This is a genomic window from Delftia sp. WSY_12 (assembly GCF_043104645.1).
GTDB lineage: Bacteria > Pseudomonadota > Gammaproteobacteria > Burkholderiales > Burkholderiaceae_C > Comamonas > Comamonas tsuruhatensis.
Genome location: NZ_JBICKW010000009.1, coordinates 219,603 through 269,068, shown reverse-complemented (window position 1 = coordinate 269,068; position 49,466 = coordinate 219,603). Strand labels below are relative to the sequence as shown.

50 protein-coding genes (1 of these 50 only partly in view) are annotated in these 49,466 nt (G+C 67.6%); 42 read left to right on the top strand and 8 right to left on the bottom strand.

What is annotated here, in order from left to right:
- Nucleotides 1-105 precede the first annotated feature (105 nt).
- Nucleotides 106-588, top strand: coding sequence for a LapA family protein (locus ACF8LI_RS05475; protein ID WP_392412328.1), 483 nt, complete (start codon nt 106-108; stop codon nt 586-588).
- A gap of 106 nt (nt 589-694) precedes the next feature.
- Here the strand turns inward: ACF8LI_RS05475 and ACF8LI_RS05470 are convergent, their stop codons facing one another.
- Nucleotides 695-1,000, bottom strand: coding sequence for a c-type cytochrome (locus ACF8LI_RS05470; RefSeq protein WP_016445179.1), 306 nt, complete (start codon nt 998-1,000; stop codon nt 695-697).
- A gap of 107 nt (nt 1,001-1,107) precedes the next feature.
- Here ACF8LI_RS05470 and ACF8LI_RS05465 point away from each other — a divergent pair, with 107 nt between their 5' ends.
- Nucleotides 1,108-1,350: a TIGR04438 family Trp-rich protein gene (locus ACF8LI_RS05465; protein WP_016445180.1), complete on the top strand. Its 243-nt coding sequence runs from the start codon at nt 1,108-1,110 to the stop codon at nt 1,348-1,350.
- A gap of 189 nt (nt 1,351-1,539) precedes the next feature.
- A complete protein-coding gene (gene ilvD, locus ACF8LI_RS05460) occupies nt 1,540-3,399 on the top strand; it encodes a dihydroxy-acid dehydratase (protein WP_016445181.1) in 1,860 nt (619 codons plus the stop codon).
- A 338-nt stretch (nt 3,400-3,737) separates the two neighbouring features.
- On the opposite strand, the gene bfr is transcribed toward ilvD, so the two are convergent.
- Nucleotides 3,738-4,214, bottom strand: coding sequence for a bacterioferritin (gene bfr, locus ACF8LI_RS05455; protein WP_016445182.1), 477 nt, complete (start codon nt 4,212-4,214; stop codon nt 3,738-3,740).
- Between the two features lie 265 nt (nt 4,215-4,479).
- Here bfr and ACF8LI_RS05450 point away from each other — a divergent pair, with 265 nt between their 5' ends.
- The 9 genes from ACF8LI_RS05450 to ACF8LI_RS05410 all read left to right on the top strand — a co-directional run bounded on the left by ACF8LI_RS05450 (nt 4,480) and on the right by ACF8LI_RS05410 (nt 16,424).
- The gene (locus ACF8LI_RS05450) at nt 4,480-5,322 is read left to right on the top strand and encodes a p-hydroxycinnamoyl CoA hydratase/lyase (RefSeq protein WP_016445183.1); all 843 of its coding nucleotides are present in this window, start codon (nt 4,480-4,482) and stop codon (nt 5,320-5,322) included.
- Nucleotides 5,323-5,486: 164 nt separating this feature from the next.
- Entirely contained in the window at nt 5,487-7,658 is a 2,172-nt protein-coding gene (locus ACF8LI_RS05445) for an acetate--CoA ligase family protein (protein WP_392412325.1), read from the top strand.
- Between the two features lie 106 nt (nt 7,659-7,764).
- Entirely contained in the window at nt 7,765-9,135 is a 1,371-nt protein-coding gene (locus tag ACF8LI_RS05440) for an MFS transporter (RefSeq protein ID WP_017405759.1), read from the top strand.
- The gene (locus tag ACF8LI_RS05435) at nt 9,132-10,922 is read left to right on the top strand and encodes an acyl-CoA dehydrogenase (RefSeq protein WP_017405758.1); all 1,791 of its coding nucleotides are present in this window, start codon (nt 9,132-9,134) and stop codon (nt 10,920-10,922) included. Before ACF8LI_RS05440 ends, ACF8LI_RS05435 begins: the two co-directional genes overlap by 4 nt.
- A 109-nt stretch (nt 10,923-11,031) precedes the next feature.
- Entirely contained in the window at nt 11,032-11,496 is a 465-nt protein-coding gene (locus tag ACF8LI_RS05430) for a MarR family winged helix-turn-helix transcriptional regulator (protein WP_016445187.1), read from the top strand.
- Nucleotides 11,497-11,557: 61 nt separating this feature from the next.
- Nucleotides 11,558-12,403, top strand: a complete 846-nt coding sequence (gene lgt / locus ACF8LI_RS05425) for a prolipoprotein diacylglyceryl transferase (RefSeq protein ID WP_223275185.1) — start codon at nt 11,558-11,560, stop codon at nt 12,401-12,403.
- Between the two features lie 209 nt (nt 12,404-12,612).
- Nucleotides 12,613-14,058 carry a malonyl-CoA decarboxylase gene (locus ACF8LI_RS05420; RefSeq protein WP_392412322.1) on the top strand — a complete coding sequence of 482 codons (1,446 nt, stop codon included), beginning with the start codon at nt 12,613-12,615 and terminating at the stop codon, nt 14,056-14,058.
- A gap of 96 nt (nt 14,059-14,154) precedes the next feature.
- Nucleotides 14,155-15,153: a tripartite tricarboxylate transporter substrate binding protein gene (locus ACF8LI_RS05415; protein WP_026062480.1), complete on the top strand. Its 999-nt coding sequence runs from the start codon at nt 14,155-14,157 to the stop codon at nt 15,151-15,153.
- 116 nt (nt 15,154-15,269) lie between these two features.
- Nucleotides 15,270-16,424 (top strand): esterase-like activity of phytase family protein, encoded by a 1,155-nt coding sequence (locus ACF8LI_RS05410; protein WP_043789635.1) that lies wholly within the window; start codon nt 15,270-15,272, stop codon nt 16,422-16,424.
- A 12-nt stretch (nt 16,425-16,436) separates the two neighbouring features.
- Here the strand turns inward: ACF8LI_RS05410 and ACF8LI_RS05405 are convergent, their stop codons facing one another.
- A complete protein-coding gene (locus ACF8LI_RS05405; protein WP_046987263.1) occupies nt 16,437-17,153 on the bottom strand; it encodes a GntR family transcriptional regulator in 717 nt (238 codons plus the stop codon).
- A 39-nt stretch (nt 17,154-17,192) separates the two neighbouring features.
- Here ACF8LI_RS05405 and ACF8LI_RS05400 point away from each other — a divergent pair, with 39 nt between their 5' ends.
- The 4 genes from ACF8LI_RS05400 (at nt 17,193) to ACF8LI_RS05385 (ending at nt 22,043) form a co-directional block, all read left to right on the top strand.
- Nucleotides 17,193-17,942, top strand: coding sequence for an enoyl-CoA hydratase/isomerase family protein (locus tag ACF8LI_RS05400; protein ID WP_017405751.1), 750 nt, complete (start codon nt 17,193-17,195; stop codon nt 17,940-17,942).
- A 182-nt stretch (nt 17,943-18,124) separates the two neighbouring features.
- Entirely contained in the window at nt 18,125-19,093 is a 969-nt protein-coding gene (locus tag ACF8LI_RS05395; protein ID WP_392412319.1) for a Bug family tripartite tricarboxylate transporter substrate binding protein, read from the top strand.
- A gap of 165 nt (nt 19,094-19,258) precedes the next feature.
- Nucleotides 19,259-20,446: a CaiB/BaiF CoA-transferase family protein gene (locus tag ACF8LI_RS05390; protein WP_126311833.1), complete on the top strand. Its 1,188-nt coding sequence runs from the start codon at nt 19,259-19,261 to the stop codon at nt 20,444-20,446.
- A 43-nt stretch (nt 20,447-20,489) separates the two neighbouring features.
- The gene (locus ACF8LI_RS05385) at nt 20,490-22,043 is read left to right on the top strand and encodes a malonyl-CoA synthase (protein ID WP_392412317.1); all 1,554 of its coding nucleotides are present in this window, start codon (nt 20,490-20,492) and stop codon (nt 22,041-22,043) included.
- A 108-nt stretch (nt 22,044-22,151) separates the two neighbouring features.
- On the opposite strand, the gene ACF8LI_RS05380 is transcribed toward ACF8LI_RS05385, so the two are convergent.
- Nucleotides 22,152-22,595, bottom strand: coding sequence for a universal stress protein (locus ACF8LI_RS05380; protein WP_016445196.1), 444 nt, complete (start codon nt 22,593-22,595; stop codon nt 22,152-22,154).
- A gap of 116 nt (nt 22,596-22,711) precedes the next feature.
- Between ACF8LI_RS05380 and ACF8LI_RS05375 the strand changes: the two genes are divergently transcribed.
- The 9 genes from ACF8LI_RS05375 to ACF8LI_RS05335 all read left to right on the top strand — a co-directional run bounded on the left by ACF8LI_RS05375 (nt 22,712) and on the right by ACF8LI_RS05335 (nt 30,907).
- Nucleotides 22,712-25,147 (top strand): heavy metal translocating P-type ATPase, encoded by a 2,436-nt coding sequence (locus tag ACF8LI_RS05375; protein WP_392412315.1) that lies wholly within the window; start codon nt 22,712-22,714, stop codon nt 25,145-25,147.
- A gap of 2 nt (nt 25,148-25,149) precedes the next feature.
- The gene (gene ccoS, locus ACF8LI_RS05370) at nt 25,150-25,287 is read left to right on the top strand and encodes a cbb3-type cytochrome oxidase assembly protein CcoS (RefSeq protein WP_013803228.1); all 138 of its coding nucleotides are present in this window, start codon (nt 25,150-25,152) and stop codon (nt 25,285-25,287) included.
- Nucleotides 25,288-25,350: 63 nt separating this feature from the next.
- Complete coding sequence (gene ccoN / locus ACF8LI_RS05365) at nt 25,351-26,787, top strand: cytochrome-c oxidase, cbb3-type subunit I (protein ID WP_016445198.1); 1,437 nt, start codon at nt 25,351-25,353, stop codon at nt 26,785-26,787.
- A 19-nt stretch (nt 26,788-26,806) separates the two neighbouring features.
- On the top strand, nt 26,807-27,439 hold the full coding sequence (ccoO, locus tag ACF8LI_RS05360; protein ID WP_016445199.1) for a cytochrome-c oxidase, cbb3-type subunit II: 633 nt from the start codon (nt 26,807-26,809) through the stop codon (nt 27,437-27,439).
- Nucleotides 27,440-27,450: 11 nt separating this feature from the next.
- Nucleotides 27,451-27,588 (top strand): cbb3-type cytochrome c oxidase subunit 3, encoded by a 138-nt coding sequence (locus ACF8LI_RS05355; protein ID WP_016445200.1) that lies wholly within the window; start codon nt 27,451-27,453, stop codon nt 27,586-27,588.
- 27 nt (nt 27,589-27,615) lie between these two features.
- Entirely contained in the window at nt 27,616-28,533 is a 918-nt protein-coding gene (gene ccoP / locus ACF8LI_RS05350; RefSeq protein WP_016445201.1) for a cytochrome-c oxidase, cbb3-type subunit III, read from the top strand.
- A 77-nt stretch (nt 28,534-28,610) separates the two neighbouring features.
- Nucleotides 28,611-30,065 carry a cytochrome c oxidase accessory protein CcoG gene (gene ccoG / locus ACF8LI_RS05345; protein WP_392412313.1) on the top strand — a complete coding sequence of 485 codons (1,455 nt, stop codon included), beginning with the start codon at nt 28,611-28,613 and terminating at the stop codon, nt 30,063-30,065.
- Between the two features lie 57 nt (nt 30,066-30,122).
- Nucleotides 30,123-30,437: a FixH family protein gene (locus tag ACF8LI_RS05340; RefSeq protein ID WP_016445203.1), complete on the top strand. Its 315-nt coding sequence runs from the start codon at nt 30,123-30,125 to the stop codon at nt 30,435-30,437.
- Nucleotides 30,438-30,619: 182 nt separating this feature from the next.
- Nucleotides 30,620-30,907, top strand: a complete 288-nt coding sequence (locus ACF8LI_RS05335) for a hypothetical protein (protein ID WP_016445204.1) — start codon at nt 30,620-30,622, stop codon at nt 30,905-30,907.
- Between the two features lie 81 nt (nt 30,908-30,988).
- On the opposite strand, the gene fnr is transcribed toward ACF8LI_RS05335, so the two are convergent.
- Nucleotides 30,989-31,708: a fumarate/nitrate reduction transcriptional regulator Fnr gene (gene fnr, locus ACF8LI_RS05330; RefSeq protein WP_016445205.1), complete on the bottom strand. Its 720-nt coding sequence runs from the start codon at nt 31,706-31,708 to the stop codon at nt 30,989-30,991.
- Between the two features lie 161 nt (nt 31,709-31,869).
- On the opposite strand from fnr, the gene hemN reads away from it, so the two are divergent.
- The 4 genes from hemN to ACF8LI_RS05310 all read left to right on the top strand — a co-directional run bounded on the left by hemN (nt 31,870) and on the right by ACF8LI_RS05310 (nt 37,884).
- Nucleotides 31,870-33,252: an oxygen-independent coproporphyrinogen III oxidase gene (hemN, locus tag ACF8LI_RS05325; protein WP_016445206.1), complete on the top strand. Its 1,383-nt coding sequence runs from the start codon at nt 31,870-31,872 to the stop codon at nt 33,250-33,252.
- A gap of 5 nt (nt 33,253-33,257) precedes the next feature.
- Nucleotides 33,258-33,983, top strand: coding sequence for a sulfite exporter TauE/SafE family protein (locus ACF8LI_RS05320; protein WP_017406349.1), 726 nt, complete (start codon nt 33,258-33,260; stop codon nt 33,981-33,983).
- Between the two features lie 173 nt (nt 33,984-34,156).
- Nucleotides 34,157-35,401: an HD-GYP domain-containing protein gene (locus ACF8LI_RS05315; protein WP_392412338.1), complete on the top strand. Its 1,245-nt coding sequence runs from the start codon at nt 34,157-34,159 to the stop codon at nt 35,399-35,401.
- Complete coding sequence (locus tag ACF8LI_RS05310) at nt 35,398-37,884, top strand: EAL domain-containing protein (RefSeq protein WP_392412310.1); 2,487 nt, start codon at nt 35,398-35,400, stop codon at nt 37,882-37,884. Before ACF8LI_RS05315 ends, ACF8LI_RS05310 begins: the two co-directional genes overlap by 4 nt.
- Here the strand turns inward: ACF8LI_RS05310 and ACF8LI_RS05305 are convergent.
- From ACF8LI_RS05305 to ACF8LI_RS05295, 3 genes are all read right to left on the bottom strand, one after another.
- A complete protein-coding gene (locus ACF8LI_RS05305; RefSeq protein WP_016445210.1) occupies nt 37,848-38,666 on the bottom strand; it encodes a sulfite exporter TauE/SafE family protein in 819 nt (272 codons plus the stop codon). The genes ACF8LI_RS05310 and ACF8LI_RS05305 overlap by 37 nt on opposite strands.
- 391 nt (nt 38,667-39,057) lie before the next feature.
- Nucleotides 39,058-39,459: a cell division protein ZapA gene (locus tag ACF8LI_RS05300; protein ID WP_016445211.1), complete on the bottom strand. Its 402-nt coding sequence runs from the start codon at nt 39,457-39,459 to the stop codon at nt 39,058-39,060.
- 32 nt (nt 39,460-39,491) lie between these two features.
- Nucleotides 39,492-39,701: a hypothetical protein gene (locus tag ACF8LI_RS05295; protein ID WP_012204637.1), complete on the bottom strand. Its 210-nt coding sequence runs from the start codon at nt 39,699-39,701 to the stop codon at nt 39,492-39,494.
- A gap of 255 nt (nt 39,702-39,956) precedes the next feature.
- Here ACF8LI_RS05295 and ACF8LI_RS05290 point away from each other — a divergent pair, with 255 nt between their 5' ends.
- The 13 genes from ACF8LI_RS05290 to cbiB form a co-directional block, all read left to right on the top strand.
- Entirely contained in the window at nt 39,957-41,354 is a 1,398-nt protein-coding gene (locus tag ACF8LI_RS05290) for a cobyrinate a,c-diamide synthase (RefSeq protein WP_392412307.1), read from the top strand.
- Complete coding sequence (locus ACF8LI_RS05285) at nt 41,354-41,947, top strand: bifunctional adenosylcobinamide kinase/adenosylcobinamide-phosphate guanylyltransferase (protein ID WP_392412304.1); 594 nt, start codon at nt 41,354-41,356, stop codon at nt 41,945-41,947. The genes ACF8LI_RS05290 and ACF8LI_RS05285 overlap by 1 nt, the downstream gene beginning before the upstream one ends.
- Nucleotides 41,944-42,822: an ABC transporter substrate-binding protein gene (locus ACF8LI_RS05280; RefSeq protein ID WP_392412301.1), complete on the top strand. Its 879-nt coding sequence runs from the start codon at nt 41,944-41,946 to the stop codon at nt 42,820-42,822. Before ACF8LI_RS05285 ends, ACF8LI_RS05280 begins: the two co-directional genes overlap by 4 nt.
- A 41-nt stretch (nt 42,823-42,863) precedes the next feature.
- On the top strand, nt 42,864-43,847 hold the full coding sequence (locus ACF8LI_RS05275; protein ID WP_063327961.1) for an iron ABC transporter permease: 984 nt from the start codon (nt 42,864-42,866) through the stop codon (nt 43,845-43,847).
- The gene (locus ACF8LI_RS05270; protein WP_074922980.1) at nt 43,844-44,647 is read left to right on the top strand and encodes an ABC transporter ATP-binding protein; all 804 of its coding nucleotides are present in this window, start codon (nt 43,844-43,846) and stop codon (nt 44,645-44,647) included. Before ACF8LI_RS05275 ends, ACF8LI_RS05270 begins: the two co-directional genes overlap by 4 nt.
- A gap of 45 nt (nt 44,648-44,692) precedes the next feature.
- Nucleotides 44,693-45,097, top strand: a complete 405-nt coding sequence (locus tag ACF8LI_RS05265) for an aminoglycoside phosphotransferase family protein (protein ID WP_392412336.1) — start codon at nt 44,693-44,695, stop codon at nt 45,095-45,097.
- Nucleotides 45,098-45,179: 82 nt separating this feature from the next.
- Nucleotides 45,180-45,971 (top strand): phytanoyl-CoA dioxygenase family protein, encoded by a 792-nt coding sequence (locus tag ACF8LI_RS05260; protein ID WP_133072895.1) that lies wholly within the window; start codon nt 45,180-45,182, stop codon nt 45,969-45,971.
- Between the two features lie 225 nt (nt 45,972-46,196).
- Nucleotides 46,197-46,442, top strand: a complete 246-nt coding sequence (locus ACF8LI_RS05255; RefSeq protein ID WP_016445219.1) for a DUF6364 family protein — start codon at nt 46,197-46,199, stop codon at nt 46,440-46,442.
- A complete protein-coding gene (locus tag ACF8LI_RS05250) occupies nt 46,439-46,876 on the top strand; it encodes a TA system VapC family ribonuclease toxin (protein ID WP_392412297.1) in 438 nt (145 codons plus the stop codon). Before ACF8LI_RS05255 ends, ACF8LI_RS05250 begins: the two co-directional genes overlap by 4 nt.
- Before the next feature lie 28 nt (nt 46,877-46,904).
- Nucleotides 46,905-47,570, top strand: coding sequence for an aspartate/glutamate racemase family protein (locus tag ACF8LI_RS05245; RefSeq protein WP_061287658.1), 666 nt, complete (start codon nt 46,905-46,907; stop codon nt 47,568-47,570).
- 63 nt (nt 47,571-47,633) lie between these two features.
- The gene (gene cobO / locus ACF8LI_RS05240) at nt 47,634-48,203 is read left to right on the top strand and encodes a cob(I)yrinic acid a,c-diamide adenosyltransferase (RefSeq protein ID WP_013803210.1); all 570 of its coding nucleotides are present in this window, start codon (nt 47,634-47,636) and stop codon (nt 48,201-48,203) included.
- Between the two features lie 39 nt (nt 48,204-48,242).
- Nucleotides 48,243-48,950 (top strand): 5,6-dimethylbenzimidazole synthase, encoded by a 708-nt coding sequence (gene bluB / locus ACF8LI_RS05235; protein WP_252652938.1) that lies wholly within the window; start codon nt 48,243-48,245, stop codon nt 48,948-48,950.
- Nucleotides 48,947-49,466 carry the beginning of an adenosylcobinamide-phosphate synthase CbiB gene (gene cbiB, locus ACF8LI_RS05230; protein ID WP_392412293.1) on the top strand. 563 nt of this gene lie beyond the right edge of the window, so 520 of the gene's 1,083 nt are visible here — the first part of the coding sequence; the start codon lies at nt 48,947-48,949; its stop codon lies off the right edge, out of view. Before bluB ends, cbiB begins: the two co-directional genes overlap by 4 nt.

Sequence of the window (49,466 nt, the reverse complement as noted above, 5' to 3'; positions counted from 1 at the left end):
GCCCTGTCTTGCAGTCCTATTTTGTGTGGGCCGACAGCTCAGGCATGATGGTTGCGGTACAACCGAAGCTGTTGCTTTCACCACTGCCGAGGGAGGCCTTTCACCATGAATCTGAGAACCCTGTCGCTGCTGATCACCGTGGCCCTGATCGCGTTGCTGGCGGCATTCAACTGGAACACGCTGGCCGCGCCATCCGTCGTGTCGCTGGGCGTCACCGATGTCCAGGCGCCGCTGGGCGTGCTGATGCTGGCGCTGACCTGCCTGCTGGGCGTGTTCTTCGTCGCCTATGTGCTGTGGCTGCAGGGCTCGGTTCTGATGGAGGCGCGCCGACACGCCAAGGAAATGCAGGCCCAGCGCGACCTGGCCGACAAGGCCGAGGCCTCGCGCTTCACCGAGCTGCGCACCGTGCTGGAAGACCTGCATGCGCGTGACAAGGAGGTGCTGATGGCGCGGCTGGATGCGCTGGAGGCCCATCTGGTGCAGCGCGCCCAGGAGTCGGACAACAGCACGGCCGCCTATGTGGGGCAGCTGGAGCAGCAGGTACGCCTGCACCAGCAGTCCGGCACGGGCGCTGCGGACTACAGGTAAGGGGGCCGGGCCCGGATTCACCGGCGGACCATGAAAAAACCGCGCGACTTGCGTTGCGCGGTTTTTTTGCGGGCCCTGAGGCGGGGCCCCGAAGGAAAGGCGGAGCCTACTTCAGCGACATCACCCAGGCGGCCAGCTTCTTGGCATCGGCTTCGTTGACCTGGGGGTTGGCGGGCATGGGAACCGGGCCCCAGACGCCGCTGCCGCCCTTCATGATCTTGCCTGCCAGCTTGTCCACGGCGTCCTTCTGGCCGGCGTACTTGGCGGCCACATCCTTGTAGGAGGGGCCCACCAGCTTCTTGTCCACTGCGTGGCATGCCATGCAGTTCTTGGAGGTGGCAAGTGCCTGGTCGGCCATGGCGGGGGCCACGGCGGCGACGGTCAGGGCAAATGCAATCAATGTCTGCTTCATCATGAGTTCCTGGGGTGTTGTCGGGAATAATTATGCGAACCATTGTAGTGGGCGCGCATGCGTGATGCGTTACCTCGTGTGAAGCGCTTTGTGGCGAAGGAGAAGTGATGTATCTGTTGGGAATTGCGGTCCTGCTCACCCTGCTCAAGCTGGCCGATATCGAACCTGTCGCCACCTGGTCGTGGTACGTCATCCTGGGCGCCTATGGCTTGACGGCGGCCTGGTGGGCCTGGGCGGACATGTCGGGCTACACCAAGCGGCGCGCGGCCGACAAGATCGAGCAGCGGCGCCTGAAGCGCATCGAAAAGAACAAGGAAGCCATGGGCACGGGCACGCGTTCGCGCCGCTGATCGGATCTGAATTGCGCAGCAGGCTTCGCCGCAGGCGATGCCTGGGGTCTGCAAAGGGGCGGTCCACGCCGGCCGGGGCATTCCTGCGCCCCAGCGGTGCGGCGGGTGCTGCGCCATAATCTTCGCCCAGACCCTGGCCTTCCCCACAGGACCAGGGACGGACCGAGACGACAGATAACTGGATTGCCCATGCCCGCATACCGTTCCAAGACTTCCACCGGCGGCCGCAACATGGCTGGTGCGCGCGCCCTGTGGCGTGCCACCGGCATGAAGGATGGCGACTTCGACAAGCCCATCATCGCCATCGCCAATTCCTTCACGCAGTTCGTGCCCGGCCACGTCCACCTCAAGGACCTGGGCCAGCTGGTGGCGCGCGAGATCGAGGCCGCAGGCGGCGTGGCCAAGGAATTCAACACCATCGCCGTGGACGACGGCATCGCCATGGGCCACGACGGCATGCTGTATTCGCTGCCCAGCCGCGACATCATCGCGGACTCGGTGGAGTACATGGTCAACGCCCACTGTGCCGACGCGCTGGTGTGCATCTCCAACTGCGACAAGATCACCCCCGGCATGCTGATGGCCGCCATGCGGCTGAACATTCCCGTGATCTTCGTCTCGGGCGGCCCCATGGAAGCGGGCAAGACCAAGCTGGCCAATCCCACCACGCACACGCTGGAGTTCAAGAAGCTGGACCTGGTCGATGCCATGGTGATCGCGGCCGACTCCAACTACACCGACGAGCAGGTCGCCCAGGTCGAGCGCTCGGCCTGCCCCACCTGCGGTTCGTGCTCGGGCATGTTCACCGCCAACTCCATGAACTGCCTGACCGAGGCCCTGGGCCTGTCCCTGCCCGGCAACGGCACGGTGCTGGCCACGCATGCCGACCGCGAGGAACTGTTCAAGCGCGCCGGCCGCCGCATCGTCGAGCTGGCCCGCGAGTACTACGAGCAGGAAGACGCATCCGTGCTGCCGCGCTCGGTGGGCTTCAAGGCCTTCGAGAACGCGATGACGCTGGACATCGCCATGGGCGGCTCCACCAACACCATCCTGCACCTGCTGGCCATTGCCCGTGAAGCCGAGATCGACTTCACCATGGCCGACATCGACCGCCTCTCGCGCCAGGTGCCCCAGCTGTGCAAGGTCGCGCCCAACACGCAGAAGTACCACATCGAGGATGTGCACCGCGCCGGCGGCATCTTCGCCATCCTGGGCGAGCTGGCTCGCGCCGGAAAGCTGCACACCGACGTGCCCACCGTGCACGCCAAGACCCTGGGCGAAGGCCTGGCGCAGTGGGACATCACCACCACCCAGGACGAAGCCGTGCGGCACTTCTACCTGGCAGGACCGGCCGGCATCCCCACCCAGGTGGCCTTCAGCCAGAACACGCGCTGGCCCAGCCTGGACCTGGACCGTGCCGAAGGCTGCATCCGGTCCTACGAGCACGCCTTCTCCAAGGAGGGCGGCCTGGCCGTGCTGACGGGCAACATCGCCCTGGACGGCTGCGTGGTCAAGTCGGCCGGCGTGGACGAAAGCATCCATGTGTTCGAGGGCACGGCCCACGTGACCGAGTCGCAGGACGAGGCCGTGCAGAACATCCTGGACGACAAGGTCAAGGCCGGTGACATCGTCATCGTGCGCTACGAAGGCCCCAAGGGCGGCCCCGGCATGCAGGAAATGCTGTACCCGACCAGCTACATCAAGTCCAAGGGCCTGGGCAAGGCCTGCGCGCTGCTGACGGACGGGCGCTTCTCGGGCGGCACCTCGGGCCTGTCCATCGGCCACTGCTCTCCCGAAGCTGCCGCTGGCGGCGCCATCGGTCTGGTGAAGAACGGCGACCGCATCCGCATCGACATTCCCAACCGCAGCATCAACGTGCTGGTCTCCGACGAGGAACTGGCCCGCCGCCGCGCCGAGCAGGATGCCAAGGGCTGGAAGCCCGCCCAGCCGCGCCCGCGCAAGGTCTCGGCCGCGCTCAAGGCCTATGCCAAGCTGGTGATGTCGGCCGACAAGGGCGCCGTGCGCGACCTGTCGCTGCTGGACGACTGACACCGGGCTGCACCGCCGCCCGGCGGTGCGCACCCGATGAAAATGAAAAGGGATGGAAGGCCTTGCGGCTTTCCATCCCTTTTTCTTTTCTCTTCTCTCAGGCCCTCGAGGGCTCTTGTTTCATCGTGGGGCGACCGGCTTGCCGTTTCATCGTGGCTGCCGGTTCGGGTTTTCATCGTGGAGCAAACAGCCCACTCTCATTTATGGGAAGTGCCTGAAAAATTGGCGCGGCCAAAACAAGGGACAGCGAGCAAAGGCCGCCCCGCCGCGAGGCTGTCGTCCCCCTCCCGCGAAGCGAGAGAGGGGGAAGGCGCGAAGCGCCTCAGGGGGAGCTTCATTCAGGCCGGCTCGCCCATCTTGCTTTGCAGGTAGTTGGGCAGCCCGATCTTCTCGATCAGGCCCAGTTGCTTCTCCAGCCAGTAGGCGTGGTCTTCCTCGGTATCGCGCAGCTGGGCCAGCAGCAGGTCGCGACTGTTGTAGTCGCCGTGGCGCTCGCACAGGGCCATGGCCGAGCGCAGGCTGTCACGCACACGGTATTCGGTGGCCAGGTCCTTGCGCAGCATCTCTTCGACGGTCTCGCCGGGCGTGAACTCGTGCGGGCGCATGTCGGGGCGGCCGCCCAGGAACAGGATGCGGCGCAGGATGGCGTCGGCGTGCTGGGTTTCCTCTTCCATCTCATGGCCGATGCGCTCGAACAGGCGCAGCAGGCCCTGGTCCTCGTACTGGCGCGAGTGGATGAAGTACTGGTCGCGTGCGGAAAGTTCGCCGCGCAGCAGCTCTATGAGGCATTCGATGACTTCTGGCTGGCCTTGCATGTTCTTCTTCTCCTGACTGTGTTGAACACCGCAAGTATCGCGTGAACCCCCGGATCGGCCAAAACGCCTGCCGCAATTCCCCGCAGGCCGCGCATTGCATGCATGCGCGACGCAGAAGCATTCGCATCGCCGCCGGTCTGGGTGGTGACGGGGCCTAGGGTAAACGCTGTATTGCTATGTCGAATAATAGTTATTTATCATAACGATTATGGATCCGAAGCATCGGTGTCCAACCTCCCATTTCCCTTTTGCACAAGGAAGCGCAATGAGCACCGAACGTACCGAAGAACAGACCGTGTCCTGCACCGTCGAAGGCCGCGTGGCCTGGGTGAAATTCAACCGCCCCGAAAAGCGCAATGCCATGAGCCCCCAGCTCAACCGCCAGATGATGCGCGTGCTCGACGACCTGGAGTTCCGTGACGACGTGGGCGTGGTCGTTCTGGCCGGTGAGGGCACGGCCTGGACTGCCGGCATGGACCTGAAGGAATACTTCCGCGAGACCGAGGCCACGGGCCTGGCCGGCACCCGCAAGGCCCAGCGCGAGAGCTATGGCTGGTGGCGCCGCCTGCGCTGGTTCCAGAAGCCGACCATCGCCATGGTCAACGGCTGGTGCTTCGGCGGCGGCTACGGCCCGCTGTTCGCCTGCGACCTGGCCTTTGCCTCGGATGACGCCAAGTTCGGCCTGTCCGAAATCAACTGGGGCATCCTGCCCGGCGGCGGCGCCTCCAAGGTGGCGGTGGAGCTGCTGTCCTTTCGCCGTGCCATGTACCACGCCATGCTCGGCGAGAACATCGACGGCCGCACGGCGGCCGAGTGGGGCCTGGTCAACGAATCCCTGCCGGCCGACCGCCTGCAGGCCCGCGTCACCGAAGTGGCCGAGGCCCTGCTGCAGAAGAACCCCATCGCCCTGAAGGCCACCAAGGACGCCATCCGCCGCGTGCGCGACATGAGCTACGACAACGCCGAGGACTATCTGGTGCGTGCCCAGGAAGCCGCCAACAGCTTCGACAACGAAGGCCGCAAAGAAGGCATGCGCCAGTTCCTGGACGACAAGACCTACAAGCCAGGTCTCGGAACCTACGACTTGAGCAAGCAAGTCACCCCCTGAGGCGCTTCGCGCCTTCCCCCTCTCTAACTCGCTTCGCGAGGGAGGGGGACGACATCCTCAGTGCGGGGCGGCGCGGCCGGCTTAGGCCCTTCCTCGGTGTCCCTCGCTTGGGCAGCGTCCACCACGCGCGGTAGGCCTCCCAGCTTTAATCATTGGAGACAAGAATGACAACGACAGAGATGGCGGCCGCCGTGCGGCCCGACATCGGCAGGCTGCTGAGGCCGCGTTCCATCGCCATCGTCGGCGCCTCGGCCACGCCGGGTGCGCTGGGCGCATCGGTGCTGGGCAATCTGGAGCGCAACGGCTTCGCTGGCGACATCCACCTGATCAATCCCAAGCGCAGCGAGATCGCCGGCCGGGCCTGCCTGGCTTCGGTGGACCAGCTGCCCGAGGGCGTTGACGTGGCCGTGCTGGCCATCCCCCAGCCCTTTGTGCTGGACACGGTGCGCGCGCTGGCGGCGCGGCGCGTGGGCGCGGTGGTGATCTTCTCGGCCGGCTTTGCCGAGGCAGGCGAGCGCGGCATGGCCGAGCAGCGCGAGATCGCACGCATCGCCGCCGAGGCCGGCATGGTGGTGGAGGGCCCCAACTGCCTGGGCTGCATCAACTACCTGCAGCGCGTGCCGCTGACCTTTGTCGAAGTGAATATCGACGCGCAGCAGGTCGATGCCGCGCGGCCCGCCATTGGCGTGGTCTCGCAAAGCGGCGCCATGATGACCGTGCTGTGCACCACGCTGGCCAGCCGCGCGCTGCCGCTGTCGCACGCCATCTCCACGGGCAACGAGGCCGCCAGCCATGCCGAGGACTATGTGGACTTCCTGCTGGAGCAGCCTTCCACGCGCGTGGTCGCCATGATCGTCGAGCAGTTCCGCCAGCCCGGGCGCATTCTGGCCGCCGTGGCCCGTGCGCGCAGCCTGGGCAAGTCGGTGGTGCTGCTGCATCCGGGCAAGAGCAGCGCGGCGCGCGCCTCGGCCGCCACGCACACCGGCGCCATGGCCGGCGACTATGCGCTGATGCGCACCAAGCTGGAACGCTCAGGCGCCGTGTTTGCCGAGACACTGGAGGAGCTGGGCGACATCGCCGAGATCGCCATCCGCTGCCCGGTGCTGCCATCGGCTGGTGCAGCCGGTGCAGCAGCTGCAGCTGGAGTTGCCGTGCTGGGCGAGTCTGGCGCCTTCAAGGCGTTGACGCTGGACTGGGCCGAGGAGCTGGGCCTGGCACTGCCCGCCATCGGCGACGACGACTCGCCCGCGCTGCGGGCTGCGCTGCCCGATTTCGTGGGCGTGAGCAACCCGCTGGACCTCACGGCCCAGGGCCTGGTCGAGCCGGACCTGTATTTCCGCACGCTGGATGCGCTGTTTGGCGATGCGCGCTTTTCCACCATCATCGTCGGCCTGATCCAGGGCGACCCGGTGACCTGCGGCATCAAGATGCCGCCCGTGCTGCGCGCCGTGCGCGAGCTGCGGCCGGCCAAGCCCGTCATCGTGGCGGGCCTGGACGAGGGCGCGGCCGTGCCTGCCGAGTTCATCGCCGAGATGCGTGCGCTGGGCGTGCCGTATTTCCCCAGCACCGAGCGTGCCCTGCGCGCCGTGCAGCGCCTGACCGCCTTCAGCCAGCGCAGTTTCGAGTGCACCGATGCCCAGCCCGTCGCACTGGCTCTGCCCGCAGGCCGCACGGTGGTGCCCGAGTACGAATCCAAGGCCGTGCTGGCCCAGGCCGGCGTGCCGTTTGCGAAGGGCCGCCTGGCCACCTCGGCCGAGCAGGCCGTGGCGATTGCGGCGGAGATCGGCTGGCCCGTGGCGCTCAAGGCGCAGTCGGCCGACCTCAGCCACAAGAGCGATGCAGGCGGCGTGATCCTGAACATTGCCGATGCGCAGGCCATGGGCGAGGCCTGGAGCCGGCTGCATGCGAATGTGGCCGCCTATGACAGCGCCATTGCGCTGGACGGCGTGCTGGTCGAGGCCATGGGCCGGCGTGGCCTGGAGATGATCATCGGCGCGCGCAACGATCCGCAGTGGGGTCCCGTGATCCTGGCGGGCCTGGGCGGCGTGACGGCCGAGATCATGCGCGACGCGCGCCTGCTGGACGCCGACCTGTCCACCAGCGAGGTGCTGCGCGAGCTGGACCGCCTGCAGGGCGCGCCGCTGCTGCACGGCTACCGTGGCGCCCCGGCGCTGGACCGCCAGGCGCTGGCCGAACTCATCGTGCGCCTGGGCCAGGTGCTGCGCGGCACGCCGGCCATCCGCGAGATCGACCTCAACCCGGTCATCGTGCTGCCCGAAGGGCAGGGCGTGGTCGCGCTCGATGCGCTGATGCTGGTCGAGCACAGCGCCGGCTGATGCCCGCGCAAGGGCTGGCGCGGCGCGCCGGCCCTTTTCATGCGCAGCCCTGTCTCGCTTTCCCGCTTTCTTTTTTCCGCTTTCCCTTCCTCCACAGGAGGTCTCCATGAGCCTGCCTTACCCGCCGGGCCGCGTGTCCACGCCCGCGCCGGCCGAGTCGAACGGACTCGGCTATGCCTACTACGTCACCATCATCCTGCTGCTGGCCTACACCCTGTCCTTCGTGGACCGCCAGATCCTGGGCCTGCTGGTGCAGCCCATCAAGAAGGATCTGCAGCTGTCGGACTGGGTCTTCAGCATCGTCCACGGCTTTGCCTTCGCCATCTTCTACACCTTCGTCGGCATCTTCCTGGGGCGCCTGGCCGACCGCTGGAACCGCCGCAATCTCATCGTCATCGGCATGGCGATCTGGGTGGTGGCCACGGCGGCGGGCGGCTATGTCACGGGCTTCGTCTCGCTGTTCGTGGCGCGCATGTTCGTGGGCGTGGGCGAGGCGGCACTGTCGCCGGCGGCCTATTCCATGCTGGCCGACTACTTCCCGCCCGAGCGCCGCGCACGCGCCATGAGCATCTACACCTCGGGCGTGTACATCGGCTCGGCCACGGCCTTCATCGTGGGCGGCCTGGTCATCCAGGCCACCAGCCAGGCCGGCGAGGTGGTGTTCCCGCTGCTGGGCAGCTTCAAGCCCTGGCAGGCGGCCTTCATCTTCGTGGCCCTGCCCGGCATTCCGCTGGTGGCGCTGATGTACACCGTGCGCGAGCCGCTGCGCCGGGGCCTGCAGGCCCGGGCCGCGTCCGCCAAAGTGGCCGCGCCCGCGGGACCGGCGCCCGACCTGTCCCATGTGTTGCGCAACAAGCGCGCCTTCCTGCCGCTGCTGCTGGCGCCGGGCATCACGGCCATGATCACCTTCGGCGTCACGGCCTGGCTGCCGGCCACCTTCATCCGCCAGTGGGGCTGGACGCCCGGCGAGATCGGCCCGGCCTACGGCGTCATCATCCTGACCTTCGGCATTGGCGGCATGCTGCTCAGCGGCTTCCTGGCCGACTACCTCACGGCGCGCGGCAAGCAGGTGGGGTCGATCGTCATCTCGCTGGTGGCCACCGGCGTGCTCGTCATCACCGGCCTGGTGCTGGCCTTTGCGCCCACGCCCACGGTGGCCCTGGTGGCCGTGGCGGCCACCACCTTCTTCCTGGGCATGCCGGTGGCGCTGGCGCCGCCGATCCTGCAGGCGGTCACGCCCAACCAGTTGCGCGGCCAGGTGACTTCCATCTACCTGCTGCTGATCAACCTGATCGGGCTGGGCCTCGGTCCCTTCCTCGTGGCCTTCTTCACGGACTTCGTCTTCCATGACGAAAAGCTCGTGGGCCTGTCGCTGGGCCTGGTGTCCGCACTGGCCGCGCTGCTGTCCGTGCTGTGCCTGGCCAGCGCCATCGGTCCCTACCGCCGCCTGGTCGCGGCCACGGAGGGCCGGGCATGAGCGCGCAGGCATCACATTGCTCGCACTACCAGCCGCCGCTGCAGGACATCCGCTTCGTCCAGCAGCACTGGCTGGGCGCCGAGGGCGACTGGCGCCGCATGCCGGCCCATGAAGCCCTGGACCAGGAGACGGCCGACATGGTGGTCGAGGCGGCCGGGCGCTTTTGCGCCGACGTGCTGGCCCCGCTCAACGGCCCGGCCGACCTGCAAGGCTGCCGCCTGGAGCAGGGCAGGGTGCGCACGCCCGACGGCTTTCCCGCCGCCTATGCAGCCTTCGTGGAGGCAGGCTGGCCCGCACTGGCCTGCGCCCCCGACGCTGGCGGCCAGGGCCTGCCCCAGCTGCTGGACGCCGCGCTGCACGAAATGCTGGCCTCGGCCAACCATGGCTGGACCATGTATCCGGGCATCCTGCACGGCGCCTATGCCTGCCTGCACGCGCATGGCGACGAGCACCTGCGCGCCACCTACCTGCCACACATCGTCAGCGGCCGCTGGCTGGCCACCATGTGCCTGACCGAGCCCCAGGCCGGCTCCGACCTGGGCCTGCTGCGCAGCCAGGCCAGGCCCCGCGGCGATGGCAGCTATAGCCTGGACGGCAGCAAGATCTTCATCTCGGGCGGCGACCAGGACATGAGCGAGAACATCGTCCACCTGGTGCTGGCGCGCCTGCCCGATGCGCCTGAGGGAACGCGCGGCCTGTCGCTGTTCCTGGCGCCGCGCGGCATTCCCCGGGACGACGGCAGCTTTCTGCCCAACGCCATCCACTGCGATGGCATCGAAAAGAAGATGGGCATCAAGGGCAGCGCCACCTGCGCCATGCGCTTCGAGGGCGCGCAGGCCTGGCTGGTGGGCCAGCCCCACCAGGGCCTGGCTGCCATGTTCGTGATGATGAACTCGGCCCGCCTGCACGTGGGCCTGCAGGGCCTGGGCCATGCCGAGATGGCCTGGCAGCTGGCGCGCGCCTATGCGGCCGAGCGACGCCAGATGCGCGCCCAGCCCCGGCCCGCCGATGCGCAGGGCCCCGCCGACCCCATCGCCCTGCAGCCAGCCGTGCAGCGCATGCTGGCCGACCTGCGCGTCTGGACCGAAGGCATGCGCGCCATTGCAGGCTGGGTGGCGCACCAGCTGGACCTGGCCGAACAGGCGCCGGATGCCGAGGAGCGCGCCCAGTCCCATGCGCTGGCCTCGCTGCTCACGCCCGTGGTCAAGTCCTTCTTCACCGAGCGGGGCTTTGCGCTGGCCAGCGAGGCGCTGCAGGTCTTCGGCGGCTACGGCTATGTGCACGAGTACCGTATCGAGCAGACGCTGCGCGATGCCCGCATCGCCATGATCTACGAAGGCACGAACCAGATCCAGGCGCTGGACCTGCTGCAGCGCAAGGTGGCCTCCAGCGGCGGTGCCGCGCTGGCGCCGCTGCTGAAGGTGCTGCGTGAAGAGGCCGATGCCTGCGACGCCGCGGGCATGGAGACCGGCTTTGCAGGCGCGCTGCGCAGCTGGGCCGAGCGCATGCAAGCGCTGACGGGCGAGCTGTGTACCGGCGCTGCCGGCGACAGGCAATTGCTGGCGCGTTGTGCCGAGGACTACTTGCGACTGGTCGGCACGCTGTGCATGGCCTTTGCCTGGGCACGCGCGGCGCGCGTCAGCCTGCCGCTGGCCGATCCGGCGCTGCGCCGCTCCAAGGCGGACAGCGCGGCCTGGTTCCTTGCGCATGGCCTGCTGGATGCGGAGCACTGGCTGCGCCGCACCGAGGCCGCTGCCCGTACGCCGCTGCCAGCCGCCGTGGCTTGAGCGGGCTGCCGGGGCTTTTATGATGGAACGCCGCACCGGCCCTGCAGAACCGCAGGCGCCGGTGCGGCCTTGCTTCGTTGCGCCTTCTTCCTCTTCCGGATCCGTGTCCATGGACAGCTCCTTCGAACCCGCCGTCGACCAGTCGCGCCTGCAGCGCTTTCTGGGCTACCGCCTCACGCGCGCGGAAATCCACATCCACAAGCTGTTTGCGCGGCGCGTGGCCGAACTGGACCTCAAGCCCAGCGAGTTCTCCATCCTGGTACTCATCCACGCCAACCCGGGCATCTACCTGCGCCAGCTGGGCGAGGCGCTGGACATCTCGCCCTCCAACCTGGTGCCTGTGGTCGAGCGCCTGGTGCAGCGCGGCCTCATCGGGCGCCAGCCCGATCCGCGCGACCGCCGGCTGCAGCAACTGCACCTGACGGACGACGGCAGCGCACTGCAGGCGCGGGCCGAAGGCGTGGTGGTGCAGCTGGAAGACGAACTGGAGCAATTGCTCACCGCCACCGAGCAGCGCCATCTGCTGTCTGCCCTGGACAAGCTCACGGCCATCCAGGAAGGCCCGCAAGGCTGAGCGGGCGGGACGCCATCTTTCCAACCCCTGGCCGGCGCCGGCCATGCGGCGCTGCGGCACAATGCCGACCATGCTGATGTACCCGCAGATCGATCCCGTGGCCCTGCAGATCGGGCCCCTCGCCGTGCACTGGTACGGCCTGACCTATCTGGCCGCCTTCGGCCTCTTCCTCTGGCTGGGCACGCGCAGGTTGCGCCACCCGCCCTTCGTGCGCATGCAGGGCGACCGTGCCTGGACGCGCAAGGACGTGGAAGACATTCTTTTCCTGGGCGTGCTCGGCGTGGTCGTCGGCGGGCGGCTCGGCTATTGCCTGTTCTACAAGCCCGGCTACTACCTCAGCCATCCGCTGGAAATCTTCTACGTCTGGCAGGGCGGCATGAGCTTTCATGGCGGGCTGATCGGCGTCATCGGCTCCATGGTCTGGTTCGCGCGCTCGCGCGCACGCTCGTGGCTGGAGGTGGCCGACTTCGTCGCGCCCTGCGTGCCCACGGGCCTGGCGGCGGGCCGTGTCGGCAACTTCATCAATGGCGAACTGTGGGGCCGCTTTGCCAGCCCCGAGCTGCCCTGGGCCATGGTCTTCCCGCAAAGCGGCTCCATGCTGCCGCGCCATCCTTCGCAGGTCTACCAGTTCCTGCTCGAAGGCCTGCTGCTGTTCGTGCTGCTGTGGCTGTATGCACGCAAGGAGCACAAGCCGGGCCAGGTGGCGGCGGTCTTCCTGACCGGCTATGGTGCCTTCCGCTTCATTGCCGAGTACTTCCGCGAGCCTGACGACTTCCTGGGCCTGCTGTCGCTGGGAATGAGCATGGGCCAGTGGCTGTGCGTGCCCATGGTGATCGGCGGCATTGCCATGTGGCTCTGGGCGGCGGGGCGTCCGGCCTATCCGGCCCATGCGGGCAAGCCGGCCTGAATCTGGCTGGACACAATGCGAAGCGGGCCCTGGGCCCGCTTTCTTTTTGGCGTGGCGCGCGCGTGCTGGGGATTGCCCGAAGACAAGAACGCGACATCGGCGTACACGCGCTGGCGTACAGACTCCCATAATGTGAGCAGCAAGGGATTGTCATTGGCCCGTTGGCGGCATGACAGTCCCGTGACCGCTTGATATGGAGGAGTGTCTGAATGGGTCTGGCTACCGACTGGATTGCCCGCAATGTGTCCCGCTTTCGCAGCACCGAGGCCGCTGCGCCTGCAAAAAACGCCGAAGGCGATGCAGCCAAGGCTCCCGCGCCGCGCGGCACGGCCCAGCGCCTGCAGGCCACCCTGCGCCGAGGCCAGGAAGTGCTGTCCCCGCGCGAGTTGCGCAAGCTCATGGAAGACCTGCAGGCTGCCGCCGACGCAGCGCTCAGCGATGTCGAGGGTGGCCGCCACGCGCAGCAGCTGATGGACTGGTATGCCCAGGCCGAGCTGCCGGCGCGCCAGGATTTCTGGGCGCTGATCGTCGAGCAGTTCGGTCCCGACACCGACGCCTTGATGACCGCACGCAAGCGCTATGACACGGCCACCAGCGACGCCGAGCGCGGCCATGCCGAGATGGATCTGCGCCGCGCGCTGATGTCGCCGCGCACGCGGCTGCTGCAGCGGTTTGCACAGCCCCAGGGCGGCATGGGCTTTCTGGTGGACCTGCGTGCCGAACTGCTGGCCCTGCCCAAGGCGGAGCAGCAGCGCTTTTCCGCGCTGGATGCCGAGCTGGAGCATCTGTTTTCCACCTGGTTCGACGTGGCCCTGCTGGAGCTGCGCCGCCTGAGCTGGGACTCGCCGGCCTCGCTGATCGAAAAGCTCATCCAGTACGAGGCCGTGCACGACATCCGCAGCTGGGCCGATCTCAAGAACCGCCTGGACAGCGACCGCCGCTGCTACGGCTTCTTTCACCCCCGCATGCCCACCGTGCCGCTGATCTTCGTGGAGGTGGCGCTGGTGGACAAGATGTCCGACAGCATTGCCCCACTGCTGGACGAGACCGCCGCAGCCTCCGACCTGGGCCGCGCCACCACGGCCATCTTCTACTCCATCAGCAACACCCAGACCGGCCTGCGCGGCGTGAGCTTCGGCGACTCGCTGATCAAGCATGTGGTGGAGACGCTGACGGGCGAATTCCCCCGGTTGCGCCATTTCGCCACGCTGTCGCCCATTCCGGGCCTGCGCGCCTGGATCTCCAAGCACGGCGACGCCATCCTGGAGAAGATGGACGAGCGCCAGCGCAAGGCCTTCGAGCTCAAGGCCGGCGGCATGGGCGCCGAGCACCTGCTGGCGGCGCTGGATGCGCCGCAGGATCTCAAGCCCGACGCGCCTGTGCGCCGCGCCCTGCTGTTCTGCGCTGCCCACTATCTGGGGCGCGAGACGGCCAAGGGCCGGCCGCTGGACCCGGTGGCGCGCTTTCACCTGGGCAACGGCGCGCGCGTGGAGCGGCTCAACTGGGCGGCCGACCTGTCGGCCAAGGGACTCAAGCAGTCGCTGGGCCTGATGGTCAACTATCTCTACGACCTCAAGCGCCTGGACAAGCATCGCGGCCTGCTGGCGCAGGGCCGCATACCGGTGTCCTCGGACATCGAAGCCCTGTGCAAATGAAAAGGGGCGCGGCGTAGGCCGTGCCCCTTTTCTTGCACAGGGATTGCTGCGCCTGACAACGAAGACAGCCTCAAAGAGGCGACAAGGAGACAAGTCATGCAAGCTTCCCACCCCACGGGGCGGCGCGCGGTGTTGCGCGCGGCCGGGGCCTCGATGGCCGCGCTGGCCCTGCCCATGGCAGCCCGCGCCGCGACGGACTGGCCGTCCAAGCCCGTGAACCTTGTCGTGCCGTTTCCGGCCGGCGGGGGCACCGATGCCTTTGCCCGGCCGTTCTCGGCCCAGTTCGCCAAGAGCGCGGGCAAGACCCTGGTGATCGACAACCGTGGCGGCGCAGGCGGCACCCTGGGCGCCAGCTACGCGGCCAAGCTGGCGCCGGACGGCTACAACTTCTTCATGGGCGGCACCCACCATGTGATTGCGCCGTCCATGTACCCCCGCCTGGACTATGACCTGGAGCGCGACTTCGTCGCGCTGGCCCTGCTGGCCAGCGTGCCCCAGGTGCTGGTGGTCAACCCGCGCAACGTGCCGGGCAAGACCGTGCAGGAGCTGCTGGCCGACCTGCGCAAGCGGCCGGGCAAGCTCAACTACGCCTCGGCGGGCGCGGGCACATCGCACCATCTGGCCGGAGAGCTGTTCAAGCTGCAGACCAATACCTTCATCACCCACATTCCCTATCGGGGCGCAGGCCCTGCGCTGCAGGACCTGATCGCCGGCAATGTGGACATGATGTTCGACGGCTTGGGCTCCTCGGCCCAGCACATCAAGAGCGGACGCATCCGTGCGCTGATGGTCTCGGGCGACAAGCGCAACCCCGCCTTCCCCGACGTGCCCTGCGCGGCCGAGTCCGGCCTGCCCGACTACACGGTCACCACCTGGTACGGCCTGTGGGCGCCCAAGGGCACGCCGCAGGCGGTGCAGGCCCAGGTCATCGACCAGGTGCAGCGCATAGGCTCGGCCGAAGAGATCAAGTCCATCTGGGCGCGCAACGGCGCCGACTACGGCGGCATGAACCAGCAGCAGTTCGCGGCCATGGTGCATGGCGAGATCGCGCGCTGGGCCCAGGTGGTCAAGGCCTCGGGCGCCAAGCTGGAGTAGCGGACGAGGGGCCGGTCAGGGCGGGGGCAGGGCGGCGGCATGCGCGTGCATGTCACCACCCTGTCACGGGCCTTGGCTACGGTCCATCCCTTCTGAGATCCATCCTGGGAGGGAATATGAACAAGGCAGACAAGGTCCGCTCGCCCGCATCCGTGCTGCTCGCGCTGGTCCTGGCTTTCGGCACGGCCACGGGCCTGGCAGGCTGCGGCGGCAGCGACGACGGCCCCGAGACCATCGGCTCGCTGCGGCTGATCGGCGACTACAGCATCAAGACCAAGACACTGTTCGACGGCGTGGAGTTCGGCGGCATCTCCGGCCTGGACCGCGCGCCCGATGGCAGCTACTGGGCCATCTCCGATGAGCGCGGCGGCGAGCGCGGCACGCCGCGCTTCTACAACCTGGGCATTCAGTTCGATGACAAGGCCATCCAGGCCGTGACCATCCGCAAGATGGTCACGCTCAAGGGCCGCGACGGCCAGCCCCTGCCCGGCACGCGCCGCACCGTGGACCCCGAAGGCATCCGCGTGGCGCCCAACGGCAACCTCTACGTGTCCAGCGAGGGCAACTTCAGCACCGACCCCGCCAGCCTGTTCCAGCCCTTCGTGCGCGAGATCAGGGTGGACGGCAGCTTCGTGCGCGACTTCGAGACGCCTGCGGCCTTCAACTACGTGGACAACACCACCAGCGGAGGGCGCAACAACAAGCTGTTCGAGGCCCTGGCCGTCACGCCCGACGGCAGCGTGTTCACGGCCAACGAGGATGCGCTGGTGGAAGACGGCCCCCTCACCACGCTGGCGGCGGGCAGCGTGGTCCGCGTCCTCAAGCTCGATCCGGCCACGGGCAAGTCCGGCGCGCAGTACGTCTACCAGCTGCCGAAGATTCCGCTGGACAAGGCCGCCAGCGGCAGCTTTCCGCCGGACAACGGCCTGCCCGAGCTGCTGGCGGTCTCCAACCACGAGTTCATCGCCATCGAGCGCGCCTTTGCCGACGGCGTAGGCAACACCATCCGCCTGACGCGCGCCACCATCGAGCCGGACACCACCGATGTGCGCAGCTTCAAGAGCCTGGTGGGCGCCAGCTACAAGCCCATGAAGCGCGAGCTGCTGCTGGAGATGCCCGTGACCTACCAGGGCGTCAAGCTGGACAACATCGAAGGCATCTCCTGGGGCCCGCGCCTGGCCAACGGCAACCGCACCCTGGTGCTGGTGGCCGACAACAACTTCGCGGACAACCAGGTCACGCAGTTCCTGGCCTTCGAAGTGCGGCCCTGAGCCCTCTTCGGGCTACCTCGGCTTGCGCGGGCGCTCGTACCCCACCTGCGCGGGCGCGCCCAGCACCATGTCGGTGAAGGCGCTGCCGCCTGCGCAGATGTGCTGGCGCATGGCCTCGGCGGCCACCTCCGCCTGGCCCGCGCAGATCGCAGACACCACGGCCACGTGCTCCTGCTGCGAGCGCGCCAGCCGGCCCGGCTTCTCGAACATCCGGCCCCGGTAGGGCGTGATGCGCAGCCGCAGCAGCCGGGTCTGTTCCACGATGAAGTCGTTGCCGCTGGCCTCGTATATCAGTTCGTGCAGCTGCATGTTGGCCTGCACATAGCCTTGGGCATCCTGCGCCTGGGCGCAGGCGGCGGTGTGCGCCAGCGCCGCCTGCAGCCGCTCGCGCAGCTGCGCATGGATGCGCGTGGCGGCCAGCCGGGCCAGCACGCCTTCCAGCTCGGCCAGGCCTTCCATCATGGCCACCAGCTCGCGCGCATCCAGGCGCCGCACATAGATGCCCGAGCGCGGAACGATCTCCACCAGCCCCTTGGCCACCAGCAGCAGCAGCGCCTCGCGCACGGGCGTGCGCGAGGCGCCGAAGCGCTCGCACAGGGCCGGCTCGTCGATGGCATCGCCGGGCTGCATGGCGCCTGAGCGCAGCTCATCTTCCAGCGATTGCCGTATACGCTCCTGCAGGCTGGACGTGGCCGGGGTTTTCTCCAATGGCTGCTTGGCTGGAAGCATTTTCTAATTCAAATATATCTGATTGACTGACTGATACATATGACGCCCAGACTCGACATCCAGGATCACCTGGCCACCATCACGCTGCAGCGCCCCGAAGCGGCCAACAAGCTGGCCCCCGAAGACCTGGGCACGCTGGTCGCGCATGTGGAGCTTATCAACCGCCGCGACGATGTGCGCGTGGTGGTGCTGCGCAGCGAGGGCAAGTACTTTTGCAGTGGCTATGATATATCAGAGATCCAAGGCAGCCAGACCGAGGGCAGCAGCTTCGGCGAGATGGTGGACGCCATCGAGCAATGCCGCGCCGTGACCGTGGCCGCCATCCACGGCGGCGTCTACGGCGGTGCCACCGACATGGCCCTGGCCTGCGACTTTCGCGTGGGCAGCACGGCGGCCGAAATGTTCATGCCGGCCGCGCGCCTGGGCCTGCATTTCTACGCGGGCGGGCTGGAGCGCTATGTCTCGCGCCTGGGCCTGGACACGGCCAAGCGGCTGTTCCTGACCTGCGAGCGCATCCAGGCCCCGGAGATGAAGGCCTGCGGATTCCTCACCCATCTGGCCGAACCCGCCGCCTTCGACGCGGCCGTGGCCCAGCTCACCGGCACGCTGGCCGCCATGGCGCCCATCCCTTTGTTCGGCATGAAAAAGCACCTGAACCTGATTGCGCGCGGCCGCCATGACGTGGCCGAGATCACGCGCGAGGTGCAGCGCAGCATCGCCTCCGAAGACCTGCAGGAAGGCGGCCGGGCCTGGCGCGAGAAACGCAGCCCGGAGTTCAAGGGGCGCTGAACCGCATCCTCCCGCATACACGCAGATTGCCCGTGGTGCTGCCTACCGCCCACAGCCCACGGAACCGGCGCGGCCCAACTCGGGGACACCGAGGAAGGACCGCTCCCGCACCGAGGGTGTCGTCCCCCTTTGGGGGAAGGCGCGCAGCGACTCAGGGGGTATCAATAAAGAGGAGACAAGCCATGTTCAAGCGTTTTGCACTGTCGTTGCTGCTGGCCGGATTGGCCGGTGGCGCGATGGCCCAGTCCTATCCCGCCCGGCCCGTCACGCTGGTCGTGGGATTTCCGCCCGGCGGCGGCGCCGACGCGGTGGCGCGCATCGTGGCCGACAAGGTCGGCAAGATCCTGGGCCAGCCCCTGCTGGTGGACAACCGCCCGGGCGCCGGCACCACGCTGGCGTCAGAGCATGTGGCGCGTGCAGCGCCCGACGGCTACACGCTGCTGCTGGGCAGCGCCAACATCTATGGCTCGGACCAGCTGCTCTACAAGAGCGCTCGCTATGAGGGCGCGCGCAATTTCACGGGCGTCACGCGCTGGAGTTCGGCCCCCATGCTGCTGGCCGTGCGCAAGGATTTTCCAGGCCAGAGCGTGGGAGATCTGGTGGCGCTGGCGCGCAGCCAGCCCGACAAGCTCAGCTATTCCTCCTCGGGCGCAGGCGTGATTACGCACCTGGCCACGCTGTCGTTCGCGGGCGCCAGCGGCGGCCTGCGCATGCTGCATGTGCCGTTCAAGGGCGGGGCGCCATCGATACAGGCCGTGGCCGCTGGCGATGTGGACCTGACCTTCGGCACGCCGCCCTCGGTGCTGCCGCTGGCCCAGGCGGGCAAGCTGCGCATGCTGGCCGTGAGCACGGCCGAACGCTCGCCGCTGTTCCCCGATCTGCCGGGCATGAAGGAGTCCGGCGTGCCGGGCTTTGACTACACGTTCTGGTTCGGCCTGTTCGCCCCGGCGGGTCTGCCCGAGGACGTGGCGAAGAAGCTGTTCGATGCCAGCACCAAGGCGCTGGAAGACCCCGATGTGAAGGCCAGGCTGGCCAAGCAGGGCAATCTGGCCGCGCCCTCGGCATCCCTAGAGGAATTCCGTGCCTGGGCCCTGAAGGAAGGGCAGGAGTCCAAGGCCCTGACCCAGCGTTCCGGCGCCGGGCTGCAGTGAGACACCCACTGAGGCGCCACGTGCCTTACCCCTCTCGCTTCGCGGGGGCGACGACACCCTCGGTGCGGGGGGGCGGCCCTTCCTCGGTGTCCTGGTCTTGGGCCCCGCCGGTCCCATGGGTTGTGGGTGTCGCGTCAAGCAATAGATAACGATATGGAAATCCCTATGAATGAACAAGCCACGGGCCTGCCGCTGCAAGGCCTTACCGTCATCGACCTCACGCGCGTGCTGGCCGGTCCCATGTGCACGCAGATGCTGGCCGACCTGGGCGCGCGCGTGATCAAGGTGGAGCAGCCCGGCACGGGCGACGATGCGCGCGGCATCGGGCCGTTCGTGGACGGGGGCTCGGCCTATTTCCTCTCGGTCAATCGCAACAAGGAGTCGATTGCGCTGGACCTCAAGCAGCCCCAGGACCGCGAGGTCTTCGAGCGCCTGCTGCAAGGCGCCGATGTGCTGGTCGAGAACTTTCGCCCCGGCACCATGGACAAGCTCGGCTATGGCTGGGAGACCCTGCATGCACGCCATCCCCGGCTGGTGATGACCTCGGTCTCTGGCTTTGGCCAGACGGGTCCCTACAGCGGCTTTCCCGCCTACGACATGGTGGTGCAGGCCATGAGCGGCATGATGAGCGTGACCGGCCACCCGGACGCCGGGCCCTGCCGCGTGGGCGTGTCCATCGGCGACCTGGGCGCGGGCCTGTACGCGGTCATCGGCACACAGGCGGCCTTGATGCGCCGCTCGCGCACGGGGCAGGGCGAGCGCGTCGATGTCTCCATGCTCGACTGCCAGGTGGCCTTGCTGGAAAACCCTGTGGCCCGCCTGGGCGCGCTGGGCAGCGTGCCGGGGCCTATCGGCACGCGGCATCCCTCCATGGCGCCCTTCGATGTGTTCGCGGCGCAGGACGGCTGGTTCGTCATCGCCGTGGGCAGCGATGCGCTGTTTCGCAAGCTCTGCGGCCTGCTGCAATTGCCCGAACTGGCCGAGGACGCGCGCTTTGCCGGCAATGCCCTGCGCTGCGAGCACCAGGCCGAGCTCAAGGCCGCGCTGCAGGCGCGCCTGCGGGACAGTCCCAGGGCGCATTGGCTGGGGTTGCTCACTGATAATGGCATCCCGGCGGGGGAGTACAACAGCGTGGCCGACATCGTCGAGCACCCCCAGGTGCGCGAGCGCGGCATGCTGGCCCAGGTGCAGACCCCCAGCGGCCAGACGCTGCGCGTGGCGGGCAATCCCTTGCAGGCCTCGCTCGGCCAGCCCCTGGTGCGCAGGCAGCCGCCCGCGCTGGACGCGGACCGCGAGCGCATCCTGCGCGAGCTGTCCGTGGCGCCGCCTTCGCCAATCCATGAACGTGCCTGAGATTTCCCGGTCCCCAGCGGATTCTTCCTTCTTCTTCACAGCCATGACCAACCGCAATCTGTTCGCTGCCTTGCGCGCCGCCTTTCCCCAGGATCTGCAAAAGTGGGCCGTAGAGGCCATAGGCGCTGACGGCGCCAGCCTGTTCTACAGCTGGGCCGACCTGGACCGTGGCAGCGCGCGCATGGCCAACCTGCTGCAGTCACTGCAGCTGCCGCCCGCCAGCCGCATTGCCGTACAGGTGGACAAATCGGTGGAAGCGCTGATGCTCTACCTGGCCACGCTGCGCAGCGGCCATGTCTTTCTGCCGCTGAACACCGCCTACCAGGCCGCCGAGATCGAGTACTTCGTGGGCAATGCCGAGCCCGCCGTCGTGGTCTGCACGCCGGCCAATTTCGGCTGGGTGTCCAAGATCGCCTTCACCTCGGGCGTGGCCCATGTCTACACCCTGGGCGACGACCGCAGCGGCACGCTGCTGGAGCGCGCCGCCCACCATGGCGACGAGCAAGAGGTGGTGGAGCGCGGCGAGGACGATCTGGCCGCCATCCTCTACACCAGCGGCACCACGGGCCGCAGCAAGGGGGCGAGGCTCACGCACGGCAACATGCTGTCCAACGCCGAGACGCTCAAGGACTACTGGGGCTGGCAGGACGGCGACGTGCTCATCCACGCGCTGCCCATCTTCCATGTGCATGGCCTGTTCGTGGCCATCCATGGCGCGCTGCTCAACGGCAGTCCCATGATCTGGCTGGCCAGGTTCGAACCCGGCACGGTGATCTCGCGCATGCGTGACGCCACCGTCTTCATGGGCGTGCCCACGCTCTATGTGCGCATGCTGGCCGATGCGCGGCTCACGCGCGAGGCGGCGGCCCACATGCGGCTGTTCATCTCGGGCTCGGCACCCATGCTGGTGGAGACGCACCGCGACTGGCAGGAGCGCACCGGCCACGTCATCCTGGAGCGCTACGGCATGAGCGAGACCATTATGCTGACCTCCAACCCCTACCGTGCCGATGGCCGCAACGGCGGCCAGTCCGAGCGCCGCGCCGGCACCGTGGGCTTTGCGCTGCCCGGTGTGGGCGTGCGCATCGTGGACGACGCAGGCCAGCCCGTGGCCGTGGGCGAGATCGGCAACATCCAGGTGCGCGGCCCCAATGTGTTCAAGGGCTACTGGCGCATGCCCGAGAAGACGGCCGAGGAGTTCACGGCCGATGGCTGGTTCCGCACGGGCGACGTGGGCAAGCTCGACGAGCGGGGCTATTTCAGCATCGTGGGCCGCAGCAAGGACCTGATCATCTCGGGCGGCTACAACGTCTATCCGGCCGAGATCGAAGGCTTCATCAACGAGCTGCCCGGCGTGGCCGAAAGCGCCCTGGTCGGCGTGCCGCATCCCGACTTCGGCGAGGTGGGCGTGGTGGTGGTGGTGCCGCGTCCCGGCGCTTCGCTCGAGCCCCAGGCGGTGGTCGATGCGCTCAAGGGCCAGCTGGCCAATTTCAAGATTCCCAAGCGCTGCTTCGTGGTGCAGGAGCTGCCGCGCAACACCATGGGCAAGGTGCAGAAGAATCTCCTGCGCGACCAGCACAAGCAGTTGTTCGCCTGAGTGGTCGCCAAGGCGCGGGTCGCGCCCTGGCCTGATTGAAAAAGCAAAAGGCATCGGCGCCGCCGATGCCTTTTTTTGTGCAGCGAAAGCCGAAGCTGCCGCTACCCTTCAGCGCAGTACCAGCACGGGAATGTGGGTGTGCGTGAGCACGTGCTGCGTCTCGCTGCCCAGCAGCAGGCGCTGCAGGCCCTTGCGGCCGTGCGAGGCCATGACGATGAGGTCGCAGTCGCGGCGCTTGGCCACGTCGATCACGCTTTCGGCCACCAGGTCGGACTTGACGATCTCCGTGGTCACGTGGACCTTGAGCGCCTGGCCCTTGGCGTGGATGGCATCCAGCACGGTCTGCGCGTTGGCCGTCCACTGGCCTTCGATGCGTTCGATCTGCTTGAGATCCACGGTTTCGCCGCCTTCGAAGTAGCTGCGCGGATAGTGCTGGACCACCTTGACGACGATCACGCTGGCGCCGCACAAGGCGGCAAGGCCCAGGCCGCTGTCCACGGCCTTGTCGGAAAGCTCGGAACCGTCGGTGGCGATCAGGATGCGGTTGTACATGCGTGCTCCTTTCGTGTGTGCTGATGGGTGGGACGAAGTCAGCATAGACCCAACCATGAGTTAACGGTTGATTAATGTCAATACGCTTATCATGCCCCCCGATTACGCTAAGAACCATGCCCCACACCATTGCAGCCCCATCCAGCGAGGCGGCGGTGGCGGCGCCTGATTCAGGTCTCTCGCCCTCGCAGCAGGCCACGGCCCGACTGCTGGATGATCCGCAGGAGTGGAGTTCGTTCGGACGGCCCGCAGGCCCCGCAACTCCCGCCGACCCTTCCAAAGAACCCACCGATTTCCCTGCCTGGGATTCGCACGTCGTTCTGGAGGGCATGCACTGTGCCGCATGCGCGCTGACCATCGAGGATGCGCTGCGGGCCGTGCCCGGGGTGGAGAAGGCCGAAGTCAGCGCAGCCACGCGCCGCGCGCGAGTCACCTGGCGCCACGAGCAGGTGCTTCCATCCCAGTGGATGGAGGCCGTGCGGCGCGCCGGCTACCAGGCGCTTCCTGCGCGCGATGCCTTTGCGCGCGAGCGCCGCCAGGCCGAAAGCCGCCGTGCGCTGTGGCGCTGGCTGGTGGCCGGCTTTTGCATGATGCAGGTGATGATGTATGCGTGGCCCGCCTACGTGGCCCGCCCCGGCGACCTGTCGCAGGAGATGGAGACGCTGCTGCGCTGGGCCTCCTGGGTCATCTCGCTGCCCGTGGTGCTGTTTTGCTGCGGACCCTTTTTCTCCAGCGCGCTGCGCGACATACGCCAGCGCCGCGTGAGCATGGATCTGCCCGTGGCGCTGGGCATGCTGATCACCTTCGTGATCAGCTCGCTGGGCACCTTCGATCCTTCGGGGCCCTTCGGCGAGGAAGTCTTCTACGACTCGCTGACCATGTTCGTCTTCTTCCTGCTGTCCGGCCGCTGGCTGGAGCTGCGGCTGCGCGACCGCACGGCCGGCGCGCTGGAAGCCGTGATGAATCGCCTGCCCGATGCCGTGCTGCGCGAGAACGCGGCCGGCCATTTCGAGCGCGTGGCCACGCGCCGCCTGCGTGCCGGCGACCTGGTGCGCGTGCTCAGCGGCGAGGCCTTCCCGGCCGACGGCACCATCGTGCGCGGCCGCACCCATGCCGACGAGGCCCTGCTCACGGGCGAGTCCACGCCCGTGCTGCGTGCCGAGGGCGACAGCGTCACGGCCGGCAGCTACAACCTGGACGCCGTGGTCGATGTGCGCGTGGACGGCGTGGGGGCCGACACGCGCTTTGCCCAGATCGTGGGTCTCATGGAAAGCGCCTCGCTGCAAAAGCCGCGCCTGGCCCAGCTGGCCGACAAGGTGGCGCGGCCCTTCCTGGTCGTGGTGCTGCTGGCCGCGCTGGGCGCTGCCATCTGGTGGTGGCCCACCGATCCCGGCAAGGCCATGATGGTGGCCGTGGCCGTGCTCATCGTCACCTGCCCCTGCGCGCTGTCGCTGGCCACGCCCGTGGCCATGCTCACGGCCGCCGGCACGCTGGCGCGCAGCGGCGTGCTGGTGCGCAACCTGCAGGGCCTGGAAGCGCTGGCCGCCGTGGACACCCTGGTGTTCGACAAGACCGGCACGCTCACACGCGACGGCCTGGCGCTGTCCTCGTTCGAGCCTGCGCGCGGCGAGGATGCCGACGAGGTGCTGGCGCTGGCGGCGCTGCTGGCGCGCCAGTCCATGCACCCGGCCTCGCGCGCCATCGCGCAGGCTGGCGCCCATGCCGCGACGCACTGGAAGCTGGACACCATGCAGGAAGTGGCAGGCCTGGGCCTGGACGCCTGGGTGCAGGGCCCGGGCGAACGCCGCCATCTGCGCCTGGGATCGGCCCTGCATGCGGGCGTGGCGGGCGAGCAGCCCGTGCAGGGCGTGTTGCTGGCCGAGCAGACCGAACAGGGCTGGCATACGCTGGCGCGTTTTGTACTCAGCGAGGACGTGCGGCCCGAGGCCGCCGCCGTCGTGCAGGCGCTCGGGAAGCAGGGCATCGCCGTGATGCTGCTGTCCGGCGACCGCGAGGACGCCGCACGCGCCATGGCGGCGCGCGTGGGCATCACCCAGGCCCACGGCGGCTGCAGCCCGCAGGACAAGCTGGAGCGGCTGCAGCAGGCGCAGGCAGCCGGCCACCATGTGGCCATGGTGGGCGACGGCCTCAACGACGGCCCAGTTTTAGCTGGAGCGCATGTCTCTTTTGCTTTTGGTAGAGCAGTGCCGCTGGCACAATCGCGCGCAGATTTCGTTGTTCTGGGCGACAGCCTGGAACTGGTGCTCCAGGCATGTCTGTTGTCGCGCCGCACACTGCAGGTGGTGCGCCAGAACATGGCCTGGGCTGCCGCTTACAACGCGGTGTCGATTCCACTGGCCCTGGCGGGCTTCATGCCTGCCTGGGTGGCCGGCCTGGGAATGGCACTGAGTTCGCTGCTGGTGGTGCTCAACGCCGCGCGCCTTGCGCGCAGCCTTCCACTGGCCTTGACGAATCACACGGGCACGCCTGCTGCGCCCGCAGCGTCCGTCACCATGCCGACGGGCTCCACCGCAACGGTGGGGAGGTTCTGACTATGGACATTCTCTATTTACTGATCCCGCTGTCGGTGGTGCTTGTGCTCGCCATCCTCGCGGCCCTGTGGTGGGCCGTCTATCGCGGGCAATTCGAGAGCGTGGAACAAGAGGGCGAACGCATTCTTCGGGACGATTGACGTGGGTCAACACGCCCGACAGCGAAGAAAGTAACACTTTGATAGCAATCTAAGGGGTGCACGATGGATAGTTCAAATAACAACGCTGTCTACTACGACGATACCGTCGTAAGGCAGTTCTCTATCATGGCCGTCGTCTGGGGAGTGGTGGGCATGGCTGTCGGGGTGTTGATCGCCTCGCAGCTGGCCTGGCCGGAACTCAACTTCGGCATTCCATGGCTGAGCTACGGACGCCTGCGTCCGCTGCACACGAACGCCGTGATCTTTGCCTTTGGCGGATCGGCGCTGTTCGCAACCAGCTACTACGTGGTGCAGCGCACCTGCCAGACGCGGCTGTTCATGCCCAAGCTGGCCAGCCTGACCTTCTGGGGCTGGCAGATCGTCATTCTCGCCGCCGCGATCAGCCTGCCGCTGGGCTACACCCAGGGCAAGGAGTACGCCGAGCTGGAGTGGCCGATCGACCTGCTGATCGCCGTGACCTGGGTCTCGTATGCCATCGTGTTCTTCGGAACCATCGGCATCCGCAAGGTCCGTCACATCTATGTGGCCAACTGGTTCTTCGGCGCCTTCATCATCGCCGTGGCGCTGCTGCACATCGTCAACAGCGCGGCCATTCCGGCCGGCTGGATGAAGAGCTACTCGGCCTACGCCGGCGTGCAGGATGCCATGGTGCAGTGGTGGTACGGCCATAACGCCGTGGGCTTCTTCCTGACCGCAGGCTTCCTGGGCATGATGTATTACTTCATTCCCAAGCAGGCTGGCCGTCCGGTCTACAGCTACCGCCTGTCCATCGTCCACTTCTGGGCGCTGATCTTCACCTACATGTGGGCGGGTCCTCACCACCTGCACTACACCGCGCTGCCCGACTGGACGCAGTCCGTGGGCATGGTGTTCTCGCTGATCCTGCTGGCTCCCAGCTGGGGCGGCATGATCAACGGCGTGATGACGCTGTCGGGCGCATGGCACAAGCTGCGCGACGACCCCATCCTGCGCTTCCTGATCGTGTCGCTGTCGTTCTACGGCATGTCCACGTTCGAAGGTCCGATGATGTCCATCAAGACCGTCAACGCGCTGTCGCACTACACGGACTGGACCGTGGGCCACGTTCACTCGGGCGCCCTGGGCTGGGTGGGCCTGATCACCATGGGCTCGCTGTACTACCTGATCCCGCGCCTGTTCGGCAAGACCAAGATGCACTCGGTGGGCGCCATCGAGCTGCACTTCTGGATGGCCACCATCGGCATCGTGCTGTACATCGCCGCGATGTGGATCGCCGGTGTGATGCAGGGCCTGATGTGGCGCGCCGTCAATCCCGATGGCACGCTGACCTACACCTTCGTCGAAAGCGTCAAGGCCAGCTATCCGTTCTACGTGATCCGCGTGGCCGGTGGCCTGCTGTACCTGGGCGGCATGCTGGTCATGCTGTGGAACACCTGGAAGACCGCGATCTCCGGCCGTTCCGTGAAGGTGGCCGTGCCTGCCGTCGTGGCCCACGCCTGAGCGTCTAGGAGCATTACTCATGTCCGATCACAACCATAGCGCTCCCAAGAGCTTTTCCCACGAGAAGGTGGAAACCAACAATTTCCTGCTGATCGTGCTGACCCTGCTGGTGGTCGCCGTCGGCGGCCTGGTGGAAATCGTTCCGCTGTTCTTCCAGAAGTCGACCACGGAAGCGGTGGCGGGCCTCAAGCCCTACACGCCGCTGCAGCTGATGGGCCGCGACGTCTATCTGCGCGAGGGCTGCTACAACTGCCACTCGCAGATGATCCGCCCCTTCCGCGCCGAGACCATGCGCTACGGCCACTACTCGGTGGCGGGCGAGTTCGTCTACGACCACCCCTTCCAGTGGGGTTCCAAGCGCACGGGTCCCGACCTGCACCGCGTGGGCGGCAAGTACAGCGACGAATGGCACCGCATCCACCTGAACAACCCGCGCGACGTGGTGCCCGAGTCCAACATGCCTGCCTACTCCTGGCTGGAGAAGAACAAGGTGGATGACACCGTGGTCGCCCAGCACATGAGCGCGCTGCGCAAGGTGGGCGTGCCCTACAGCGACGAGGAAATCAGCGGCGCCGCCGAGCAGGTCAAGGGCAAGACGGAAATGGACGCCGTCATCGCCTACCTGCAGGTGCTGGGCCGTTCGGTCAAGTAAAGGAGAGCGACATGGACATCACCACCATGCGCATCGTGGCCACGCTGGCCTCTCTGGCCTGCTTCATCGGTATCTGGTGGTGGGCGTTCGCCCGCCGCAACCAGGCCCGTTTCGAAGAGGCCGCCCAGCTGCCGTTCGAGCAAGACTGAGTCCCTCCACCAGAACGAGAACTTCCCATGAGCGATTTCGTAAACAACTTCTGGTCGATCTATGTCACGGCGATCACGCTGGGCGGCATCATCGGCTGCCTGCTGCTGCTGTATCTCACCGCACGCAAGAAGGTGGTCCCCTCGGCCGACAACACCACGGGCCACGTCTGGGACGAGGACCTGCGCGAGCTGAACAACCCCATGCCCAAGTGGTGGATGTGGCTGTTCATCATCACCTCGGTGTTCGGCTTCGCCTACCTGGCGGCCTATCCGGGCCTGGGCTCGTTCGCGGGCAAGCTGGGCTGGACGCAGCTGGGTGCCTATGAAAACGAGATGGCCAAGGCCCGCGCGGACCTGGAGCCGCTGTACGCCAAGTTCACGAGCATGAGCACCGAAGACATGGCCAAGGACCCCCAGGCCATGGCCATCGGCGAGCGCCTGTTCATGAACAACTGCGCGCAGTGCCACGGCTCGGATGCACGCGGCGGCAAGAGCTTCCCCAACCTGACCGATGGCGACTGGCTGCATGGCGGCACGCCCGACAAGATCAGGGAAACCATCACGGCGGGCCGCATCGGCATCATGCCGCCCATGGCCGCTGCCGTCGGCACGCCCGACGATGTGCGCAACCTCTCGCACTATGTGCTGAGCCTGTCGGGCAGCCCGCACGACTCGCTCAAGGCTTCGCTGGGCAAGTCCAAGTTCACGGCCTGCGCCGCCTGCCATGGCATGGACGGCAAGGGCAACCAGGCCCTGGGCGCGCCCAACCTGACCGATGACATCTGGCTGCACGGCTGGGGCGAGGCCGCCATCACGGCCATGATCAACAACGGCAAGCACAACGAGATGCCTGCCCAGAAGGACAAGCTGACCGAGGCGCAGATCGCGGTGCTTGCCTCCTATGTCTGGGGCATGTCGCACAAAGACGGCGCAGTCCGTCAATAAGGACAGGGGGCGGCGCTGCGGCGCCGCCTTTTTGCCTTTTGAGTTTTCAGATATTCCAAAAAACCAAGGAACCCACCATGAAGCCCGAGAACGGGGATGATGCCGGGAAGCCTCCCCGCAAAGTCATTCCGATCACGCCTGCCGACCCGGACCCGGGCCAGCTGGTGTCGATGTTCGAGTCCGAGAAGAAGGTCTACCCGCGCTCCATCAGCGGTGTCTTCGCACGCTGGCGATGGGCTCTGGTGTTTCTCACCCAACTGGTTTTCTATGGCCTGCCCTGGCTGGAATGGGGGCAGCGCCAGATGGTGCTGTTCGACCTGGGTGCGCGGCGCTTTTACCTGTTCGGGCTGGTGCTGTACCCGCAGGATTTCATCTACCTGGCGGGCCTGCTGATCATCTCGGCGCTGGCGCTGTTCCTGTTCACGGCCGTGGCCGGTCGCCTGTGGTGCGGCTTTTCCTGCCCGCAGACGGTCTACACCGAAATCTTCATGTGGGTGGAGCGCAAGGTCGAGGGCGACCGCAGCGCGCGCATGCGCCTGGACAAGAACGGCTGGACCTTTGAAAAGCTCTGGAAGAAGTCGCTCAAGCAGTTGCTGTGGATTGCCATTGCCCTGTGGACCGGCTTCACCTTCGTGGGCTATTTCGTGCCCATCCGCGAGCTGGGCGGCGAGCTGCTGGCGCTGCAGGGCAGCTGGCAGGTTTTCTGGGTGCTGTTCTACGGCTTCGCCACCTATGGCAACGCCGGCTACATGCGCGAGCAGGTCTGCAAGTACATGTGCCCCTATGCGCGCTTTCAGAGCGCCATGTTCGACCGCGACACCATGATCGTCAGCTACGACACGGGCCGGGGCGAGCCGCGCGCGCCGCGCACCAAGAAGGTGGACTACAAGGCCCAGGGCCTGGGCGACTGCATCGACTGCAAGATGTGCGTGCAGGTCTGCCCCGTGGGCATCGACATCCGCAACGGCCTGCAGTACGAATGCATAGGCTGCGGTCTGTGCATAGACGCCTGCAATTCCATCATGGACAAGATGGAGTATCCGCGCGGCCTCATCCGGCTGACCACGCAGAACGCCATGGCCGGCCTGTGGCGGCGGGCCCAGGTGCTGCGCCGCATCTTCCGTCCGCGCGTGCTGGTCTACTCGGCCGTGCTGATCGGCCTGAGCATGGCCATGATCGTGAGCCTGGCGCTGCGCCAGTCGGTCAAGGTCGACGTGATACGCGACCGGGCATCGCTGTCGCGCATCGTCGCGGGCGGCAAGCTGGAAAATGTCTACCGCCTGCAGATCATGAATGCCACCGAGCAGGCCCAGCGCTACCGCATCAGCGCCCATGGCCTCGACGGGCTGGGGCTGGCGTCCGAGCAGGAGGTCGAGGTCGGCCCGGCCGAGACGCGCGGCATTGCGGCGCGGCTGCAGATTCCCTACGGTTCCGCCGAGCCGGGCTCGCACACAGTATTCTTCGATATCGATGCCGTGCATTCAGGCGCGGGACGCGCGTCCGAAAAGGCCGTCTTCCTGGTGCCCCGGTGATATGTCTGGCCGGTGCCGCCCAGGCTGCGCCGGCTGTTTGAAAGAAAGAGGTTATCCATGTCTTCCAGTCCCGCAGTCTCCGCGCCCGCCACGGCCCCTTCGCATCCGGACGCCGGCAAGCCCTGGTGGAAGTTCGCCCATGTCTGGCTCGTGGTGGCCGGCCCGGCCGCCGTCGTGGTGGCTGGCGTGGTCACGGCCGTCATTGCGATCAATGGCGCCGATCCCGTGATCGATCCTGACTATTACCGCAATGGCATCACCATCAACGAGCGTGCCGATGGCGTGCGTGAAGTGCCCAAGAGCCTGGCGCCCGCGGTCACCGGCCGCAACCACGCGGCCACGCCCGCGCAGGACCATCCCACGGACCGCTGAACGCAGGAAAATGCCGTGCACAAGGCCGCAGTCGCGGCCTTTTTTGCATGGTGGATGGCATCTCCAGCATGCGCGAGGGCCAAGGGTTTCCTACAGGCAGTGCAGGGTGCGCAGGGCTTGGCACGGTGCGAGGGCGGCGCGCACAATGAAAGCCACCCCTCGACAGCTCAAGGAGATCGCTGATGTTGGCCCAACGCTGGATGTGGATTGCCTGGCCGGCCTTTCTGGCCGCCGCCGTGATGGAGATGCTGGTATTCGCCTTCGTGGACCCGCTGGAGCTGCACTGGCTCGGCGACCTGGGCTGGTCGCGGCAGGGAATCTACACGCTGGCCTTCTTCGCCTTCTGGGGTGTGACCATGCTGTCCAGCCTCATGACCACCATGCTGGGACGCTCCACGCACGATCTCAACGACGGCGTGGTCTCCGAGCCGGACCCAAATCTGGCCATGCAGGGCCTGGGGCGCGATTGAACCTGCGTGCACTGCAATGGCAATGAACAAGGCCCGCGATCGCGGGCCTTGTTCATTGCCGGGGGGCGGGGTCTTGCGGCCTCACTGGCACTGCTGGCTGTTGACGATGCGCTTGAGCGCGTCCGTGTCCAGGATGCGCAGATGGCGCTGGCGCACCTCGATGATGTTTTCCTCGGCAAACTTCGAGAAGGTGCGGCTCACCGTCTCCAGCTTCAGGCCCAGGTAGCTGCCGATTTCCTCGCGCGTCATGCGCAGCACCAGTTCCGACTTGGAAAAGCCCCGGGCGTGCAGGCGCTGCACCAGGTTGAGCACGAAGGCGGCCAGGCGCTCCTCGGCACGCATGCTGCCCAGCAGCAGCATCACGCCATGCTCGCGCACGATCTCGCGGCTCATGACCTTGTGCACATGGTTTTGCAGGGCCGTGACCTCGCGCGACAGGTCCTCCAGCTTGTCGAAGGGCATGACGCAGACCTCGGCGTCTTCCAGCGCGACCGCATCGCAGGTGTGGTGGTCGTTGACGATGCCATCCAGGCCGATGATCTCGCCGGCCATCTGAAAGCCCGTGACCTGGTCGCGCCCGTCCTCGGTGGCCACGCAGGTCTTGAAGAAGCCCGTGCGGATGGCGTACAGCGAGGTGAAGGACTCACCGTTGCGAAACAGCAGGCCGCCGCGCTTGACCTTGCGGCGCGTGGCCACGATGTCGTCGATGCGCTGCATCTGCTCGGCATCCAGGCCCATGGGCATGCACAGCTCGCGCAGGTTGCAATTGGAACAGGATGCTTTGATGGTCTGAAGGTTCATGGAGTAAACATCAGCGGCGCAGCAGTGCGCCGGCGGTGACCTCGTGGATGGCGATGAGTTGGATCAAATTGTCGCAGCACTGCCGCGAACAACTCTTGATATGAGTCAAGGACGCGGCCAATGGGCTGCGGCACAGTGGACGACATTAGAGGAAAAAACCCATGACCGCTGTCACCCCAGAGCTGCTGCGTCGCTTCGACGTACCGGGGCCCCGATACACCTCGTTCCCCACGGCCGATCGTTTCGTGGAGGCTTTCGGTGCTGAAGACTATATCCTGGCACTTGAGCACCGCAAATCGAGTACCGCAGCGCGGGCCATGCCTTTGTCGCTGTATGTGCATGTGCCGTTCTGCGAGTCGCTGTGCTACTACTGCGCCTGCAACAAGATCGTGACGCGCCACCACGATCGCGCGGCCGTCTACCTGGACTACCTGGCGCGCGAGATGGCCTTGCACACGGCCCATTGCGGCAAGGGCCAGGCCGTCAGCCAGTTGCACCTGGGCGGCGGCACGCCCACCTTCTTCTCGGACGATGAGCTGCGCACGCTGATGGCCCTGCTGCGCGAGCATTTCAAGCTGGAGCCGGGCGGCGAATACTCCATCGAGGTCGATCCGCGCACCGTCAGCGTCGAACGCCTGGCCGTGCTCAAGGAGCTGGGCTTCAACCGCCTGAGCTTCGGCGTGCAGGACTTCGACGAACAGGTGCAGATCGCCGTGCACCGCGTGCAGCCGGCCGAGCAGGTGTTCGCGCTGGTGGCAGCCGCACGGCAGCTGGGCTTTGCCTCCATCAACGTGGACCTGATCTACGGCCTGCCCAAGCAGACGCCCGAGTCCTTCGAGCGCACGCTGGCCCAGGTCAATGCGCTGCGGCCCGACCGCATCGCGCTCTATGCCTATGCCCACCTGCCCGAGCGCTTCAAGCCGCAGCGGCGCATCGCGGCCGAGGACCTGCCCCAGGGCGCCGACAAGCTGGCCATGCTCTCGCGCTCCATCGCGGCCTTCATGGACGGCGGCTATGTCTACGTGGGCATGGACCACTTCGCCTTGCCCGAGGACGCGCTGGCCGTGGCCAAGCGCCAGGGCCGGCTGCATCGCAACTTCCAGGGCTACAGCACCCAGCCCGACTGCGACCTGATTGCGCTGGGCGTGTCGGCCATCGGCAAGGTGGGGGCCAGCTACAGCCAGAACGCCAAGACGCTGGAGGAGTACTACGACGCCATCGACGCCGGCCACCTGCCCGTGGTGCGCGGCCTGGCACTGTCGCGCGATGATCTGGTGCGGCGCGCCGTCATCATGGCCATCATGTGCCAGGGCGCCGTGCTGTTCGAGCCCATGGAGCAGGCCTGGCTGCTGGGCTTTCGCGAGTATTTCGCCCCCGAGCTGGCGGCGCTTCAGGACCTGCAGGCCAAGGGGCTGGTGCAGATCAGCGACGAGGGATTCCAGGTCACGCCCATGGGCTGGTACTTCGTGCGTGGCGTGGCCATGCTGTTTGACCGATATCTGCAGGCCGACAAGAACCGGGCGCGGTTTTCGAGGATCATCTAGGCCCCATGCTGTTGTCGCTGCTCTGGACCGCTTTGATCATGGGGCTCGTCGGCGGGCCCCATTGCCTTGCCATGTGCGCCGCGCCCTGCGGCGTGGTCACGGGCGGGGCGGGGCAGGGCACGGTACAGGGTGGTGGGCAGGTGGTCGCCGTCCATGGACTGCAAAGCCGGCTGTGGCTGCGCACGGCGCTGTTCCATGGCGGGCGGCTGGCCGGCTATGCCAGCCTGGGCGCTGCCTCGGCGCTGGCCATGGAAAGCCTGTCCTGGCTCACCAGCCAGACCACGGCGCTGCAGCCGTTCTGGACGCTGACCCATGTCGCCGTGATGGCCTGGGGCCTGGCCATGATGGTGCAGGCCCGCCAGCCCGCCTGGCTGGAGTCTGCGGGCCGCGCCGCCTGGCGGCGCGTGCAGCCCTGGGTGTCCGCCCCTGGCGGCACGCTGGCGGCGGGCTATGCCTGGGCGCTCATGCCCTGCGGACTGCTGTATTCGGCCGTGCTGGTCGCCGCGCTCAGCGGTGGCCCCTTGCAGGGCGCATCGGCCATGGCGGCCTTTGGCGTGGGCAGCGGGCTGTGGCTGGTGGCCGGCCCCTGGCTGTGGCGGCTGGGCCGCCAGCGCCTGAACGGCCTGCGTGCCGAATGGGGCACGCGGCTGGCCGGCCTGATGCTGGTGGGCGTGGCCGTGTGGGCGCTGTGGATGGACCTGATCTACAAGCCCAGTCTCTGGTGCCGATGAACAACAGCGGGGGACAGACTTGGTCCTGAGGGTCGCGGATTGCCTGCAAGGCCCTCAGAACTGGAGATAATGCCCGAATCATCGGCTTACATTTGCCGATTCCTTCAGCCTCGGGGCCGTTGCCGCGCGTGAACCATTCCGTCCTCATCGATATCCGAGACCTCCGTCCGGGCATGTTTGTCCAGCTCGATGTTGGATGGCTGAACCATCCCTTTCCGGTCAGCAGCTTCAAGATCACCTCCAGCGCACAGATCCAGACCCTGAAATCCCTGGGCCTGGAGGCGGTGCGCTGCGTTCCGCACAAAAGCGACGCCTGGCCGGCCGAGGTGCGCACTCCTCCGCCGCAGCCGCTGCCCGCTGTGGCGGCCGCTGCAGCCGAGCCCGCCGAGGAACCTGCACCCGCAGCGCCGCTGCTGCTGTCCGTGCCCAACTGGCGCGGCCGGCTGGAGGACTGCAATGCGCGCTTTCAGAAGGTGGAGCGTGGCTATGTGGCCATCGAAACCACCCTTGCCAGCGCGCCCGAGCAGGCGCGCATGCCCACCGAAGCCCTGGTCGACGGCTGCCTGGCCGAACTGGCCGGCCCGCAGGACGTGGCGATTCACCTCCTGTCCGATGGCGTGGGCAGCAACCAGAGCGTGCACGCCGTCAACGTGACCGTGCTCGGCCTGCTGCTGGGCCGGGCCCTGGGCCTGGAGGCTGTGCTGCTGCGCGACCTGGGCCTGGCGGCGCTGCTGCACGATGCCGGCAAGCCGGTGGCCGGCGCCGAAGGCATGCACGGCCTGGCCCTGGAGTCTTCCGTGCCCGACGCGCTGCGCGACCGCTACGAGCGCCATGTGGGTGAATCGGTGGCCATCGCCATGCGCATGGGCCTGTCGGCCCAGGTCACCACCGCCATCGCACAGCACCATGAATGGGCCGACGGCACGGGATTCCCGCTGAGCCTGGTGGCCGAGGACATGGAGCTCACGGGCCAGATCCTGGCCCTGGTCAACACCTATGACCGCCTGTGCAATCCCGGCGATGCGCAGACGCCGCACACGCCGCACGAGGCGCTGTCCATGCTGTTCAGCCGGCTGCGCGACAAGTTCGCCGCGCCCGTGCTCAATGGCTTCATCCGCATGATGGGCGTGTTCCCGCCGGGCTCGGTGGTGGAGCTGACCGATGGGCGCCATGCCATGGTCATGTCCGTCAATGCATCACGGCCGCTCAAGCCTTCGGTGATGGTCCATGACGCCAGCGTGCCGGCCGCCCAGGCGCCCGTGCTGGCGCTGGAGCTGTTTCCCGCGCTGGGCATACGCCGGGGCGTGGCTCCTGCGCAGTTGCCGCGCGACGCGCTGGACTATCTGTCGCCGCGCCGGCGTGTCTGCTATTACTTTGAACGGGCGGTGGAATTGGATCCGCCGAAGGTGGCGTCTTGAACAAGCAAGCGCTCAACCGCGCCTGGCCCCGCCTGCTCGATGCCCTGCAGGAGGCGCTGTGGCTGATCGATGCCCGCAGCCTGAAGGTGCTGCGCGCCAACGCCGCCAGCGAATCCGTCACCGGCTATGAGACCGATGCCGCCGTGGGACTGCCCGTGCAGGTGTTGGCCGCCACGCCGCAGCAGCAGGCGTTCTGGAGCGACCCCTTCAACTGGCAGGCCGGCGCCCAGTTCATTTCCGAGGTGCGCCGTGCCGACGGCCAGCTGGCGCCGGTGGAGATGCGCGTGCGCGCGCTCGACGGCGAGGTGCTCCTGGTCAGCATGCTGGACCGGCGCGAGCAGGCGCTGCACGAGGCCGAATTCGAAAGCCTGCTGGGCGAGTTGCGCGCCACGCTGGAGTCGGCGGCCGACGCCATCCTGGTGTGCGATCCCGATGGCCGCATCCGCGCCTTCAACCACCGATTCGCCACGCTCTGGGGAATTCCCGAGGCGTTGCTGGTGCGCCGCAACGACGCGGCCATCCTCGATCACCTGGCCGGCCAGGTGCGCGATGCCGAGTCCTACGCGCAGCAGTTGAAGCTGCTGTCGGCCCAGCCCCTGTTGGAAGCGTCCGACGTACTGGACCTGCGCGACGGCCGCATCCTGGAGCGCCGCGCCGTGCCCCAACTGCGCCGGGGCCTGCCCATGGGGCGCATTTTCTCCTTCCGCGACATCACGGCCGAGGCCCAGACCCAGGCGGGCCTGGAGCTGGCTGCGCGGGTCTTCGAGTCCAGCCTGGACGGCATCTTCATCGCCGATGGCCACATGGACGTGGCACGCACCAACCCGGCCTGCGAACGCTTGCTGGGCGGCATGCCCGTGCAGGGCCGCACGGTGGAATCGCTGTTCGAAGCCGCCGAAGACCCATCCGACACGCTGGGCGACCTGGCCCGCATACAGTGGCATCAAGGCGGCTTCTGGGAGGGCGACCTGTGGCTGCGCCAGGCCGGCGGTGCGCGCTGCGCCGTGCGCCTGTCCTGGGTGCCGCTGCGCAATGCGCAGGGCGACGTGGTGCAGAGCATCGGCTTCATGCGCGACCTCACCCAGCAGCGCGTGGCACAGCAGCGCATCGAACAGCTGGCCTACAGCGACGCGCTCACCGGCCTGCCCAACCGGCTCAATCTCACGGAGCGCGTGGATGCGGCCATTGAGGCCGCACGCGCAGGCGGCACGGTGTTCAGCATCCTGTTCATCGACCTGGACCGCTTCAAGATCATCAACGACTCGCTGGGCCACCAGTTCGGCGACCGAGTGCTCAAGCTGGTCGCACAGCGCCTGAGCGACTGCATGCGGCCGGTAGACATCCTGTGCCGCCTGGGCGGCGACGAGTTCGTGCTCTACCTGCACGGCTGCAACGCCGAGCTGGCTGCCGCGGTGGCCAGGCGCATCCTGCAGGAGATGGAGCGGCCCTTCCTGCTCGACGGCCTGGGTTTTTCCGTGCAGTGCAGCATCGGCGTGGCCCAGTACCCGGCCGACGGCCTCACGCTGGACGAGCTGATCCGCCAGGCCGACACGGCCATGTACCGCGTCAAGGAGCGGGGCCGGGGCCATTTCAGCTTCTACCAGCCGCAAATGAGCGCGGGCCTGCTGTCGCGCATGAAGCTGGAGCATGCCATGCGCCAGGCGCTGGAGCATGGCCGCATGGCCGTGTACTTCCAGCCCCAGGTGCACATCGACAGCGACCGCATCGTCGCGGCCGAGGCGCTGCTGCGCTGGACCGACCCCGAATTCGGCGTGGTCTCGCCCGGTGTCTTCATTCCGCTGGCCGAGGAGTCGGGCTACATCGTCACGCTGGGCGCCTGGGTCATGGAGCAGGCGGTGCAGGAGGCTGCGCGCTGGCAGAAGCAGGGCATGCCGATCAAGGTGTCGGTCAATGTCTCGGCGCTGGAATTTCGCCAGTCGGGCTTTGTCGAGCGCGTGACCGAGCTGCTGTGCCGCTACGGCCTGGAACCCCATCTGCTGGAGCTGGAGCTGACCGAAAGCATCCTGCTGCAGGATGCACAGGACATGGCGCTGCGCGTATGCCAGATCGCCGATCTGGGCGTGGGCATGGTCATCGACGACTTCGGCACCGGCTACTCCAACCTGGCCTATCTGAAGAAGCTGCCCATCTCCAAGATCAAGATCGACCAGAGCTTCGTGCGCGGCCTGCCCAGCGACGAGGGCGACCAGGCCATCGTCGGCGCCATCATCAGCCTGGGTCTGGCGCTGGGCGTGGAGATCGTGGCCGAGGGCGTGGAAACGCACGAGCAGCTGACGGCCATCCACCGCATGCAGGGCCACTACTTCCAGGGCTTTCTGTGCGCGCCGGGCCTGCCGCGCGAGCAATTCGGCGAATGCCTGCAGGCCCAGCGCGCCGGCATTGGCGCCATCGCCTACCGGCAGAGAATGGCCCAGGTGGCAAGCGCTCAGCTGCCCGCGCTCAAGCCCTTCCAGAGCATGTAGGCGGCCAGGCCGAACAGCAGCGTGGCGAAGATCCGCTTGAGCTGGGCCACGGGCAGCCGGTGCGCGGCCCGCGCGCCCAGCGGTGCGGTCAGCACGCTGCAGCAGGCCAGTGCCAGCAGGGCCGGCAGCCACAGGTAGCCCAGCGAGTATTCGGGGCGCCCCGCGTCACCCGCGCCTGTGAAGATCAGGCCTGCCGCATTCACCACGGCAATCGGAAAGCCCAGCGCCGCGCTGGTGCCCACGGCCATGTGCATGGGCACCGAGCAGCGCATCATGAAGGGCACGCTGATGAAGGCCCCGCCTGCCCCCACCAGCCCCGAGATGAAGCCCAGGCCCGTACCCGCGCCGTACAGCCCCAGCGGCCCCGGCAGGGCGCGCGTGGCCGTGGGCTGGCTGTTGCTGCGCAGCATGCGCAGCGCCATGTAGCCGATGAACACGCCAAAGAACAGCGCCAGGTACTTGCCACGCAGCAGTGCGAAGACTCCCAGGCTGGCCAGCAGACCGCCCGTGATGATGCCCGGCGCCAGGCTGCGCACGATGTCCCAGCGCACGGCGCCGCGACCGTGGTGGGCGCGCAGGCTGGAGATCGAGGTGAACACGATGGTGGCCATGGCCGTGGCGATCGCCATCTTCACGGACAGGTCCGGGCCGACCCCGCGCTTGTCGAGAAAGTAGGTCAGAAACGGCACAAGCACCATGCCGCCGCCCACTCCCAGCAGGCCGGCCAGGAAACCGGAGCACAGGCCCAGCAGGGCCAGTTCGAGAAACAGCAGATCAGGCATGCGGCGGCAGATCGGTAGTGGAGGGGCGGGCAACAAAAAACCCGGCGCACCGTGGAGGTGCGCCGGGTTGGAATCAGGTGTCTGCAAAGACCACCGGGCCGTCATCCTGAACCGGGGTTCAGGGGGGCAAGGGCAGCCAGACGTTGGGTTCATCTGACGCGAGACGATCACGCTCGAATGGCAATGTACCAAGCCCGGGCTCATAGAGCATTGGTCCAAGGAACTATAAAGCCCGGCGGGTTTGCAGACGCCTCCATTCTAAGGCCGTTGATCAGGCCCGCGATCAAGTTCTTTGAACGGCATGGGCTTTTCATTGACATGGGCGATGCAATGAAAACAGCCTCCGAAGAGGCTGTCGTGCGGGGCAAGGAAAGGCAGCGGCGGCCCAGGCTCAGATCAGCCGCGCATCGCCCTCCAGGGCCTGGTCCAGGCGCAGCACCAGTTGCTCGGCAAGGGCCTGCTGGCGCGCACGCTCGGCCAGCTCCTCGGGGCTGGGCTCGGGCGGCTGGGATGGGGCGTTGTGCTGGGAAGCGGCCTCGTCATGCAGGGACTGCATCTCGGCCTGGGCCGTGGCCATGGCGCTTTCCTGGGCTTCGCGGTCCAGCACGTCGAAGGCCATGTTCAGCGCGGACAGCACGGCCACGCGCTCGCGGGAGCGGACCTTGCCGCTGTCGCGGATGCGGGTCATGGCCGTGTCCACACGGCGCACGGCTTCGAGCAGACGCTCTTCCTGGCCATCGGGGCAGGTCAGCACATAGCTTTGCTGCAGGATTTGCACTTCGATCTGCTTCATGGGCGTTCGGGGCGTCGGCGGTTGCGAAGGGGTCAGGCCCCCTGGTTGGAGGGCAGGCGCTCGATCAGGGCATCGACGCGGGCCCGGGCGGCGTTGAGCCGCGAGCGCAGCGAATCACGCTCCTGGGTCAGGGCCGCCACCTGCTCGGCGAGCAGCGCATTGGTGCGTTGCAGTTCCTCGTGGCGAACCAACAGGCGCTCCACGCGCTCTGCAATGTGGTCGAGGGAAGTCTGGGAGGTCATAGACGCTGAGATTGTAGGACGTGCGAACGAAGTGAGCACATTCCGTGGAAGTATCCGAGGAAACCTGGTAACAGGCAGGCGTACACGGCTTGACGTCAGCGCCTTGCTCGGGTATTGGAGAGCGAGCGCCAGACTGTCTCACAAAATCGTAGCGCCATCTGTAGGACTCGTCTGCTTCGGCGGGATGTATTGCGTAAGCATTGGTTGCGGCCGCGGTGCGGGCGCGCACTACAATGCGCCGCGCGGAGCGAACACATGAACATTGACCTTGGCCAGGGCGGGGCACGCTGCCCGGCGCTGCTGATCACTTCCACGGCTTCGGGCCAGGGCAAGACCACGCTGACGGCTGCGCTGGCGCGGCTGCATGCGCGCCAGGGCCGGCGCGTGCGCGTGTTCAAGTGCGGCCCCGACTTCCTGGATCCGCACTGGCATGAACTGGCCAGCGGCGCGCCCGTGCACAGCGTAGACCTGTGGATGACGGGCGAGTCCGACATGCGTGCACGCCTGCACGCAGCCGCCTGCGAGGCCGATCTCATCCTGGTGGAAGGCGTCATGGGGCTGTTCGACGGCACGCCCTGCGCGGCCGATGTGGCCGAGCGGCTGGGCCTGGCGGTACTGGCCGTCATCGACGCCTCGGGCATGGCCGGCACCTTTGGCGCGCTGGCCCATGGCCTGCAGCACTATCGGCCGGGCCTGCGCTGGGCCGGCCTGCTGGCCAACCGCGTGGGCAGCGCCCACCATGCCGATCTGCTGCGTGCCGGCTTGCGCGATCCCTCGCTGTGGCTGGGCGCGCTGGCGCGCGTGCAGGGCAAGGGCGCCGCCTCGCTGCTGCCCGAAAGACACCTGGGCCTGGTCGCCGCACATGAACTGGACGATGCGCTGGTGCGCCTGGACGTGGCCGCCGATGCGCTGCAGGCTACGCCGCTGGGCCAGTTGCCCTGGCAGGTCGGGCCGGGGCAGGGCGCCAGCTGGCAGGACTGGTCCGTGGATTTTGAGCTGCCTGCCGAACGCACCGAGCAGGTGCAGCCCTGGCTGGCGGGCCGCACCGTGGCCGTGGCGCGCGATGCGGCCTTCAGCTTCATCTATGCGGCCAACCTCGACTGCCTGCGTGCCATGGGCGCGCGGCTGGCGTTTTTCTCGCCGCTGGCCGGCGAGCGCCTGCCGGATTGCGATGCGCTGTGGCTGCCCGGCGGCTATCCCGAGCTGCACCTGGATGCTCTGGCCGCCAATGCCGCGCTGCGCGGCGACATCGCCGGCCACGTGGCTGCCGGCCGCCCGGTCTGGGCTGAGTGCGGCGGTATGCTGGCGCTGTGCGAGCGACTGACCGACACCGCGGGCCGGACCACGGACCTCTGGGGCCTGTTGCCCGGCCATGCCTGCATGCAGCCGCGCCTGGCCGGACTGGGCATGCTGCAGCTGCCCACGCCCTGGGGCCTGCTGCGCGGGCACACCTTTCACTACAGCCGGCTGGAGACTTCCATGACCGAGGCCGGGCGCAGCAGCCGTCCGGGACAGGACGCCCATCCCGACCGGGGCGAGGCGCTGTACCGCCACGGCAGCGTGCATGCCAGCTATTTCCATGCCTGGTTTGCCTCGCAGCCGCGTGCCGTGGCCGCGCTGCTGGGCGCCGACATTCATCCGGGGACCGCGTGATGATCGAGCCCATCTCCACCGTTTCGCTTCCCCGCAGCCAGCTCATTGTGGGGGGCCAGAAAAGCGGCAAGTCGCGCCGCGCCGAATTGCTGGCGCGCGCCTGGCTCGATGGCGCACCGGGCCGCGAGGCCGCGCTGATCGCCACCGGCCAGCCCTGGGACGACGAAATGCGCGAGCGCATCGCCCGCCACCGGCGCGACCGCGCCGAGCGCGTGCCCGGCATGGCCACGCTTGAGGAGCCGCTGGACCTGGCCGCCATGCTTGCGCGGCACAGCACGCCGCAGCGCCTGCTGGTGGTGGACTGCCTGACGTTGTGGCTGACCAACTGGATGATGCCGGCCCAGCCTTCCGAGGAACTGGCGCGCGGATGGTCGGGCCAATGCGCGGCCTTTCTTGACGCCTTGCAGGGCGCGCCCGGCCCGGTGATCCTGGTCGGCAACGAGATCGGCCTGGGCGTGATTCCGCTGGGATCGCAGGTGCGCGCCTTCGTCGATGCGCTGGGTGTGCTCAACCAGCGTGCGGCGCAAAGCTGCGAAACCGTCACGCTGATGTGCGCCGGCCTGCCGCTGGCGCTCAAGGGCCCGCAGCCGTGAGGCCATGGCGTCCCGCCCTGTGGGGCCTGGCGTTGGCACTGGCGCTGTCTGCGGCGCAGGCTGCCATCCGGGTCACGGACGGGCGGGGCGTTCCGGTGGAGCTGCCACAGCCGCCGCAGCGCATCGTCAGCCTGCTGCCCTCGCTGACCGAGACCGTGTGCGAACTGGGCGGCTGCCAGCGTCTGGTCGGCGTGGACCGCTATTCGAACTGGCCGGCCCATGTGAAGACCCTGCCCGTGATGGGCGGCGGAATCGATCCCAACATCGAGGCCATCGTCGCGCTCAAGCCCGATCTGGTGCTGGTGTCCATGGCCTCGCGCTCGGTGGCGCGGCTGCAGGCATTGGGCCTCAAGGTCGTGGCGCTGGAGCCGCGCACCCATGCCGATGCGCAGGCCGTGCTGCGCACCGTGGGCCAGTTGCTGGACCTGCCGCCCGAGCAGGGTGCCGACCGGGTCTGGGCCGCCATCGAGGCGCGCATGCAGGAGGTGGAGCGCAGCATGGCCCCCGCGCTGCGCGGGCAGACCGTGTATTTCGAGGTCAACCGTGGCCCCTTTGCCGCAGGCGAGTCCTCGTTCATCGGCGAGACCCTGGCGCGCCTGGGCATGCGCAACATCGTGGGCGCGCAGCTGGGGCCGTTTCCGCGCATCAACCCCGAATTCGTGGTGCGCGCCGACCCGGACTTCATCCTGGGCGGCGACCGCAGCCTGGGCGCTTCGGGCGAGCCCTATCCGGGCTGGGGCCGCATGCGCGCCATGCAGGCCGGGCGCGTCTGCCGCTTTGAACCGGCCGAGCTGGACGTGCTGGTGCGCGCCGGACCACGCATGGCCGAGGGCGCCGCGCTGATGGCGCGCTGCCTGAACGGGGCCGCACGGTGAGGCAGGCCCGCAGGCACCACAGCGGCCTGGCTGCGCCCTGGATGGCGCTGGCTTTGCTGGTCGTGAGTGCCCTGCTCATGCTGCTGGGCGCGGGCGTGGGCAGCACGGGCTGGGAGAGCGTGTGGGCGGCGCGCAGCGATCCGCTGTCTTGGCAGATCGTCACCGAGATCCGGCTGCCGCGCACGGCGGGCGCCTGGCTGGCCGGCGGCCTGCTGGGGCTGGCCGGGGCCATTGCCCAGGGCGTGTTCCGCAATCCGCTGGCCGATCCCTATCTGCTGGGCAGCGCCTCGGGCGCCTCGCTGGGCGTGGCGCTGAGCATGGCGGCGCTGGGCGCCTCGCCCTTCGCGCTGGCGGGCCTGGCGCGCCTGGGTGTCACGGGCGCGGCCTTTGCGGGCGCGGCCCTGGCCGTGCTGCTGACCCTGGTGCTGGCCCAGGGCGTGCACAACACCATGCGCCTGCTGCTGGCCGGTGTGGTGGTGGGGGTGGTGCTGGGCGCGGCCGCATCGCTGGTGCTGCTGATGAACCCGGACATCATGCAGGCCATGCAGGCCTTCATGCTGGGCAGCACCTCCTTCATCGGCTGGGGCGCCTGCGCGCTGATGCTGGCTGTGCTGCTGGCCACCGCCCTGGGCGCCTGGTGCCTGGGCCGCGTGCTCGACGGCCTGTCCCTGGGCGAGGCCACGGCCCACAGCCTGGGCCTGCCGCTGGCGCCGCTGCGCATGGTGCTTATCTTGCTGCTGGCCCTGGCCACGGGCACGGCCGTGGCGCAGACCGGGCTGATCGCCTTCGTCGGCCTGGCCGCGCCGCATCTGGTGCGCTCCATGGTGCGGTCCATGCACCGCTGGCTGCTGGTGCTCAGCGCGGGCATGGGCGCCGTGCTGCTGCTGGCCGCCGACCTGCTGGCGCGCTGGCTCATCGCCCCGCAGGAGCTGCCCGTGGGCGCGCTCACGGCCTTGCTGGGCGGCAGCTACCTGCTGTGGCTCATGCACCGCCGCCACGCCCTGCGCGGCGGGGAGGGCGCATGACGGCACTGGCCCCCGCCCTGCAAGCGCGCGCCCTGAAGGTTCGCCTGGGCGATCGACAGGTCCTGGGCGGCCTGAGCCTGGCCCTGCCCGCCGGCCGCTGGACCGCCATCGTCGGCCCCAATGGCGCAGGCAAATCCACGCTGCTGCGCGCCCTGGCAGGCATGGAATCCGGCGCTGGCGTGCAAGGCGAAGTGGAGCTCCTGGGTCGCCCGCTGCGGCAATGGAGTGCGCGCGAACGGGCCTGCTCGCTGGCCTGGCTGGGCCAGAACCAGCCCGTGGCCGGCGACATGCGGGTCCAGGACGTGGTCATGCTGGGCCGCCTGCCGCACCAGGGCTGGCTGGCGGCGCCCAGCCAGGCAGACCATGCCGCCGTGGAGCAGGCGCTGCGCCAGACCCAGGGCTGGGACTGGCGCATGCGCAGCGTGGGCAGTCTCTCGGGCGGGGAGCGCCAGCGCGTGCTGCTGGCGCGCGCCCTGGCCGTGCAGGCCCGCGTGCTGCTGATGGACGAACCCCTGGCCAACCTCGACCCGCCGCACCAGGCCGACTGGCTCGAATGCGTGCAGGCCCTGGTTGCCCAGGGCCGCACCGTGGTCAGCGTGCTGCATGAGATATCGATGGCCTTGCAGGCCCAGGACCTGGTCATTCTCGACAAGGGGCAAGTGGTGCACCAGGGGGCCTGCGCCGACGCGGCCACGCATGCGGCGCTGGAGGCCGTGTTCGAGCACCGGCTGCGCATCCGCGCCATCGACGGGCAGTGGCTGGCCCTGCCACGGCTGCGGGGGCAAGCTGCGGCTCCCTGATCGCCTGTCGGAAAAAATGTCTCTCCATGCGCCGTATCTGAGCCGCTGGGCTCTGACCATCGATGGCCAGCCCCTGTCCACGCCGCGCGGCGTGCTGCTGCCCGTGCGCGCGACGTGGCCGTGCTGCATGGCGACCTTCACCACGGCAATGTGCTGGACTTCGGCCCCCTGGGCTGGCTGGCCATCGACCCCAAGGGCCTGCACGGCGAGAGCGGCTTCGACTACGCCAACATCCTGAGCAATCCCGACCGCGCCAGCGCACTGGTATCGGGGCGCTTTGCGCACCGCATGGCCACCATTGCCGAAGTCTCGGGCATTGAGCACAGGCGCCTGTTGCAATGGGTGCAGGCCTGGTCGGGGCTGTCTGCCGTCTGGAGCATGGAAGATGGTGATGATCCTGGCGCTGCAATGGCTGTGGCGCAAATGGCGGCTTCGGCCTTGGCATGCTGATTTTCAGACTGCGATACATCTCTTTTTCTGTCGCAACAGGGTGAAATAGCGCTTCACAAAAAAAGGGTGGAGGAATTTTTCGATGCTTGCCGATGCACTGGAGATGTTTGAGCAGCAGGGATTTGTCATCTGGCCAAGACCCATGGAGAAGGGCCTTCTCGACAGCTTGGTGGCATCTGTTGAAGCCATCCAGCGCAATGCGCAGGCCAGAACACTGGATCCGGCGCTGGACGAGCTGTTGGTGTACGAGAAAGATCTGCCGGCCAGCAAGCGCGCCGGCTTGGATGGTGCCCTTACCGGAAACTCGATCTTCATTGTTGGAGATCCCGCCCGCTTTGATGAAGTCTTCGCAGAGACACTTCACGATGCCGCGCTTGTCTCGGCGGCAACGACGCTTCTTGGCGTGGACGAGGCAGTGGTCCATTTCATGAACGTGACCATCAAGAATCCCGGATTCGGACGGTCAATCTCCTGGCACCGCGATTATCCCAATGGGTATTTCTGCACCAGGGATTCCAGCTTTGTCCGCCTGATGATCTGCCTGGATGGCATGTCGGTGGAGAGCGGTGCCACCTGCTTTGATGCGGGCACTCATCGCATCTCCGACCAGGAGGCGCAGCAGCAGAAGGTGAGTGGCACCTGGCCCACTCCCGATCCGGCCGACACCGTCACCGTGCAGTGTGACCCAGGCCAGATCGTGGCGATCCACCCGAAGGTGCTTCATGGCGGAGGCATGAATACCGGCTCTGGAATGCGGCGCAACGTCATCCTGCAGATTGGCACTCTGGGTGCAGAGCCCATGACACACGCCGAAGAATCTCTGACCGGCATCGTCATCGGCGCGAAAGGCTGCAGGGAACACCTGAATCGCTGAAGGCGTATCGGGGACGAGGCCAAGGCCATCGTGGACCGCGTGGTGAGGGGCATGATGCCTTCGCCCATCCTTCGCTCATCCCTCGTCCAAGGGCATCTGAAGGGCGCAGGCCGGCCTGGTTGTCCTGCCAGCGGAATTTTTCTAACATACAGAAATCTGTACGGAAGATCTTTGCGAAAGATCTGCGTGAGTAATCTGTATGAAATTCCTGCTCCGGGGGCCGCCATGAAGACCACGCTTGACCTCAACGATGCATTGCTGACCGAAGCAAAGACCTATGCGGCACAGCAGCACACCAGCCTGACGCGCCTGATCGAGGAGGGCCTGCAATTGCGCTTGCGCAAGGCCCAGGCGCCTGCCCGGCGCGTGCGCCTTCCCGTCTACCACGGCAAGGGCGGACTGGCACCGGGGCTGGACGCACTGAGCAACCGCGCGCTGCTGGATGCCGCCGGTCGGCAGGATCAACCATGACGCCCGATGTCAACCTGCTGGTTGCGGCATCGCGCAGCGACCACCCCCATCATTCGGTGGCCCGCGACTGGCTGGAGCAGGCCATGGCCGATGCCAGCCAGGGCGTGCTGCTGAAATTGCAGCCCATGGTGGTGGCGAACTTTCTGCGCCTGGTCACGCATCCGAAGATCTTCGTCAACCCGACTCCCATGGTCGAGGCTTTGCGCTTCGTTGACGCATTGCTGGCATCGCCCGGCGTCGAGCAGGCCGTGCTGGGTGCCGAATGGCCGGCGTTGAGGCAACTGTGCGCCGACAAGGCGCTTTCCGCCAATGACGTACCGGAAGCTTGGCTGGCCGCTGCCGCCATCCACCAGGGCGAGCATGTGGTCAGCTTCGATGCCGATTTCAAGCGCCTGCTGCCGCGCTCCCAGTTCACCCGGCTGGCGCCCCAATAATTCCGTTTCATTTCAGACTCCCCAATCCATGACCCGCATCGCCCTCATCCACGCCCTCAGCCATTCCGTCGCTCCCATCAACGAAGCCTTTGCGCGCGACTGGCCCGAGGCGGTACGCATGAACCTGCTGGACGACAGCCTCTCGGCCGACCTTGCGCGCAACGGGCGCGGGCTGGACGCCGCCATGCACGAGCGCTTCCAGCGCCTGGCGCAGTACGCCGTGGACACGGGCGCGCAGGGGATCTTGTTCACCTGCTCGGCCTTTGGCCCCTGCATCGAGGCCGTGGCCGCGCGCCATGCGCCGCTGCCCGTGCTCAAGCCCAACGAGGCCATGATCGAAGAGGCGGTGCAGGCCGTGCAGGGCCAGCAGGGGGCCTTGGGTTTGATCTCCAGCTTCGCGCCCACGCTGCAGTCCATGCCGCCGGAGTTCCCGGCCAGCATCGAATTGGTGCCTGCCCTGGCCGATGGCGCCATGGACGCGCTCAACCGCGGCGACACCGCCACGCATGACCGCCTGGTGGTCGAGCAGGCCAGGGCCCTGGCTGCGCGTGGCTGCACGCGCATTGCGCTGGCCCAGTTCAGCATGGCGCGTGCCCGCGCGGCCTGCGAGGCCGCCACGGGCCTGCCCGTGCTCACCACGGTGGACAGCGCCGTGCGTGCCCTGCAGCGCCGGCTGGGCGCCCGCCTCGGTTAAAGTGGCGCTCCGCTGCGGCGCATGCCCGCCGCAGCGTGTGCAACTTTTGAGGACGACAGACCCATGCAGATTGAACAGGCCCCGACGGAAAAGCCCTATGAAAAGCCCGAAGGCGAACGCCGTGGCCTGGTGCTGGTGAACACCGGCGACGGCAAGGGCAAGAGCACGGCGGCCTTCGGCCTGGCCCTGCGCGCGCATGGCCGGGGCAAGTCCGTCAAGATCTTCCAGTTCATGAAGGTGCCCACGGCGCGCTTTGGCGAGCACCGCATGTTCGAGCAGCTGGGCATGCCCATCGAGGGACTGGGCGACGGCTTCAGCTGGAAGAGCCAGGACCATGAACGCTCTGCCCAGATCGCACGCGAAGGCTGGGAGCGCGCCCGCACGGCCATTCTCTCGGGCGATCACTTCCTGGTCGTGCTCGACGAAATCACCTATCCGCTGATCTACGGCTGGCTGCCGCTGGAGCCCGTGCTGCAGGCCCTGGCCGACCGCCCGCGCCATGTGCACGTCATGCTCACGGGCCGGCGCTGCCCCGAGGAAATCATTGCCGTGGCCGATACGGTCACGCGCATGGAACTGGTCAAGCACGCCTTCCAGGCCGGCATTCCCGCCCAGCGTGGTATTGAGGACTGATGCCGCCTGCAGGCCCGGCCTGCGGCGGACAATGGCGGCATGAGCAGCGAAACGCATTCCCGGGCGCCAGATACCATTCCCGCCCAACCCTTTGCCGAGGCCGAGCGGGCAGCCGTCTACCGCGCGATCCATGAGCGGCGCGACATGCGCCATTTCTGCGGAGGCGAGGTCGCGCCCGATGTTCTGCTGCGCCTGCTGCGCGCGGCCCACCATGCGCCCAGCGTCGGCTTCATGCAGCCCTGGCGCTTCATCCGCGTGCGCGATGCGCAGTTGCGCCAGGGCATACACGCCGTGGTCGAGCAGGAGCGCCTGCAGACCGCGCGTGCGCTGGGCGAGCGCGAGGAAGACTTTATGCAGCTCAAGGTCCAGGGTGTGCTGGATGCGGCCGAGGTGCTGGTCGTGGCCATGCCGCCCGGGCGCGATGCCCATGTCTTCGGTCGCCGCACCCTGCCCGAGATGGATGTGGCCTCGGCCGCCTGTGCCATCCAGAACCTGTGGCTGGCCGCGCGTGCCGAGGGGCTGGGGCTGGGCTGGGTCTCGCTGTTCGATCCTGAGGTGCTGGCCGCGCTGCTGCAAATGCCCGTGGGCAGCCGGCCGCTGGCCGTGCTGTGCCTGGGCCCCGTGTCCGCCTATTACGCAGAGCCCATGCTGCAGCAGCAGAAATGGGCCAGCCGTGCGCCGCTGCAGGACATGCTCTACGACGACCTGTGGGGCCAGCGCGCCGCCGGGGCGCCGCCGCAGGCATGAACGACAGCCATTTCTGGCAGCTGTCGGGCGCCGCGTTCAGTCCGCTGTGGTGGAGCTGGCAGGCGCTGTCGCAGCCTGTGTCTGACCCCTGGGCCCGCCACGCCCTGGCCGCCGCGCTGGCCGTGCCCGTGGCCCTGCTGATCGACCGGCTCTGGGGCGAGCCGCCCGTGTGGATGCACCCCGTGGTCGCCATGGGCCGGCTGCTGGGTGCGGTTGGGCGAAGAATTGCCCCACGCGAAGAACATGTGCGCGACTGGCCACGCTTTGCGCTGGGCGCCGTCGCCTGGTGCCTGCTGGCGCTGCTGTTCTTCGCCATCTACGCGTTCATCCAGTGGCTGCTGCCGCCCATGCCATGGTGGCTGGGCGCCTTGGTGCTGGGCGTGCTGCTCAAGCCCTTGCTGTCCTGGCGCATGCTGCGCGACGAGGTGCTGGCCGTGGAAGCCGCACTGCAGCAATCCCTGCCTGCAGGCCGCGAGCGCCTGACCTGGCTGGTCAGCCGGGACACGGCGCAGCTGG

Bases quoted from the DNA above. Each gene is read 5' to 3' on its own strand.
- ACF8LI_RS05475 (WP_392412328.1), top strand. From the start codon at position 106: ATGAATCTGAGAACCCTGTCGCTGCTGATCACCGTGGCCCTGATCGCG.
- ACF8LI_RS05470 (WP_016445179.1), bottom strand. From the start codon at position 1,000: ATGAAGCAGACATTGATTGCATTTGCCCTGACCGTCGCCGCCGTGGCC.
- ACF8LI_RS05465 (WP_016445180.1), top strand. From the start codon at position 1,108: ATGTATCTGTTGGGAATTGCGGTCCTGCTCACCCTGCTCAAGCTGGCC.
- ilvD (WP_016445181.1), top strand. From the start codon at position 1,540: ATGCCCGCATACCGTTCCAAGACTTCCACCGGCGGCCGCAACATGGCT.
- bfr (WP_016445182.1), bottom strand. From the start codon at position 4,214: ATGCAAGGCCAGCCAGAAGTCATCGAATGCCTCATAGAGCTGCTGCGC.
- ACF8LI_RS05450 (WP_016445183.1), top strand. From the start codon at position 4,480: ATGAGCACCGAACGTACCGAAGAACAGACCGTGTCCTGCACCGTCGAA.
- ACF8LI_RS05445 (WP_392412325.1), top strand. From the start codon at position 5,487: ATGACAACGACAGAGATGGCGGCCGCCGTGCGGCCCGACATCGGCAGG.
- ACF8LI_RS05440 (WP_017405759.1), top strand. From the start codon at position 7,765: ATGAGCCTGCCTTACCCGCCGGGCCGCGTGTCCACGCCCGCGCCGGCC.
- ACF8LI_RS05435 (WP_017405758.1), top strand. From the start codon at position 9,132: ATGAGCGCGCAGGCATCACATTGCTCGCACTACCAGCCGCCGCTGCAG.
- ACF8LI_RS05430 (WP_016445187.1), top strand. From the start codon at position 11,032: ATGGACAGCTCCTTCGAACCCGCCGTCGACCAGTCGCGCCTGCAGCGC.
- lgt (WP_223275185.1), top strand. From the start codon at position 11,558: ATGCCGACCATGCTGATGTACCCGCAGATCGATCCCGTGGCCCTGCAG.
- ACF8LI_RS05420 (WP_392412322.1), top strand. From the start codon at position 12,613: ATGGGTCTGGCTACCGACTGGATTGCCCGCAATGTGTCCCGCTTTCGC.
- ACF8LI_RS05415 (WP_026062480.1), top strand. From the start codon at position 14,155: ATGCAAGCTTCCCACCCCACGGGGCGGCGCGCGGTGTTGCGCGCGGCC.
- ACF8LI_RS05410 (WP_043789635.1), top strand. From the start codon at position 15,270: ATGAACAAGGCAGACAAGGTCCGCTCGCCCGCATCCGTGCTGCTCGCG.
- ACF8LI_RS05405 (WP_046987263.1), bottom strand. From the start codon at position 17,153: ATGCTTCCAGCCAAGCAGCCATTGGAGAAAACCCCGGCCACGTCCAGC.
- ACF8LI_RS05400 (WP_017405751.1), top strand. From the start codon at position 17,193: ATGACGCCCAGACTCGACATCCAGGATCACCTGGCCACCATCACGCTG.
- ACF8LI_RS05395 (WP_392412319.1), top strand. From the start codon at position 18,125: ATGTTCAAGCGTTTTGCACTGTCGTTGCTGCTGGCCGGATTGGCCGGT.
- ACF8LI_RS05390 (WP_126311833.1), top strand. From the start codon at position 19,259: ATGAATGAACAAGCCACGGGCCTGCCGCTGCAAGGCCTTACCGTCATC.
- ACF8LI_RS05385 (WP_392412317.1), top strand. From the start codon at position 20,490: ATGACCAACCGCAATCTGTTCGCTGCCTTGCGCGCCGCCTTTCCCCAG.
- ACF8LI_RS05380 (WP_016445196.1), bottom strand. From the start codon at position 22,595: ATGTACAACCGCATCCTGATCGCCACCGACGGTTCCGAGCTTTCCGAC.
- ACF8LI_RS05375 (WP_392412315.1), top strand. From the start codon at position 22,712: ATGCCCCACACCATTGCAGCCCCATCCAGCGAGGCGGCGGTGGCGGCG.
- ccoS (WP_013803228.1), top strand. From the start codon at position 25,150: ATGGACATTCTCTATTTACTGATCCCGCTGTCGGTGGTGCTTGTGCTC.
- ccoN (WP_016445198.1), top strand. From the start codon at position 25,351: ATGGATAGTTCAAATAACAACGCTGTCTACTACGACGATACCGTCGTA.
- ccoO (WP_016445199.1), top strand. From the start codon at position 26,807: ATGTCCGATCACAACCATAGCGCTCCCAAGAGCTTTTCCCACGAGAAG.
- ACF8LI_RS05355 (WP_016445200.1), top strand. From the start codon at position 27,451: ATGGACATCACCACCATGCGCATCGTGGCCACGCTGGCCTCTCTGGCC.
- ccoP (WP_016445201.1), top strand. From the start codon at position 27,616: ATGAGCGATTTCGTAAACAACTTCTGGTCGATCTATGTCACGGCGATC.
- ccoG (WP_392412313.1), top strand. From the start codon at position 28,611: ATGAAGCCCGAGAACGGGGATGATGCCGGGAAGCCTCCCCGCAAAGTC.
- ACF8LI_RS05340 (WP_016445203.1), top strand. From the start codon at position 30,123: ATGTCTTCCAGTCCCGCAGTCTCCGCGCCCGCCACGGCCCCTTCGCAT.
- ACF8LI_RS05335 (WP_016445204.1), top strand. From the start codon at position 30,620: ATGTTGGCCCAACGCTGGATGTGGATTGCCTGGCCGGCCTTTCTGGCC.
- fnr (WP_016445205.1), bottom strand. From the start codon at position 31,708: ATGAACCTTCAGACCATCAAAGCATCCTGTTCCAATTGCAACCTGCGC.
- hemN (WP_016445206.1), top strand. From the start codon at position 31,870: ATGACCGCTGTCACCCCAGAGCTGCTGCGTCGCTTCGACGTACCGGGG.
- ACF8LI_RS05320 (WP_017406349.1), top strand. From the start codon at position 33,258: ATGCTGTTGTCGCTGCTCTGGACCGCTTTGATCATGGGGCTCGTCGGC.
- ACF8LI_RS05315 (WP_392412338.1), top strand. From the start codon at position 34,157: ATGTTTGTCCAGCTCGATGTTGGATGGCTGAACCATCCCTTTCCGGTC.
- ACF8LI_RS05305 (WP_016445210.1), bottom strand. From the start codon at position 38,666: ATGCCTGATCTGCTGTTTCTCGAACTGGCCCTGCTGGGCCTGTGCTCC.
- ACF8LI_RS05300 (WP_016445211.1), bottom strand. From the start codon at position 39,459: ATGAAGCAGATCGAAGTGCAAATCCTGCAGCAAAGCTATGTGCTGACC.
- ACF8LI_RS05295 (WP_012204637.1), bottom strand. From the start codon at position 39,701: ATGACCTCCCAGACTTCCCTCGACCACATTGCAGAGCGCGTGGAGCGC.
- ACF8LI_RS05290 (WP_392412307.1), top strand. From the start codon at position 39,957: ATGAACATTGACCTTGGCCAGGGCGGGGCACGCTGCCCGGCGCTGCTG.
- ACF8LI_RS05285 (WP_392412304.1), top strand. From the start codon at position 41,354: ATGATCGAGCCCATCTCCACCGTTTCGCTTCCCCGCAGCCAGCTCATT.
- ACF8LI_RS05275 (WP_063327961.1), top strand. From the start codon at position 42,864: ATGGCGCTGGCTTTGCTGGTCGTGAGTGCCCTGCTCATGCTGCTGGGC.
- ACF8LI_RS05270 (WP_074922980.1), top strand. From the start codon at position 43,844: ATGACGGCACTGGCCCCCGCCCTGCAAGCGCGCGCCCTGAAGGTTCGC.
- ACF8LI_RS05260 (WP_133072895.1), top strand. From the start codon at position 45,180: ATGCTTGCCGATGCACTGGAGATGTTTGAGCAGCAGGGATTTGTCATC.
- ACF8LI_RS05255 (WP_016445219.1), top strand. From the start codon at position 46,197: ATGAAGACCACGCTTGACCTCAACGATGCATTGCTGACCGAAGCAAAG.
- ACF8LI_RS05250 (WP_392412297.1), top strand. From the start codon at position 46,439: ATGACGCCCGATGTCAACCTGCTGGTTGCGGCATCGCGCAGCGACCAC.
- ACF8LI_RS05245 (WP_061287658.1), top strand. From the start codon at position 46,905: ATGACCCGCATCGCCCTCATCCACGCCCTCAGCCATTCCGTCGCTCCC.
- cobO (WP_013803210.1), top strand. From the start codon at position 47,634: ATGCAGATTGAACAGGCCCCGACGGAAAAGCCCTATGAAAAGCCCGAA.
- bluB (WP_252652938.1), top strand. From the start codon at position 48,243: ATGAGCAGCGAAACGCATTCCCGGGCGCCAGATACCATTCCCGCCCAA.